47 protein-coding genes, 1 tRNA gene and 1 pseudogene (1 of these 49 running past the window's edge) are annotated in these 57,671 nt (G+C 60.6%); 17 read left to right on the plus strand and 32 right to left on the minus strand.

All coding sequences use genetic code 11. From position 1 onward, the window contains the following. Positions 1–200 precede the first annotated feature (200 nt). Positions 201–2,231 carry a PhoX family phosphatase gene (locus H097_RS17670; protein WP_032861378.1) on the plus strand — a complete coding sequence of 677 codons (2,031 nt, stop codon included), beginning with the start codon at positions 201–203 and terminating at the stop codon, positions 2,229–2,231. A gap of 214 nt (positions 2,232–2,445) precedes the next feature. Here H097_RS17670 and gspK read toward each other — a convergent pair whose 3' ends face one another. Continuing rightward, positions 2,446–3,411 (minus strand): type II secretion system minor pseudopilin GspK, encoded by a 966-nt coding sequence (gene gspK / locus H097_RS17675; RefSeq protein ID WP_032861379.1) that lies wholly within the window; start codon positions 3,409–3,411, stop codon positions 2,446–2,448. 161 nt (positions 3,412–3,572) lie between these two features. Between gspK and tatA the strand changes: the two genes are divergently transcribed. The 3 genes from tatA to tatC are packed head-to-tail and all read left to right on the plus strand — an operon-like array spanning position 3,573 to position 4,830. Then, positions 3,573–3,791 (plus strand): twin-arginine translocase TatA/TatE family subunit, encoded by a 219-nt coding sequence (gene tatA, locus H097_RS17680; RefSeq protein WP_032861381.1) that lies wholly within the window; start codon positions 3,573–3,575, stop codon positions 3,789–3,791. Further along, positions 3,791–4,087 (plus strand): Sec-independent protein translocase protein TatB, encoded by a 297-nt coding sequence (gene tatB, locus H097_RS17685; protein WP_032861383.1) that lies wholly within the window; start codon positions 3,791–3,793, stop codon positions 4,085–4,087. The genes tatA and tatB overlap by 1 nt, the downstream gene beginning before the upstream one ends. Next, positions 4,084–4,830: a twin-arginine translocase subunit TatC gene (tatC, locus tag H097_RS17690; protein ID WP_032861385.1), complete on the plus strand. Its 747-nt coding sequence runs from the start codon at positions 4,084–4,086 to the stop codon at positions 4,828–4,830. The genes tatB and tatC overlap by 4 nt, the downstream gene beginning before the upstream one ends. On the opposite strand, the gene H097_RS17695 is transcribed toward tatC, so the two are convergent. Next, positions 4,827–5,807 carry an AraC family transcriptional regulator gene (locus H097_RS17695; protein ID WP_050593397.1) on the minus strand — a complete coding sequence of 327 codons (981 nt, stop codon included), beginning with the start codon at positions 5,805–5,807 and terminating at the stop codon, positions 4,827–4,829. The genes tatC and H097_RS17695 overlap by 4 nt on opposite strands. 337 nt (positions 5,808–6,144) lie before the next feature. Here H097_RS17695 and H097_RS17700 point away from each other — a divergent pair, with 337 nt between their 5' ends. Next, on the plus strand, positions 6,145–8,091 hold the full coding sequence (locus H097_RS17700; protein ID WP_229689193.1) for a TonB-dependent receptor: 1,947 nt from the start codon (positions 6,145–6,147) through the stop codon (positions 8,089–8,091). An 89-nt stretch (positions 8,092–8,180) separates the two neighbouring features. Here H097_RS17700 and H097_RS17705 read toward each other — a convergent pair whose 3' ends face one another. The 3 genes from H097_RS17705 to H097_RS17715 are packed head-to-tail and all read right to left on the minus strand — an operon-like array spanning position 8,181 to position 14,341. After that, positions 8,181–10,322 (minus strand): TonB-dependent receptor, encoded by a 2,142-nt coding sequence (locus H097_RS17705; RefSeq protein ID WP_032861388.1) that lies wholly within the window; start codon positions 10,320–10,322, stop codon positions 8,181–8,183. A 33-nt stretch (positions 10,323–10,355) separates the two neighbouring features. After that, positions 10,356–13,460, minus strand: a complete 3,105-nt coding sequence (locus H097_RS17710) for an ABC transporter permease (protein ID WP_032861390.1) — start codon at positions 13,458–13,460, stop codon at positions 10,356–10,358. Further along, positions 13,457–14,341 carry an ABC transporter ATP-binding protein gene (locus H097_RS17715; RefSeq protein WP_032861392.1) on the minus strand — a complete coding sequence of 295 codons (885 nt, stop codon included), beginning with the start codon at positions 14,339–14,341 and terminating at the stop codon, positions 13,457–13,459. The genes H097_RS17710 and H097_RS17715 overlap by 4 nt, the downstream gene beginning before the upstream one ends. 302 nt (positions 14,342–14,643) lie before the next feature. On the opposite strand from H097_RS17715, the gene H097_RS17720 reads away from it, so the two are divergent. The 3 genes from H097_RS17720 to H097_RS17730 all read left to right on the plus strand — a co-directional run bounded on the left by H097_RS17720 (position 14,644) and on the right by H097_RS17730 (position 19,084). After that, a complete protein-coding gene (locus tag H097_RS17720; RefSeq protein WP_032861393.1) occupies positions 14,644–16,365 on the plus strand; it encodes an ABC transporter ATP-binding protein in 1,722 nt (573 codons plus the stop codon). Continuing rightward, positions 16,362–18,107, plus strand: coding sequence for an ABC transporter ATP-binding protein (locus tag H097_RS17725; protein WP_032861394.1), 1,746 nt, complete (start codon positions 16,362–16,364; stop codon positions 18,105–18,107). Before H097_RS17720 ends, H097_RS17725 begins: the two co-directional genes overlap by 4 nt. A 212-nt stretch (positions 18,108–18,319) precedes the next feature. Next, complete coding sequence (locus tag H097_RS17730; RefSeq protein WP_050593403.1) at positions 18,320–19,084, plus strand: HEAT repeat domain-containing protein; 765 nt, start codon at positions 18,320–18,322, stop codon at positions 19,082–19,084. A 61-nt stretch (positions 19,085–19,145) separates the two neighbouring features. Here the strand turns inward: H097_RS17730 and H097_RS17735 are convergent, their stop codons facing one another. The 6 genes from H097_RS17735 to H097_RS17760 form a co-directional block, all read right to left on the minus strand. Then, complete coding sequence (locus tag H097_RS17735; RefSeq protein ID WP_223232682.1) at positions 19,146–19,946, minus strand: hypothetical protein; 801 nt, start codon at positions 19,944–19,946, stop codon at positions 19,146–19,148. Between the two features lie 180 nt (positions 19,947–20,126). After that, a complete protein-coding gene (locus H097_RS17740) occupies positions 20,127–20,510 on the minus strand; it encodes a nuclear transport factor 2 family protein (RefSeq protein WP_032861464.1) in 384 nt (127 codons plus the stop codon). Positions 20,511–20,539: 29 nt separating this feature from the next. Continuing rightward, positions 20,540–21,772: an MFS transporter gene (locus H097_RS17745; RefSeq protein WP_032861396.1), complete on the minus strand. Its 1,233-nt coding sequence runs from the start codon at positions 21,770–21,772 to the stop codon at positions 20,540–20,542. Positions 21,773–21,876: 104 nt separating this feature from the next. Further along, the gene (locus H097_RS17750) at positions 21,877–22,500 is read right to left on the minus strand and encodes a malonic semialdehyde reductase (RefSeq protein WP_032861397.1); all 624 of its coding nucleotides are present in this window, start codon (positions 22,498–22,500) and stop codon (positions 21,877–21,879) included. A gap of 11 nt (positions 22,501–22,511) precedes the next feature. Beyond that, a complete protein-coding gene (locus H097_RS17755; RefSeq protein WP_032861398.1) occupies positions 22,512–23,507 on the minus strand; it encodes a 2,4,5-trihydroxytoluene oxygenase in 996 nt (331 codons plus the stop codon). 126 nt (positions 23,508–23,633) lie between these two features. Then, positions 23,634–24,500: a fumarylacetoacetate hydrolase family protein gene (locus tag H097_RS17760; RefSeq protein ID WP_032861399.1), complete on the minus strand. Its 867-nt coding sequence runs from the start codon at positions 24,498–24,500 to the stop codon at positions 23,634–23,636. A 227-nt stretch (positions 24,501–24,727) separates the two neighbouring features. Here H097_RS17760 and H097_RS17765 point away from each other — a divergent pair, with 227 nt between their 5' ends. Beyond that, the gene (locus tag H097_RS17765) at positions 24,728–25,348 is read left to right on the plus strand and encodes a TetR/AcrR family transcriptional regulator (protein WP_032861400.1); all 621 of its coding nucleotides are present in this window, start codon (positions 24,728–24,730) and stop codon (positions 25,346–25,348) included. Here H097_RS17765 and H097_RS17770 read toward each other — a convergent pair. The 9 genes from H097_RS17770 to H097_RS17810 all read right to left on the minus strand — a co-directional run bounded on the left by H097_RS17770 (position 25,345) and on the right by H097_RS17810 (position 34,083). Then, a complete protein-coding gene (locus tag H097_RS17770; protein ID WP_032861401.1) occupies positions 25,345–26,268 on the minus strand; it encodes a transporter in 924 nt (307 codons plus the stop codon). The genes H097_RS17765 and H097_RS17770 overlap by 4 nt on opposite strands. Positions 26,269–26,291: 23 nt before the next feature. Then, positions 26,292–27,713: an OprD family outer membrane porin gene (locus tag H097_RS17775; protein ID WP_032861402.1), complete on the minus strand. Its 1,422-nt coding sequence runs from the start codon at positions 27,711–27,713 to the stop codon at positions 26,292–26,294. Next, positions 27,713–28,669 (minus strand): HlyD family secretion protein, encoded by a 957-nt coding sequence (locus H097_RS17780; RefSeq protein ID WP_050593399.1) that lies wholly within the window; start codon positions 28,667–28,669, stop codon positions 27,713–27,715. Before H097_RS17780 ends, H097_RS17775 begins: the two co-directional genes overlap by 1 nt. After that, entirely contained in the window at positions 28,666–28,875 is a 210-nt protein-coding gene (locus tag H097_RS17785) for a DUF1656 domain-containing protein (RefSeq protein ID WP_032861403.1), read from the minus strand. The genes H097_RS17780 and H097_RS17785 overlap by 4 nt, the downstream gene beginning before the upstream one ends. Further along, positions 28,865–31,012, minus strand: a complete 2,148-nt coding sequence (locus tag H097_RS17790; protein ID WP_032861466.1) for an FUSC family protein — start codon at positions 31,010–31,012, stop codon at positions 28,865–28,867. The genes H097_RS17785 and H097_RS17790 overlap by 11 nt, the downstream gene beginning before the upstream one ends. Positions 31,013–31,113: 101 nt before the next feature. Continuing rightward, positions 31,114–31,764, minus strand: coding sequence for a hydrolase (locus H097_RS17795; RefSeq protein WP_032861404.1), 651 nt, complete (start codon positions 31,762–31,764; stop codon positions 31,114–31,116). A gap of 66 nt (positions 31,765–31,830) precedes the next feature. Continuing rightward, a complete protein-coding gene (ycaC, locus tag H097_RS17800; protein ID WP_032861405.1) occupies positions 31,831–32,457 on the minus strand; it encodes an isochorismate family cysteine hydrolase YcaC in 627 nt (208 codons plus the stop codon). Between the two features lie 63 nt (positions 32,458–32,520). Continuing rightward, complete coding sequence (locus H097_RS17805; RefSeq protein WP_032861467.1) at positions 32,521–33,210, minus strand: isochorismatase family protein; 690 nt, start codon at positions 33,208–33,210, stop codon at positions 32,521–32,523. A 99-nt stretch (positions 33,211–33,309) separates the two neighbouring features. Continuing rightward, positions 33,310–34,083: a pirin family protein gene (locus H097_RS17810; protein WP_032861468.1), complete on the minus strand. Its 774-nt coding sequence runs from the start codon at positions 34,081–34,083 to the stop codon at positions 33,310–33,312. 101 nt (positions 34,084–34,184) lie between these two features. Between H097_RS17810 and H097_RS17815 the strand changes: the two genes are divergently transcribed. The 4 genes from H097_RS17815 to H097_RS17830 all read left to right on the plus strand — a co-directional run bounded on the left by H097_RS17815 (position 34,185) and on the right by H097_RS17830 (position 39,515). Beyond that, positions 34,185–35,105, plus strand: a complete 921-nt coding sequence (locus tag H097_RS17815) for a LysR substrate-binding domain-containing protein (protein WP_032861407.1) — start codon at positions 34,185–34,187, stop codon at positions 35,103–35,105. Between the two features lie 70 nt (positions 35,106–35,175). Continuing rightward, complete coding sequence (locus H097_RS17820; RefSeq protein ID WP_032861408.1) at positions 35,176–35,685, plus strand: ClbS/DfsB family four-helix bundle protein; 510 nt, start codon at positions 35,176–35,178, stop codon at positions 35,683–35,685. 84 nt (positions 35,686–35,769) lie between these two features. Then, positions 35,770–38,916, plus strand: a complete 3,147-nt coding sequence (locus H097_RS17825; RefSeq protein WP_032861410.1) for an ATP-binding protein — start codon at positions 35,770–35,772, stop codon at positions 38,914–38,916. 143 nt (positions 38,917–39,059) lie between these two features. After that, entirely contained in the window at positions 39,060–39,515 is a 456-nt protein-coding gene (locus tag H097_RS17830) for a GNAT family N-acetyltransferase (RefSeq protein ID WP_032861411.1), read from the plus strand. Between the two features lie 27 nt (positions 39,516–39,542). Here the strand turns inward: H097_RS17830 and H097_RS17835 are convergent, their stop codons facing one another. The 3 genes from H097_RS17835 to H097_RS17845 all read right to left on the minus strand — a co-directional run bounded on the left by H097_RS17835 (position 39,543) and on the right by H097_RS17845 (position 42,249). Continuing rightward, positions 39,543–40,037 carry a DUF2165 domain-containing protein gene (locus tag H097_RS17835; protein ID WP_032861412.1) on the minus strand — a complete coding sequence of 165 codons (495 nt, stop codon included), beginning with the start codon at positions 40,035–40,037 and terminating at the stop codon, positions 39,543–39,545. 54 nt (positions 40,038–40,091) lie between these two features. Continuing rightward, on the minus strand, positions 40,092–40,610 hold the full coding sequence (locus H097_RS17840; protein WP_032861413.1) for a cysteine hydrolase family protein: 519 nt from the start codon (positions 40,608–40,610) through the stop codon (positions 40,092–40,094). 238 nt (positions 40,611–40,848) lie between these two features. Continuing rightward, the gene (locus tag H097_RS17845) at positions 40,849–42,249 is read right to left on the minus strand and encodes a PLP-dependent aminotransferase family protein (protein WP_032861414.1); all 1,401 of its coding nucleotides are present in this window, start codon (positions 42,247–42,249) and stop codon (positions 40,849–40,851) included. Between the two features lie 87 nt (positions 42,250–42,336). On the opposite strand from H097_RS17845, the gene H097_RS17850 reads away from it, so the two are divergent. From H097_RS17850 to H097_RS17860, 3 genes are all read left to right on the plus strand, one after another. Further along, on the plus strand, positions 42,337–42,783 hold the full coding sequence (locus tag H097_RS17850) for a GNAT family N-acetyltransferase (RefSeq protein ID WP_032861415.1): 447 nt from the start codon (positions 42,337–42,339) through the stop codon (positions 42,781–42,783). Then, entirely contained in the window at positions 42,780–43,400 is a 621-nt protein-coding gene (locus H097_RS17855) for an NAD(P)H-dependent oxidoreductase (RefSeq protein WP_032861416.1), read from the plus strand. The genes H097_RS17850 and H097_RS17855 overlap by 4 nt, the downstream gene beginning before the upstream one ends. A 211-nt stretch (positions 43,401–43,611) precedes the next feature. After that, positions 43,612–44,844 carry an MFS transporter gene (locus H097_RS17860; protein ID WP_032861418.1) on the plus strand — a complete coding sequence of 411 codons (1,233 nt, stop codon included), beginning with the start codon at positions 43,612–43,614 and terminating at the stop codon, positions 44,842–44,844. A 36-nt stretch (positions 44,845–44,880) separates the two neighbouring features. On the opposite strand, the gene H097_RS17865 is transcribed toward H097_RS17860, so the two are convergent. The 5 genes from H097_RS17865 to H097_RS28825 form a co-directional block, all read right to left on the minus strand. Then, on the minus strand, positions 44,881–45,912 hold the full coding sequence (locus H097_RS17865; RefSeq protein ID WP_082445627.1) for a DUF2931 family protein: 1,032 nt from the start codon (positions 45,910–45,912) through the stop codon (positions 44,881–44,883). A gap of 32 nt (positions 45,913–45,944) precedes the next feature. Further along, on the minus strand, positions 45,945–48,359 hold the full coding sequence (locus H097_RS17870; RefSeq protein WP_032861421.1) for a DUF3772 domain-containing protein: 2,415 nt from the start codon (positions 48,357–48,359) through the stop codon (positions 45,945–45,947). Positions 48,360–48,483: 124 nt separating this feature from the next. Further along, positions 48,484–50,202 (minus strand): hydrogenase maturation protein, encoded by a 1,719-nt coding sequence (locus H097_RS17875; RefSeq protein ID WP_032861422.1) that lies wholly within the window; start codon positions 50,200–50,202, stop codon positions 48,484–48,486. A gap of 291 nt (positions 50,203–50,493) precedes the next feature. After that, complete coding sequence (locus H097_RS17880; protein WP_229752268.1) at positions 50,494–52,671, minus strand: TolC family protein; 2,178 nt, start codon at positions 52,669–52,671, stop codon at positions 50,494–50,496. Positions 52,672–52,673: 2 nt separating this feature from the next. Continuing rightward, complete coding sequence (locus tag H097_RS28825) at positions 52,674–52,919, minus strand: hypothetical protein (RefSeq protein ID WP_032861423.1); 246 nt, start codon at positions 52,917–52,919, stop codon at positions 52,674–52,676. A gap of 1,055 nt (positions 52,920–53,974) precedes the next feature. On the opposite strand from H097_RS28825, the gene H097_RS28830 reads away from it, so the two are divergent. Beyond that, entirely contained in the window at positions 53,975–54,532 is a 558-nt protein-coding gene (locus H097_RS28830; RefSeq protein WP_229752267.1) for a hypothetical protein, read from the plus strand. 279 nt (positions 54,533–54,811) lie between these two features. On the opposite strand, the pseudogene H097_RS17895 reads toward H097_RS28830, so the two are convergent. The 4 genes and pseudogenes from H097_RS17895 to uvrC all read right to left on the minus strand — a co-directional run. Continuing rightward, positions 54,812–55,042 (minus strand): annotated as a pseudogene (locus H097_RS17895) (type VI secretion IcmF C-terminal domain-containing protein); the annotation flags it as partial. A 735-nt stretch (positions 55,043–55,777) separates the two neighbouring features. Continuing rightward, a tRNA-Gly gene (locus H097_RS17905) sits at positions 55,778–55,853 on the minus strand. Between the two features lie 63 nt (positions 55,854–55,916). Continuing rightward, on the minus strand, positions 55,917–56,477 hold the full coding sequence (gene pgsA, locus H097_RS17910) for a CDP-diacylglycerol--glycerol-3-phosphate 3-phosphatidyltransferase (protein ID WP_029293776.1): 561 nt from the start codon (positions 56,475–56,477) through the stop codon (positions 55,917–55,919). 32 nt (positions 56,478–56,509) lie between these two features. Then, positions 56,510–57,671, minus strand: the 3' portion of a protein-coding gene (gene uvrC / locus H097_RS17915; protein WP_032861471.1) for an excinuclease ABC subunit UvrC. The gene runs 662 nt beyond the window's last position; the window shows 1,162 of its 1,824 coding nt (coding positions 663–1,824); its start codon lies off the right edge, out of view — the gene reads right to left on this strand; it ends in the stop codon at positions 56,510–56,512.

Genomic DNA, 57,671 nt, shown 5'->3' on the forward strand with positions numbered 1-57,671 from the left:
GGCCGCATAGTGGGGGGCAATTAATGACGCTTTGATGTCAGTTTTTTAACAGGAGTGAAATGTGTCGCCCTGCAACAAAAGGAAATAAAAGAAATACACTTAAATACATTTTTAACAAAACCGACCGCGAATCATCACATTCGGCTCTTAGAGTTCGGGCTCCTTTCAAAATAACCGTGATCTACAAAGGACCTGATGAAATGAGTCGAGAGACTGGCGACAACCAGAATCGCAACCTGAGCCTCAATGAGCCGATGGAATCGGTACTCACTGCCTACCTGAGCCGCCGCAGTGTGGTGCGTGGCGGGCTCGGCGCCGCGATCGCCATGATTGCCGGTACTGGCCTGACCGGCTGTTTTGACAGCGGTGGCGGTTCAGACAACGACACGCCTACCCAGCCGCCAAAACCTGCGCTGAAGCTGGGCTTCAATTCGATCCCAGGTTCCCTCACCGATGCCTGCACCGTGGCTGCCGGCTACACCGCACACGTCCTGGCGCCGTGGGGCACGCCGCTGAACAGCAACGCAGCCCCGTGGAAAAGCGACGGCAGCAACACCTCCACCGACCAGGCCAACTCGGTAGGCATGCACCACGACGGCATGCATTTCTTCCCTATCAATGGCAGCTCCACCGACGGCCTGCTGGCCATCAACCATGAATACATCGACGCACAAGCCCTGCACCCGGCGGGCCCGACCCTGGTCGGCGGCGTTCGTCCGGTTGAAGAAGTGCGCAAAGAGATCAACGCCCACGGCGCTGGCGTAATGCGCATCACCAAGGTCAATGGCCGCTGGCAGGTGATGGAAAACGACCCGTTGAACCGTCGTTTCACCACTGCCACCGTCATGGACCTGGCGGGCCCGATGAAAGGCACCGATCACGTCAAGACCAAGTTCTCCACCACCGGCACCCAGACCCGCGGCACCAACAACAACTGCGGTAACGGCTACACCCCGTGGGGCACCTACCTGACCTGCGAAGAGAACTGGCCGGGGATTTTCGTCAACAAAAGTGGCGCCCGTCCGGCAGACCAGGTGCGCATCGGCGTGGGCACCGGCAATGGTAACTATCGCTGGGAATCGGTGGCTGGCGACCCGAGCGAAGTGAACGGCGAGTTCAGCCGCTTCAACGTGACCCCAAGCGGCGCCACCGCGACCGACGATTACCGCAACGAAGCCAGCACCTATGGCTACATCGTCGAGATCGACCCGTACAACGCTTCGACCCGCGCCGTGAAGCGCACCGCCCTGGGTCGTTTCCGCCACGAAGGTTGCTGGCCTGGCCTGACCACCGCCGGCAAGCCAGTGGTGTTCTACAGCGGCGACGATTCGCAGAACGAGTACCTGTACAAGTTCGTCTCCACCGCCCTGTGGGACCCGGCCGATGCCAACCCCAGCGATCGCCTGGCGACCGGTGCCAAGTACATGGACAGCGGCAAGCTCTACGTGGCGCGCTTCAACGCCGATGGCAGTGGTAACTGGTTGCTGCTGGACGTGGCCACCAGCACCACCGACGGCAGCACCCTGGGCGCGAAATTCACCAACCTGCCGGGGATCATCCTCAACACCCGCGGCGCAGCCGATGCCGTAGGTGCCACGCCGATGGACCGTCCGGAGTGGACCTCGGTCAACCCGCTCAATGGCGACGTCTACCTGACGCTCACCAACAACACCAGCCGTACGGTGGCCAACCCTGCCAACCCGCGTGTGAACAACAAACACGGGCACATCATTCGTTGGCATGACGCCGATAACCAGGTGTCGTTCACCTGGGACATCTTCGTGTTTGGCGCCAACGCTGCTGGCAGCCCGGACCTCAACCGCTCCGGCCTGACCACCCTGAACCAGTTCGCCAGCCCGGACGGCATGACCTTCGACAGCCGTGGCGTGATGTGGATCCAGACTGACAACGGCGAAAAGACCCTGACCGACTACACCAACGACCAGATGCTGGTGGTGATCCCCACCAATATGGTCGATGCCCAGGGCAAGCAAGTGCCGGTCAATGCCCAGAACCAGGCCGACCTGCGACGTTTCTTCGTCGGGCCCAATGGTTCTGAAGTGACGGGGGTGACCTTTACCCCGGATAACAAGACGGTGTTCGTCAACATCCAGCACCCGGAAAACTGGCCATCGACCACGGTCGCCACTGACGTTACGGTTGGGACTGTACGCCCACGTGCATCCACGGTGGTGATCCAGCGTGCCGATGGGGGCGACTTGGCGATCTGATGAGGATGCAGGCGTCGGCTTGCCGGCGCCTGCAGCACTGTCTTTGTGGGAGTTCGATTCAACAGAGAATTTTGGGCACAGCACAAACCAAATGTGGGGGCTGGCTTGCCTGCGATGACGGCCTGCCAGCCACCAGAGGTAGTGGCTGAACCACCGCTATCGCGGGCAAGCCCGCTCCTACACTGTTTGTGGATATTTTGATCCCACGTGCACTCTATAACGGCAACGGTTCCCGCGAGCGCAGCAGCATGCCTTGCGCCGGTACCCGTGCGTGCCACTTCACCACACCCTGGGCTTCGACACGGTACTGGCTGCGAAAGCGTTGGCCATCCAGGTCAACCTCCAGTTGCAACAGGAAATGGTCACCGTTGAGCTGCAATCCTTCGCTCAGCCGCTCGAACATCGCATCATCCATCGCCCCCAGGGCCTGGCGCAGTTCACCCGCATCACGATAGCCCCCTGCCGGGCGCGCGCTGACCAGCCGGGTCAGCACCGACCGCGAGACCTCTCCCTCATACAACGCATCCAGCAGCGCCAGCATCTCCAGGTTCAGCGCATTGGCGTTCAGGCGCCAGCCTGCGGTCTCGTCCAGGCTGCATAACTGCGGGTAGCGCACGGCCCGGAGTGCGTCGGGAAGCGCCAGCAGGTTCAGCTCGCTGATATCGCGCATCCTTTGATTGGCCGCCAGGCGCGGTGGCGATTGACGCAAGTATTCGTTGCTTTCTGCACCTTGCAGGCGGGTCTGCTGGTCGGCGTCGAGCCAGTCGGCCAGGGTCTGGGCCAGGCGTTCGGCAGCCATGTCGGCTCCCAGCAAATGCACCAACTGGCGCTGGGCGCGCTCGGCTTCGGGGCCGATCAGGGCGTTGACGTTGAAGCAGGTGTGCAGGTCGCGAATCCGGATGCTCGCCTTGCCCCCCTTGAAGTCGTAACTCAACGGCTGCCCGCGCATGGCCTGCCAGAACATCGGGCTGGCGCGCCACAGCGGGTCCTGCAGGGCCTGTTCGGTAAAGGCCAGCGCCGCCCGCTCGATCGCCCGCGCCTGCACCCGTTGTTGCACCAGGCGCACACTGTCGACCTGCTGGCGCCCCTGTTCGACCATCCAGGCCATACCGCCCGCCAGCATGGCCAGGGCCACCAGCACCATCAACAACGCCGCTCCCTGCTGCCGTTTTTTGTCCATGACCCAACCACCTTTTATGTAGAACCTGGCGACAGTCAACACAGTGGATGTTTCAACCAAGTGGCAGGCTCACACAATTCCCGCAAAAACGTCACAGCTGCGTCATAAAGCCTCGGCACACTGCGCCTTCATATTTCAAATCAATGGCTTGGAGTGTCGGTATGGGTGGTATAGGGATTTGGCAACTGGTCATCGTGCTGCTGATCGTGGTCATGCTGTTCGGCACCCGGCGCCTCAAGGGCCTGGGCAGCGATGTGGGCGAGGCAATCAAGGGATTTCGCTCCTCCATGGGCAACGAATCCGCTGCCCAGGCGAGCGCAGAAAAGGCCAGCCTTGAGGTGCAAGCCGAGCCTCAACGACCCGCAGACAGCAAACACTGATGTTCGATATCGGGTTTAGCGAACTGTTGCTGGTGGGCCTGGTGGCGCTGCTGGTGCTGGGCCCCGAGCGCCTGCCGATTGCCGCGCGCAATGCCGGGCTGTGGCTGGGCCGGGCCAAGCGGGCGATGAATACGCTCAAGGCCCAGGTCACCCAGGAACTGGACCACGAACACTTGCTGCAGGGCATCGATCAGCAGCCATTGCGGCAACTGGAGCAGCAACTGCGCGACGGCATCCGCCTGGACGCTGCGCCGCAGCCAGAAACCACCCCTTATCCAGGACAACCTGCCCCATGAGCGACCTGCCCTTGTCTGCCCCGCGCCTGTCGGTGACCGGCCACCTGACCCGGTTACGCTCGCGCCTGGTGCGCTGCGTCCTGGCGATCCTCCTGGTGTTTTGCGCTCTGTTTCCCTTTGCCCAGACGCTGTACAGCTTCGTCTCGCAACCGCTGCGCGATTTCTTGCCCAGCGGCGCAACGATGATCGCCACTGGGGTGACTTCTCCGTTTCTGGCACCGCTCAAGCTGACCATGATGATCGCCCTGTTCATCAGCATGCCGCTGTTGCTGCACCAGGCCTGGGGCATGATCGCGCCGGCGGTGTACCGCCAGGAACGACGCACTGCCGCCTGGTTGCTGGCCGCCAGCGTGGTGCTGTTTTACGCCGGCATGGCGTTTGCGTTTTTCCTGGTATTCCCGATGATGTTCGGCTTCTTTACCAGCGTAACCCCGGACGGCGTGGCGATGATGACCGATATCGCCCTGTACCTGGATTTCATCCTCGCGCTGTTACTGGCGTTCGGCCTGGCGTTTGAAATACCGGTGGCGACTTTCCTGGTGATCTGGGCCGGTATCACGGATGTGCAGACCCTGCAGAAAAGCCGACCGTATGTAATCGTCGGCTGCTTTGTGGTCGGCATGCTGCTGACCCCGCCAGATGTGTTTTCGCAAACCATGCTGGCGGTGCCGATGTGGATTCTGTTCGAGCTGGGGCTGCTGGCCAGTCGGTCGGTGAGCAAATCGCGTACCGAGGCAGCTTAAGACAGTTTGCTCGGGGCCAGGGAAGTACTGCGCCCACCCTGCTTGAGCAGGGACGGATTGATGCCAAACTGCTTGCGAAAAGCCGTAGCAAAGTGGCTGGCATTGGCATAGCCCAGATCCGACGCCACGCGCATCACCGATTCGTCCCCTTCCAGTAGCCGGCTGCGGGCTTGAGTCATGCGCGCTTGCTGGAACACCCCGTAGACACTGTTGAGGAACAACTGCCGGAACCCGCGCGTCAGTTTGGGCTGGCTCAGACCGGATTCACGGGCCAGCTCAGACAGGCTGGGCGCTTTGCCCAGGTCTGCCAGCAAGCGCTCGCGAGCATGCTGAAGGCGTTGGCGATCGATGGGGCTCAGGCGACAGGCGCAGTCCACGCTGCGCCGTGCTTCCAGGAACAGGCTGACCAAGGTCACGCTCTGGCCATACAGCCACAGGCTACTGCGCGGCTGGCCAGGCGCGTACGTCAGGGCATTGGACAATTGGTGGGCGGTGGCGCTCATTTCACCGCTGCGGTGTCCATCGAGAAAGCAATGATCGCAGGCCAGCGCGTTATACAGGGTCGGGTCGATTTCCAGTTCCCACTGGGTCAACAATTCGGGATGGATCATCACCGTAATATTGTCTATCTCACCCTGCTGGTGATACAGGCCGTTGCGACTGCGCCCATAGCTGATGCTGCCGGTACCCTGGTCAATGACATAGCGGCGCTGCCGCCGACCATCGCGAAAGCTGCAAGAGGCCTTGCCCTTGAGCAGGTTGGTAAAGCTGAAGTGGATGCGCTCGCTGTCGTCATGCAGAGGCATCTCCACTGGCTGCTCGAAAGTACTTTGCCAACGCACGATATCCAGCCCGCCCTGCAAGGTCACTCGGGTGACCCGGCACTGGGAGCCCGGGCCGAAATCGCCCCCGTAGCCATCGGCAATAATCCGCGAGACCGGCATGAACGCCCGCCCCTGCTCCTCAACGGCTGACATCTTGGATCTCCTTGCTGACCGGATACGGCTCGAATCAGACCACATTGGGGTAGATGAGCGCAATTGATAATCACTAGCATCTATCGCGCTGCAGTTACGCCCTTAGCCGCCGTCGCCCACCGCGACGCGCACTGCCCCAAACCTCAGTCAAGGTCCCATCATGTCTGCACGACGCCACTCGACGACTCACCGTCGATCACCGCACATTTGTTATACTATAACAGCTCTGCTCAGTTGCACACTCACTCATTCAGCCTTTGCCGATACAGCCGTCCAACCGCTGCAACTGCCGGTTTCAACCGTCACCGCGCGGATGGAGCAGGAGGATCCCAAGGAGGTGCCGATCAGCCTGAGCGTGATCAGCGGTGAGCAGTTGCGCACCCAGCGCCTCAATACCCTGGAAAGCGCCCTGCGCAACACGTCCGGGGTCAGCGTGAACTCCTCTGGCGGTCCGAATGATTTCAACGTGCTGATCCGTGGTGTGGGCTCGCTGTACCAGATGTCGATGGATGACAGCTCGGTGGCGTTCAATATCGATGGCGTGCCGGTATCGTCGCGCAGCCTGGGTTTCGAAACCCTGGATGTGGAGCGCATCGAAGTCCTCAAGGGGCCACAGGGCACCTTGTCCGGGGCAATTGGCCAGGCCGGCGCCGTGAATATCACCACACGCCAGCCGACCCGTGAACGGGAAGGTTATGTGCGCGGCGAAGTCGGCCAGCAAGGCCAGTTCCTCACTGAGGGCGCCGTGGGCGGGCCTCTGACGGAAAACCTCAGCGGCCGCCTCGCAGTACGCCGTGCGGGTTACGACAGCTGGATCGACAACGACCAGACCCACCACCCCCAGACCAAACCCCGCAACGAAGCATACCGAGGCAGCCTGCTGTGGGATCTCAACGATGACACCCACGTGCTGTTCAGCGCCGAGCGGCAAAAGTCCAAGCGCGCCACCAACTCCCTGGTGCTGCGCCCGTACGGTAGCGACCCGAGCCTGGACCTCACCCCCGGCCTGTTCGACGACAACTACAAGACCACCGAGCGCTACGCGATCAAGGTCGAGCATGACTTCGCCAACAGCCGCCTGACCTCCACCAGTTCCACTTCAACCGCCGATTTCGAAGGCCTGATCGCCTATGACAGCAAACTGATGGGCGCGCTCTACGGCACCCCCAGCGAGTTCTGGGTGGTCGACAAATCCTTTGAGCGCAGTTGGAGCCAGGACGTACACCTGAGCTCCCTGCCCGACTCGCAGGTGTTCTGGGTCACGGGGCTGGCCGCCACACGCAGCGAGCGTACCTACGACACCCCGCGCAATACCTACGGCACCTCAGGCGCCAAGTTCCGCGACTTCACCACAACCACCTATGCCGGCTACGGCGAAGTCACCTTCCCCCTGACCGAGCAGCTGAAACTGACCACCGGCTACCGCCATTCCTGGGACCGCAAGACCTATGACGGCGAGTACTTCTCGGGCAGCGACTCGGTCAACGACTCACGCAGGCTGACGGACAATTACGGCACCGGTCGCGCTGCCCTGAGCTATGCGATCACCCCGCAAACCAACGTTTATGTGCAATTGGCGCGCGGTTACAAGTCCGGTGGGTTCAATGACTATGCATCGCAGGTCAGCGACAGCGAACCCTACAAGGCCGCCGTCAGCAAAGCTGCGGAACTGGGCTTCAAGAGTGAAACCGACGACCGCCGTGGCCGCCTCAATGGCGCATTGTTCTTCACCCGCGTGCACGACGACCATCTGCTGGGGTACGACGCTGCAACCTTCGCCACCAATGCGTTCAATGCCGACACCCGCACCCGCGGCGCCGAACTGGAAGGCAGCTGGCGCTTCGACTACGGCCTGAGCGTGGCCGCCAGTGCCACCTACCTCGACGCGAAAATCACCAGCGCGGTGAAGGGCATCCAGGCCGGTGACGTCGCCGCTGGCAACCGGACCCCGGATGTACCGCGCTGGAGTGGCAACTTCAACGTCGCCTGGGAGCATCCATTGGGCAGTTTCGCCGGTCTGGGTGAAACCACCCTCAACACCAGCCTCAACTACCACCTTGTGGGCGAGCGAGCGGCAGATCCGCAGAACCATTTCAACCTGGATAACTACGAGAAACTCGACCTGCGCGCCGGCCTGCATAGCAAGTTCGGCGAGGTGTATGCCTATGCCGACAACCTGCTGAACCAGACGTACGACACCTATGGGTTCTACAGTGATCCGGTAGCCTATGGCGCACCCGCGCGACGCCGTACCCTGGGCGTCGGCTACACCTATCAGTTCTGACGTGAAGGGGGAGCAGGTTGATTGGTGAATCAATCCCCTTGTAGGCGCTGGCTTGCCAGCGTCTATAAGGTTTGTTGGCCAAGCCTCTATCAGAACGAATAGCTGTAGCCCACCCCCGCCGAGCGCCCTCTGCCTGGCATCCCGGTCAACACCTGGGCCGTGGAATAGGCACCATACAAGTCATAGCGCGCATCCAGCAGGTTATCGCCCCACAGGTAGACTTCCGAGCCGCCGCTTTCCAGGCCCAGGTGCAGGTCCAGCTTGGCGTAGCCCTTGAGGTCATAGTGGTTCTGCGGGTCTGCCGGGCGGTTTTTCTGCAGGCGGTAATTGAGCAATGTATTGAGACGGGGCGCCGGTAATCCCAGCAGGTCAGGCAGATCCTTGTGCCAAGCCACACTGAAGTTACCGCTCCACAGCGGCACGTCTGGTACCCGACTGCCTGCCACCACGTCACCGCCAGAAACACCCCGGGCATCGGAGGTCACGAGCGCATTGGTGTAGCTCACGGCACTGCCCAGGGTCAATTGGTCAGTGACGTGCCAGGTGCTCGACAGCTCTGCGCCCTTGCTGCGGGTGTCGGCATTCACCGCACTGACGGCCACGGTCTTGAAGTCATACCCCAGCAAGTGGTCATCGCGCACCCGCGTGAAGAACAGCGCCCCCTCCAGGCTCAACGCACCGCCCTCGCTTTCGTGCTTGAACCCCATTTCGGCCGCACTGACCTTGGCTGCCTTGTACGGCTCGCTGTCCGTGACCGAGGTCGCGTAATCATTGAAGCCGGCAGACTTGTAGCCACGGGAAAGTACGGCATAGAGATTGGTCTGCGGCGTCAGCGCATAGGCCAGTGCCACGCGCCCGGTGCTGTAGTTGTCTTGCAGTTGGCGGCTGTCGCTGGCCCGATTGCCTGCGCTCGTATATTCGCCACCGTAGGTCTTGCGATCCCAGGTGTGGCGCAGGCCGGTGGTGAGTTTCCAGTCCTCGGCAATCGGGAAGGTGATCTCGCCATACGCCGCGTAGCTGTTGGTAGTGAACTCACGTTGCTGAAGCGCGCCGTTGGTGAAGTTGTTCGAGTCGAAATTGCGCTCGGAACGGGAAAGATTGACCCCACTTACCCAGAACACCTCGGCCTCTGGCAGCGAGCCCAGGCGCAGGTCCTGGCTCCAGACCCGTTCGTGGGCCGAGTCCTCAATAAGGTATTCGAAGGGTGAACCGTACAGTGCACGGGTGATGTTGCGGTCATAACCCTTGACTGCATTGAAGTCGGTGCTGGTGTAGGCGCTGATCGAGGTGATCCGAGCTTGCGCCAGATCGTGATTGAGTTCAAAGGAATAGCGCTCGTTGGTTTTCTGGTTGCCGTCAAATACGCCAGGCGTGTAGTCCAGGCGCGGGCTGTCGCCAAAGGGCCGCAGCATTTCCAGGCCGACGTAGTGCTCGGCGCGCTGGCGCTCGGCAACCAGCAACCCGGTGGTGCCGGCGTCGTTGTCCCACAGCAGGCTGCCACGCAAGGCCAGGTCCCGTGGCGCGGTCAGCGGATCGCGGTCCTGCTGGTCGTCGACCCAGTTATCGAAGCCGCTGCGACGCACCGCAACGCGCCCGGCCAGGGTCTCGGTCAAGGGGCCGCCTACCGCGCCTTCGGTCATGAACTGGCCTTGCTGGCCGACTTCACCGCGCACATAGCCTTCTACCTCACGGGTGGGTTTGCGGGTGGTGACGTTGATCGCCCCGGCCTCGCTGTTGCGCCCCAGCAAAGTGCCCTGGGGCCCCTTGAGCACTTCCACCTGCTGCACATCGAGGGAAGCCATGGCCGCATTGCGCACCGACATCGGCACGCCATCGACGTTCAGCACCACCGAGCCGTCATCCATACTCATCTGGTTCAGCGAACCGACCCCGCGAATACGCACATTGGCGTCATTCGCACCGCCCCAGGAATTGACGTCGACGCCCGGGGTGCCGCGCAATGCGTCTTCAAGCGTGCGCAGGCGCCGGGTTTGCAGGGTTTGCCCGTCGATCACCGAGAGGCCGAAGGGAATGTCCCTAGCGCTTTCCTGGTTCAATCGCGCACTGACGGTCACCGGCGCCAGCTCCAGGGCCTGTGAGTCGGACTGGTAGTCGGCAGCAAACGCGCTGCACGCCTGGCTGGACAAGGCCAGCGCCAGGGCTTGGGTAAGGACGTTGGCGCGCCAACCCTGCGGGTGGCGTAACGGTTTGAGTAGCCACTGATCAAGCATGCAAAACTCCAGGCAGATAAGAGAGGGACAGGTTCATTGCGGCGTGCCCCAGCGCTGACGCGCCTGGGCGATCACCTGATCCGAGGGCGCACCCAGCAGCCCTTGGATCGATGGCGGCCATCCCTGGCCTGTACGGATTTGTGCCGTCATGTCCAGCAGTTGCGCAGCGCTCTGGCTGGCAACCCAATCGAGACTGGCCAGCGCCGCATAAGGCGCGGCCCAGCCCTGCTGCCGGGCGCTGGCCAGGGTGCCGATCGGCTCGCCATCGCTGGCGAGGGCGCGGGTCAGGTCATCAGCCTTGAGCCCGATCAATGCCGCACGGGCATCGGGGCCATCAACTTCGCCGACACACAGCAAACCTAGCGCTGCGGCCACACCTTGGCTCAGCCACACGTGACCCGGTTGCTCGCGCAGGTCGCTGGCGCTGAGCAGCCGCTGGCGGGCCAACAGTTCGGCGATATGGGCGCGTCGTGCCCAGCGCCCGACACCGGTTGGCGCCACGTCCCAGTCCGGGGTCTGGGCCAGCAACAGGTGACCGTTACTCAGTCGACTGGCCCCCATGCCGCTGGGCCATTGGCTCACGTCGCTGACCGGTGGGCTTGCGCCCAGATGCTGCGCAATACAGGCAGACATGGCGGTGAGGTCCTCACGCACCTCGCGGGCGGTCGCTTGGCGACTGGCATCGGCCAGCACCCGGACACCGTCCAGTTCATGGGTCACGGTTGCTGAGGACAGGGCATAAGCGAAGTCCAGCGGCTGTTTACTGCGGCCACTGAGGGAGTAACCCTGGGCGTCGATGGTCCAGTGCCAGGCCCCGGCCGGTGCAACGGCTTGCGCAGCCACCGCCGCCCCCTCGGGCAGCGCGGGTGCGGTAGCGGACAAGCCGGCTGCCAGACGCTCTACTGGCGCACGCAAGCCACGTTCCGGGTCCAGGCCCAGGCGCGGCACCACCCGTCGCGCTTCCAACCATAACGCCCGAGGACTCAGCCAGATACCCTCGCCCTCGCTCGACCAACCGGTGGCATTCAGGGTCCAGTGCAAGGTCACCTGGCAACCGCTCGACGCACAAGCGCCCAGGGCCAGCCGCAGATGATCATGGGCTTGCTCAACCACCACCGACTGGTCCATCACCCTGGCGCCCGTCACCTGCAGACCCGCCGGCAACTCGGCATCCAGATGGCCATTGGCAGCAGTCACGCCCTCCAGGGTCCACTGCCCTAGCACCTGGCGTTGGGCACTGTCGATCTGCAACTGCAATTGCCCGCCGGCCACCTGGAAGGCACCGGCGCCGGCCAGCCAGCGCTGCTCCCAGGCGGCGCTGTCCGCACGCGCCTGGGTGGCGGCCTGATAATCGCCCCGCTCCACCAACTGGCGGTGCAACACGTTACCGCTGCCCAACATCACCAGCACACCCACTGTCAGCAACACACCGGGTACACCGCGCACTCGCGTACTCAGGTCGGCAAGACGTCGGCGCTCCGGCCCTCGGGGCACGGCCAGGGCCGCCAGTGCGACCAGCACCAGGCACACCGCAAGCTTCCAACTGGCCAGTGTGCCGAGATAGGCCAGCCACGGGGCCCAGCCGGTCAGCGCCGAGAGCGCCATGTGGCCCGGGATCGCCATTTCATACGCGGGGTAACTCACCAGTCCCAGTTCGTGATTGAGCACCAGGAAAAACGTCAGCAACATCGACGTGGCGTATGCCAGGCCGGACCGCCGAATCAGCGCATGCACCAGCACCGTCAGCATCGCCAACTCCAGCAATGGCGGGGCAAACACCAACAGCGAGTAGATCAGCGCAAACCCCGGCGCCAGGCTGGCAGGCGCGACGACAGCGCTGATCAGCAGGCTGGCGACGCCAGGCACCACAGCCAGCGAAAGGGTGGCGAGCAACACACACAGCACCTGACCGAACGTACGCAGCCACACCGGCGCCGGTGTGGCTTGCAGCATCGCCCCCAGCCCCTGCACATCATCACGCCGGCAGATCAGGCCGACCAGCGCCGCCACCATAAAGGCAATCACCAGGAACAGCGCGCTGGCCAGCAGCGGCAACGTCAAGTCAGCGCGCGGCACCATCGGCCCATGGGCATGCCACACCCCATGCACAAGACCGCTGAGCACGCCCATCACCACCAGCATCCCGAGCGCCAGCCACCAGACCTTGCGCGCAAAGACCTGGCGTATCTGCCAGCAGGTTTCGCGCCATAACGCGCGCGGCCAGTGGCTGACCAGCAAAGGGCCAGGCAAGCGCACATCCTGTGCCAGTTGCATCGGCGGCTCTGCCAACACCGCACCGCTACGTCGGCCCATCAGGCTCTGGCGCGTGGCACGGGCCAGGGACCAGGCCAACAGCAGCAGCGGCAGCACACACCACAGGCCCCGGTTGAGCCAGAACCCCGGTGTGAGGTCCAGCAGTGCCTGGGATTTCTGCGCTGCGGTCCAGGTTTCCACCTGGGCCTGGGCGAAGGTAAACAGGGACGGATCGAGACTGGCCGCCAGCAGCGGGTTGATATGCCCACCCTTGAGCACCACCACCGCGAACATCCACAGCAGCATCAACCCCGTGGCCAGGGCAAACGGCGCGGCTAGGCCCCGGCTGCGCAGCGCCAACAGGTAATACAGGGCGCCCACGCCGGTACTGACCGGCAACAGCAGCGCGACCCAGGCAAAGCCCAGCGCCGACCAGGCCGGCGCACCGATACTCGCCACCGGCACCCAACCCAACCAGCCGAGGATCGGGCTCAGCAGGAAGCCGACAATCAGTGAACTGGCCAGCAAGCCTGCGACCACCGCAGCGCCGATAAACCGTCCCCATAACAACGCCGGCAGCGATACCGGCAGCGCCAGCAACACTTCCTCCAACTGCGCCTTGCGATCACGCAGGGCCGGCTGGGCAAACACCCAGGCCCAGGCGAAAAACAGGAAAAACATACACCCGCAGGCCATCAGGTAGATCAGGCTCGGGGCATTGCGCGGGATGTCGCTGGCGCCCATTTTCTGCACATAGTCGGCGTTGGTCAGGGACATCAGCAGGTAGCCGGCCAGGCCCAAAAATACCAGCAAGGGAATACCGCTGCGCAGCCCGGCGCGCACTTCCACCCAGGCTTCACGCATCATCAGGGCGAAGGTACTCATGCGTCGGCCGCCTCACCGGCCTGGGCCAGCGCCAGGTAATAGATATCTTCCAGGCGCGGTGCGTGGGGCATGAAGCGTGGATCGGCAGGCCGCTCACCATACACAATCACCCGACTGCCCTCGGGGCTAGCCGCCACATGCAAGGCCGGCGGCAAGGCTTCGCCGCGCCCGAACGACGCCACCCACAGGCGTCCCTGCTCCGCACTGAGCAACGCCTGCGGGCTGCCTTCCACCAGAATCTGCCCGCCAGCCAACACCGCGAGGCGGCTGCACAGGTTTTCGACATCTTCGACAATATGGGTCGACAGCAACACAATCGATTCGGCGGCCACATCCGCCAACACCCGATGGAAACGATTGCGCTCCGCCGGATCGAGGCCCGCCGTAGGCTCATCGACAATCAGCAAGCGTGGCGAACCCACCAACGCCATGGCGATGCCAAAGCGGCGCAGCATGCCCCCCGAATAGGTAGCCAGCGCGCGGTGCGCGGCATCCTGCAGGTTGACCTTGGCCAACAGGCCTTCGATTTCTGCGCGGCGTTGGCGGCTGTCGGTACGGCCCTTGAGCCAGGCAAAGCGGTCCAGCAGGTCACGTGCGCTGACGCCCGGATATGCCCCCAATTGCTGCGGCAGGTAGCCCAGGCGTCGACGCAGATGATCGGAGTCGGCCAACACATCCACGCCATCCAGATAAATGCTACCGGCGTCGGGTTGCTGCAAGGTCGCCAAGGTGCGCATCAGGCTGCTTTTACCGGCGCCATTGGGGCCGAGCAACCCGTACATCCCGGGGCCGACACTCAAGTCCACACCACGCAGCGCTTGCACACCGTTGTTGTAGCGCTTGTGCAGGCCGCGCACCTGCAAACCCGAATCGACTGACATCTGCAACTCCATGGGCAAACGCGCCGATCCAGGGAGAGCAGGTCTGCCGGATAGCGCTTATTTGAGAATGATTGCCCTTGAGAGGCACAGCCCGGGACGGTAGCCACGCACGCGAGCGCCCTCTACCCGATTCAAGTCAATTTCCAACCGTATCGCGCAACTTCCGACGCCTGCGGCCTGGCGCTGCAACGCTCAACCCGTGGCCAACATGCGGATACGAGGGGCAATCGACTCGATACGGGTAGCCGCCAAAATGAGAGCGATTAGCATCCCTGACCGTGTATCGGCCTACGGAAAAACCCATGACTACCGCCCTGGACACCCTGCAACGCCCGGTCAACCACCTGATTCGCCTCGGTGTAGCGCTCGCTGCCATCGGTGCGCTGGTGAACCTGGTGCCCTTCATTGCCCTGACCGAACTGGCGCGCCTGCTACTGGCCGGCACTGTCGACCGGCAAGCCCTATGGCTGTGCGCCGGGTGGGTGGTGATTGCCCTGTGCCTCGGCTGGATGGCCTGCGGTGCCGCGTTGTGGCTGACCCATCTGGCGGACCATCGCTTGCAAGCGAGCTTGCGCGAAGCCATGGTCGGCAAACTCGCCCGCGTGCCCCTCGGCTGGTATAGCGAATCCAATTCCGGCGCAGTGCGCAAGGGAGTCCAGGACGACCTCGAAGACCTGCATCACCTGATCGCCCATCACGCCGTGGAGCGCACCGCCGCCATCGTCACCCCCCTGGCCGGGCTGGTGTGGCTGGCCAGTCTGAACTGGCGCCTGGCGTTGCTGGCAGTGCTGACCCTGCCCCTCTACGGGCTGGCCTATACCCTGATGATGCGTGGCTTTGCCAGCAAGATGCAGTTGCTGGACCAGAGCATGACCCGCATCAGCGCAGCCATTGTCGAGTTCGTACACGGGATTGCCGTGGTCAAGGCATTTGGCCGGGTCGGCCAGGCCCATCGCAGCTATCAACAGGCGGTCAACCAGTTCGGCCGGCAGTACGCCGGCTGGGTGCGGCCCTTGCTGCGCCTGGAAGCCATTTCGTCGATGGCCCTGAGCGTGCCGGTGATTCTGCTGGTCAGCCTGGGGGTGGGCAGCCTGTGGTTGAGTCGCGGCTGGATCACGCCGCTGGAACTGTTCGCCGAAACCCTGGTGGCCGTGGTGATCCCGCAGTCGTTGCTGGTGATCAATCAGAGCCTGACCGCCCAACGCACCGCCCAGGCCGCCGCCGGGCGGATCGAAGCCCTGTTGAGCATAGAAGAACTGCCTGCGGCGCCACGCTACAGCCAACCGGTGGAGCACGCCGTGACCTTCGAGCAGGTCGAGTTTGGCTACGACGCAGCGCAGCCGATCCTCAAGGGCATCGACTTGCATTGCAAGGCGGGCACGATCACCGCGCTGGTGGGCAGTTCCGGTGCCGGCAAATCGACCCTGGCCAAGCTGGTGCCGCGCTTTCACGACGTCAACGCTGGCCGGGTGCTGGTGGGCGGCGTCGATGTGCGGCAGATCGACCCGGACCAGTTGTACCGGCACGTCGGTTTTGTCTTGCAGGATGCACAACTGGTGCATGGCAGCGTGGCCGATAACCTGCGCCTTGGCTGCCCCACTGCCTGCGATGAGCAATTGCAGGCCGCTGCCCGCGCGGCGCAGATTCATCAGCGCATCCTGGCCCTGCCCCGGGGTTATCAGTCTGTGATTGGCGATGACGCGATCTTCTCCGGCGGCGAGGCGCAGCGCCTGTCAATCGCCCGCACGCTGCTGGCGGACACCCCGGTGCTGATCCTCGACGAAGCCACCTCCCACGCCGACCCGCAATCCGAGGCGTTGATCCAGGACGCGCTCTCAGCGCTGGCGCGGGGGCGCACGGTGTTGGTGATTGCCCATCGCCTGGCGAGTATTCGCGATGTCGACCAGATCGTCGTGCTCGACCAAGGCCGTATTGTCGAATGTGGTCGCCATCATCAACTGCTGCAAGCCGACGGGGCCTATGCCCGGTTATGGCACGCCAGCGCCGTGGAGGTCTCGCAATGATCCGCAGTCTGCTGACCCTGCTGGGTCCGGCCCACGCCACGCGCCTGTACCGTTACCTCGCCTGGCTGGTGGCCAGTGCCGTGTTGCAAGGCTTGGCGGTGGCGTTGCTGGTGCCGATCCTCCACGCGCTGTTTGCCGGTAACCTGCCGCTGGCCATGACCTGGCTCGCCGGCCTGGCGGCGATGGTGCTGCTGACCTGCATCGCCCACTACCAGCAGGCGATGCAGGGGTTCGCCCTGGCACTGCTGGTGCTCACCACCTTGCATGAACGCCTTGGCCAGCACCTGATGCGCCTGCCCTTGGGCTGGTTCAACAGCGAGAAAGTCGGCCAACTGTCGCGCAGCGCCACCAGCGGTACGCTGATGGTCACCGGGCTGTTTGCCCATTATCTGGGCCCGGTGGTGTCCGGTGTCGTGGTGCCTGCCACCGTTGCGCTGACCCTGTTTGTATTTGACTGGCGGCTGGGGCTCACGGCGGTTGCGTGTGCGCCGCTGATCTACTTCACCCATCACTGGTCGGCCAATGCCATTGGCGCCAATGATGCACGGGTCGAAGCCGCGGCCAGCGAAGCCGGCAACCGGGTGGTGGAGTTTGCCCGCTATCAGCAGGTGCTGCGTGCTTTTGGCCAGGCGCAGCGCGGCTATCGGCCATTACAGGCGGCCAATCGCGCACAGCAACAGGCCGGTGGCTCGATGCTGGCGCAGACCTTTCCCAAGTTGCTGGCCGGTGGCCTGAGCGTGCAACTGGCGTTCGCCCTGTTGGTAGCGGTAGGCATCGCCCTGGCGGCCACCCAACAGATCGATGCTATCGAGTTGGTGGCGTTGCTGGCCCTGGCCGCACGGTTTGTCGGCCCCCTGGCGGAGGCGGCCGCGCGCAGCGGTTTGTTGCGCATGGCCAGCAACGACCTGGAACAACTGGCGAGCATCCTGCGCCAACCCGCGCTGCCTGCGCCGGCCACCAGCCTGCCCCTGACAGCACCCGGCAGCCTGGAATTCGACCGGGTGGGCTTTGCCTACCCCAGTGGCCCGCCGGTGCTCAAGGACCTGAGCTTCAGCGCCCAGCCCAACACAATGACGGCGATTGTCGGCGCGTCGGGCTCGGGCAAGACCACCGTCACCCGCCTGCTGATGCGCTTCTTCGATGCCAGCGAGGGCAGCGTCAAGGTAGGCGGCGTAGATGTGCGCGCGTTGTCCAGCGAAGCCCTGATGGCGCAGCTGTCCCTGGTGATGCAGGACGTGTATCTGTTCGATGACAGCCTGGAGGCCAATATTCGTGTGGGCAACCCGGATGCCAGCGCCCGGCAGTTGGCGCAAGCGGCAACATTGGCGGGAGTCGATGAGATTGTGGCGCGCCTGCCACAAGGCTGGGCCACCCCGGTGGGAGAAGGCGGTACCAGCCTGTCCGGGGGTGAACGCCAACGCGTGTCCCTGGCGCGTGCCCTGCTCAAACGCGCGCCCATCGTGCTGCTGGATGAAGCCACGGCGGCACTCGACCCGCAGAATGAGGCTTACGTGCAAGCCGCCATTGGCACGCTGATCCAGAACGCCACCGTACTGGTGATCGCCCATCGTTTGCCGACCATCATGGCGGCCGACCAGATCCTGGTGCTGGATGAAGGGCGCCTGGTGGAGTCTGGCAGCCACCGTCAGTTGCTCGCCGACAACGGGCGCTACGCCGGCTTCTGGCACGAGCGTCAACGGGCGGGCGGTTGGCGCCTGAAGGCGGAACGTCCCTCTTTATAGGAGTCGGCTTGCCGGCGATGGCGTCCTATAAAATGCAGAGCATCCCGTTGACCAAGCCGATCAGCACCAACATCAAACAAAACGTTGACTTAGTAAGACGCCAAGACAAACTGCATCAAGCTACCAGATGGGCATCGGGCCCGGGCTTCAATTGCTTCAATCACGGTAATCACACAAGGAGGTGTTTGATGCTGCACAGTCAACGTATCGATATCAGTGAAGAACGCAAAGCCCTGATCGACCAGGGCCGCCTGGCAACCCGCAATTTGGGCGAGTGCCTGGCAGTTGACCAGGTGGCGCTGACAGCGGCCCTTGCCCCGCAGTTCGACCCGTCGCTGGCCGTGGCCCTGCAGACCGCAGCCCAGGCTGGCCAGGCGCTGGGCATCTCCAAGAAAGTCGCCGCCATGGGTCTCCTGTTGGGGCAGTGGCTGGAAAGCTCCGCCCGGCCCTTGCGCGAGCAGACCTGGCACCTGCTGCTGGAGCATCCATCGGACACCGTGCGCAGTTGGGCGGCCTTCGCCAATGCCTATTGCGAACGTAACAGTGAGCCGGAAAAGGCCTTGCTGAGTCAGTTGCGGTTCGCCACCGACAGCCACTTTGGCGTGCGCGAATGGGCCTGGATTGCCTTGCGGCCGCTTCTGACCCAGGACCTGCCTACCTCCCTGGCACTGCTACGCCGCCATGCCCGTAGCGACGATCCGCTAATACGCCGTTTCTGCGTTGAAATCCTACGCCCGCGTGGCGTCTGGTGCGAACACATCGCCCACCTCAAGGCCGAGCCGCAAATAGCCGAGCCCTTGCTGATCGCAATGCTTGAAGAATCCGACAAATATGCCCAAGACTCGGTGGCCAACTGGATCAACGACGCCAGCAAGACCCGGCCAGACTGGGTACAGCAACTCTTTGAGCGCTATCCGCCCAACAGCAAGGCCGCCACCCGGATTTTTACCCGGGCTACTCGCAGCCTTTCTCAATAGACATGAACAAGAGTCACTTCTGTGGAAAAGGTGAGCCACAGAAGCGGCTCACCCAAGGGTTTTAGAAGTGCCACTCCAGGTGCACGGTGGGTGCGTAGGTGTCGGTGCCGGGTTTATGGATCGCGCCGTACTTGTGTTTCCAGTACTCGTAGCCTGGACCGATCAGCAGGGTATTTTTGCGAGCGAATGCCAGTTGCCCGACATCGACCATCAATGACGCGCGCACCAGGCTTTCCTCGGCCGTGTCCTGCTTGAAGTAATCCTTGCCCTTCTCGGTCTTGTAGCTGGCAAAGCCCTGGAACTTGAGGGGCACGCCAGCCACCTGGAACGGGATACCCCAGACCATGTGCAACACATAGTACGGGTCGAACTGGATGTTTTCGGTCTGGCACGCATTCAACCCGCAGTGGTTCCACTCCATGGCATACAGCAGGCTGATATCCAGGTAACCGGGCACGTCGAACTTGAGCGTCGGGCCGGCCACCAGCATGCGCTTGCGGGTGGCGAACTCGGTGTTCTTGTAGTTCAGCTCAACCCCGCCGCTCAGGGCCACCTCCTTGACCGGGCCAAACGCCATCGACCGCTCGAACACCTGGCTGAGGAACAGTTGATGGCGGTACACCAGATAGGCCTCGGTTGCCCCCGAATCGCTGTCTTTCTTTGGATCGTTACTGTCGGACTTGAGCACGTCCAGGTTGAAAAAATTGGAACCGGCTTCATTGCCGCTGGCATGGCCCAGTTGGTAGATCTCCTTCTGGACCTTGCCGCGGATACTGGGTTCGGTGAAGTCGGTACCGTAGCGAAAACCGATGAAGGTGTCGCTCCAATCCCTGGCCTGCACCGGGCTTGAGATCAGGCTCATTGCGCCTGCGGTTATCAGAAGGGCCTTGCAATACGTTTTTTGTAATTGTTGTACGTACATGTTCAGGATTCCATCACGTCAAAGTTCCAGCCATCCCGGTTTCCAGGCATGCGCAAGCCTTGCCCGGACGACCACGAGGGCCGGGTTCAAGTTGCCAGTTGTGCTGTGGTTTAGCGGGCGTCAGGCATGGGTATAACGAGTGGATTGCCAGGCAATCATTTGCCAGCCGTTATTGCCCGCCTTCCACACGCTGATGTAGCGCGAGTTGAGGAGCATGGGCTCGCCACGGATCACCACGTCCATGTCGATCAGCCCGGTAACGACCACGCAGTCCCCTGCCCTGCGCATCTGCTCGTCACGGCTGGTGAAACCCCGATAGCGCCAGACGCCCTCTCGCATGCCCTGCAGGTAGCTGCTCTTGCTGTCGCTCTTGCCGTCCGAGTGGCTGTAGGTCAAGTCGCGGGTATAGAGGCTTTCCAGAAAGTCCATATCGCCCTCGACCATGGCCTGGCGGCGGCGCAATTCCAGGGTTTGGATCTGTTGTTCTACGCGTTGCTCTAACATCGCTTGACACTCCAGGTTGATCTCAAACATCAGGAATCCGTGGTTTTCAGCGTCACGCCCGCACTGGCGGGCATGTCTGACTCCACCTGGGGCATGAACAACAGGGTGAGGGTGGCCAGGGCAAAGAACCCGGCGCACACCAACAGGCCCCACGCCAAGCTGTAGTGGGTGGCGATGCCGCTCAACAGCAACGGCGCAAAAGCCGCCAGGCCCCGGCCAAAGTTGAAGCAGAAGCCCGCGCCGAGGGTGCGTACCCGAGTGGGGTACAACGCACTGAAGTAGGAGGCAAACAAACTGGCGAAGGCGTAGAAGAAGGCATAGATCGGCCCCAGCCAGAACAGGATGGCGTTATCGGTGGTAAGTGCATAAATCGACAACATCACCGCACTGCCGAGCAATGACAGGAGCGTGGCATTGCGTTTGCCGATGTGGTCGGCGATGAAGCCAAAGGCATTGATACCGATAAAGGCGCCGATATTGAGGATCGCCATGAAGTTGGCCATCATGCCAATGTCCAGTCCGCGTTCCTTGATCAAGTAGGTGGGCAACCAGGTACTCGCCCCCCAGAAACCAATCACCGCAAAACTCGCCGCCAGGGTACCCAGCAGGGTCAGGCGCAGCAGTTCGGGGGAAAATATTTCGCGTACCGAGACGTGCTTGTGCTGCCTGGGGCCGGCCAGGTTGCGGGTTTTCTGCGCGGTCCACTCCAGTGACTCGGGCACAAAGAAGAACAGATACGCCAGCGGGATCAGGGTGGAGATCCCGGCCACCATGAACAAGGTCTGCCAGTCAGGCAGGTAGCTGGCCGCCGCCATTGCCGCGATGGCCGCGCCAATCGGGAATGAACTCAACACGAACCCGATCGCTCGTGCCCGCTGATGGGCAGGCCAGGTTTCCGTTACATAGGCCGAGACAATCCCCCACACCCCGCCCAAGCCCAGCCCGGACAGAAACCGCAGGAGCAGGAGCAAGCCCCAGTTGTGCGTGGTAGCGACCAGCGTGGTCAACACGCCGAACACGATCAACGAGATCAGCAGGGCTTTGCGTCGGCCGTAGTTGTCGCAATACCAGCCCGTGGTAATGCCGCTCAAACCGATCCCCAGCAGGGTTGCCGAGGCGAGCATACCGGCTTCATTGAACGTCAGGCCCAGGTCCTGGCGGATCACCGGGAGTGCGATGGTGAGCAGGATGATCTCCATGGCGTCAAACAGATACGCGAGGAAACCGCCGATAAGTACATGCCATTTGGATAGAGCTCGCATTGCAGGTTTTCCTTATTGTTGTTGTTTTGCCAGGCCGATCGACAGGCGTGATGCGTCGCAGCACGCTTGATCGGCCTGGAGGATTTACGGGTGCGGTCAGTCAGTTACAGCAGCGCGCAGGCCTCGTCGAAGTCCAGGCGCGGGTTACGGGCAAAGAGTTTTGCGGGGTCGCCATAGCCGAGGTTGCACAGGAAGTTCGACTTGATCTGCATCCCGGCAAAGGCTTGCATGCCCTCGGCCCCTGGAGCGAAAAACGCCTGGTCGACCTGTGCGTGGTCAAACCCGGACATCGGCCCGCAGTCGAGGCCCAAGGCCCTGGCCGCGAGGATGAAGTAGCCGCCCTGCAGCGAACTGTTGCGAAAGGCGGTGGATTCAAGCAAATCCGGCTGGTCGGCAAACCAGTCGCGTACCGTGGGGTTGTGCGCAAACAACCTGGGTAACTGCTTATGGAACTGCGTGTCGTAGCCAATGATTGCCGTCACCGGGGCGCCCAGGGTCTTCTCGACATTGCCGGCGCTCAGGGCTGGCAGCAAACGTTGCCGGGCTTGGGCGCTGCACAAAAACACAATGCGCGCCGGGCAGCCGTTGGCGCTGGTCGGGCCCCAGCGCACCAGGTCGTAGAGTTTCTTCAGGGTGTGATCATCCACCGGTTTATCCAGCCAGCCATTCTGGCTACGGGCCTGGCGAAACAACCTATCGAGCACCTGCTCGCTGATTACCTGACTCATGGCATCTGTCCTCAACTGCGTCGTTGACGGTCTGAAGTCGACCGGGGCACGGTCTGTTCGGCGGCACACTCCCCACCCAGGAAGAACTCCACCGACATCGGCGGGCCCCACTGGTAGAGGCTGGCGTCGCACGCCTGGGTGTAACCCGAGGGCGAGTCCTGGTTGAACAGGTCGCCATCGGTGAAGTGCTCGATAAGGTTGCCGGACGGGTCCCGCCAATAATCGAAAATCTGGCTGCCCAGCATGTGCCGGCCTACCCCCCAGAACGGCGACCAGCCTTGCAGGGTCATCCACTCGTGGCCCAGGCACTGCGCGTCAAAATCCTGCACCTCGAAGGACACGTGATGGACGAAGTCCTTCGGCGCCTGGAACAAGGCGATGGTGTGATGGTCAGTCCAGGCGCTGCCACGGTTCAACCGCAGGAAGGCCGCGCTCGGGCGGTCCCGGTCAGGCTCTTCGACCACCAGGTCCGAAGGCAGCATGCCGAGCATTTGCTGGTACCAGGCCAGGTGTCGGGGCATATCCTGCACGCCAATCGCCGCATGGCCCAGGCGCAGGACCTGTGCCGCGCCCTTGCCGGGCCGTTGCACATCGCCAAAGCGTTGCTTGTGATGGGCCGAGTTGAGGGTCAGCGCAGCACGCTGGGGCAGCGTGCCCACGGCTTCGATACCGTGAACCAACTCGATGCGCCGCCCCGAGGGATCATGCAAGGCGACGTACTGCCCTCCTCCCGGACCTTCCAGCGCCCGGATCACCGAGGCCCCCGGCAGCCGGCTGGCCTGGTGCAAATCGTCGAGGCTTTCGACGGCGAATGCGATGGCGCCAAAGCTGGCTTCACTGGCCTTCTCGGCGATGTACACATAGGGCAGCGAGCAGGTGCCGCGAAAATACAGGCGTTGCTCGGTGCGGTGCATGACCACCAGGCCGAAATCAGTCAGGAAACGTTCGACCACCCCAAGGTCGGGATGACGGTAGAGCACATGGTTGATGTCTTTGATCTGCAGCACGGTAGTTGCTCCTGGGCATTCAAGGGGCAGGACAACCGGTGGTCAAAACCAGGACAGCCGGGATCGCTGCCCACCGTGGTAACGGTCGGTCGGTTGTACTGCGCTCACGAAAACTGACGCGTGGACTCAGGCCGCTGGCGGCTCGTCGGCGATCAGGTTGCTCAAGGTGCCAAGGCCTTCGATCTCCACGGTGCAGAGGTCGCCAGGCTTCATGAACAGTGGCGGGCGTCGCGCCCAGCCAATCCCTGCGGGGGTGCCGGTGACGATCACGTCACCGGGTTCCAGGGTCACCGCTTCACTGAGCACGGCGATCAGTTCGGCGACCCCAAAGATCATGTCGGCGGTATTGCCCTGCTGCACCACCGTGCCGTTGAGGCGGGTCACCAGGTTCAGGCCGACAGCCCCCGCGGGCAGTTCGTCGGCACTGACGAAGGTCGGACCAAACGCGCCGGTGGCGTCGAAGTTCTTGCCAATGGTCCATTGCGGCGACTTGAACTGGTAATCGCGCACCGAGGCTTCATTGAAGATCGCGTAGCCCGCCACATGCGCCAGGGCCTGTTCACGGGAGATATGTCGACCACCGGTGCCGATCACCACCGCCAACTCCCCTTCGTAGTCCAGTTGTTCGGAGACACGCGGGCGCAGGATGGGTTCGCCATGGCCGATCAGGCTGGTGCTGAAACGCGGGAAAAAAGTCGGATAGGCCGGCTGCTCGTACGGACTTTCCTTGGTGTGATCGGCATAGTTCAGGCCGACACACACAATCTTGCCCGGACGCTCCAGCGGTGGCAGGTAGCGCAGCTTCGATGGATCGAGCAAACGGGCGTCGCTCAAGCGCTGATGGGCCGCTTGCAGCGCGTCAGGGCCGGCGTTGAGCAGGCTCTCCAGGGTGCCCGGATAACCGCTTTCCTGTTCGGTCAAACCTCGCAGCACGCCTGCGTGTTCAATGGCCAGGCCTTTGCTGGAGCCTTCCACAAAGTGTACGAAACGCATGATCACTACCTCTGTTGTTGTTATAAATTGGTACGGTACGTTACCGTACCCTTTTGACGAAAATGCGCCCAAATAAATAACTCGTCAAGGGTGATCAAAGTGTTTTTTACAAAAAACATTCCGGGACAATCCCTTGATTCGTCCCCCTGTGTGGCTGGAAGGCTTGTGCAGAGCGGCGTAGGCTAGGAGAACTTTTGAATTGTTCTTTTCAGGAATAGCCGAGCCACATGCAAACCCCTACCCCGAGGCAAGCAGCAAAGCGTCAAAGTATTCTCCAGGTTGCGACTGATATGTTTCTCGCAGAAGGCTATTCCGGGGTCAGCGTTGACGGGATCATCGCCAACATTGGCGGCTCCAAGCGCACGCTCTATGCCTACTTCGGCGGCAAGGAAGGGTTGTTCGCCGCGATCATCGAGCAGCTGTGCGCAGAGAACGTCAGCCCGCTGACCCACATGACTCTCGCCCAGAAGCCTCTAGACGAGGCGCTGAAGACCATTGCCCGGGTCTTTCTCGATGTGGTGCTGTCGCCTCGCACCCTGGCCCTGCATCGCCTGATCGTGTCCGAGGCCCTGCGCGCGCCGGAGGCTGCAAAGTCGTTTTTCGAGGCTGCGCCCGCCACGGCCTATAGCTGCCTGGCCGATTACTTCACCTGGGCCGAAGAAGCCGGGCTGGTCATCCCCGGCAACCCGCAGACCCGCGCAAAGATCTTCCTTGATGCACTGACCGGCGACATGCAGTTGCGTTGCCTGCTGGGGCTTAGTCCATGCCCTGGAAAAGCCGCGCGCGAACACCTGATCAGCGAGACCACGGCGATTTTCATCAACGGGTTGTCAACTGACAGGCACTAAAACCCATGAAGGTAACGTAGCGTCAACTGGGTGCCCTGCGCGCGGTTTTCAGCACCGCTTTCAAAATACAGATTGGCGAAGAATGTCTGTTTTCCTTGCTGATACATCACGCCTGGCCCGATCCCTGTCACCTGTTCCCTGGAGTCACGCTGGCGATGCCCATCAATCCGGTCGTCGCTGATCTGATTGAGTTGATAGCCTGCAACGCCGACGCGCCACTTCTCGGCGAGCGCATAGGAAACCGACAGATTGCTGTGAAACGCCTCTCCCGGCTGGATACTGTTGGCGTGCAGGACTGACGCCGGATCGTTGTTGCGGCTTGACCACGCATAGTTGAAACGACCGCTGACTTCCAGGCGGTCAGTCAACTCCCAGGTAAATACGTAATGGGGGTTGAACACCCAGACATTGCTCCCGGTATTGAGGCTCGAATCCTTGTTATAGGAGCCTGTGGGCAGCGAGAACACGAAATTCAGGCGCTGCCAGTACGGGCGGCCGAAGAACGACACCGGGGCCCATTGCAGCAGGAACGGACTGACGATCATGTCACCCTGGCGCGTCCGTCGTCCCTTGGGGCCCTGATCGATATCTATATCCAGGTTCACCAATGGCAGCAGCACTTCGGCGCCATAGTTCGCCCCCAGCAAAGTCTTGTTGCTGAAGTAAGCCAGGTGCGGCAGTACCGTGGTGCTGTGCACCTGCTGCCGCCCCGGGCGTGCATGGCCGTGGGCATCGTAGGCCGAGTTGCTGCGGTAATACTGCACCGGTAACTCGAACAACGCACCGGGGCCGGCGACCCCATCCATGAAACTGGCATTGCCCAGGGCCAGGGGCGGCAGGCTGACGCTGTCAGCCTCGCTCGTGGCGCAGGCCAGTGCCGAGCTGATGCCCAGCACCCGAATCCATTGGGTTTGACTCATACAACACCTTCATTGAATGGCGGCTAGAAAACACTGAATGGGTAATCGACAATCACCCGGTACTCATCGGCGTTTGAGTTGCCACGGGTGTTGCCCGGCGCGGTATATCCCTGCGCTGAACGGTGTGCGGCCCAGCGCAGAGTGATATTCAAGCCTTTGGCCTTGCCGTCTGGCACCCCATAGCGCAGGGCGACGTCCCGCTCCCAATGGTGTGCATCTTTACCGGCGGCGTTATAGATGTAGCCGTAGCCTGTGCTATTGGGATCGACCCGGGTCAGGTCCGCTTCACCGCGGGTGTATGAGGTGCTGAGCTGGAAATCCGGCGCGCGAATAAACGCCAGGCTGGTCTGGTATTGAATCTTCCAGGACTTTTCGCCCGGCGCGTTGAAGTCTGCGTATTGCTGGGAGTTGCCCAGGTAAAGGAAGGTCCGGTCGTCCTGGACCATGTAGTCGAACGGCGTGTCGCCGTCCACCTTCTGCATCCCCAGGGTCAGGCTCTGGCCTGCACCGGACAGGGTCAGGCCGCCGCTGTAGGTGTTGTTGTCGATATTGCCCAACTGGCGCTGGCCCTGGTCGCGGGTTTTGAAGTAGCGCAGGTACGGCGTCAACGTAAGCCCAGGCGTCAGCTTGAATGGCTGGCTGACCCCGGCGTAGTACTGATTCCAGATATCACTCAATTGGCCGCCATACAGGGTCAGTGTTATCCCGCCGGGCACCGCGTAGACGCCACCCAGCCAACTCATGGACGCGCTTTCACGATCAGCGGCCACCCCGGCCTTGTTGCCGGTGCCGTAACTGGTGGTCAAGTGGCTTTGGCCGCTCTGGTTGCGCTGGCGTGTTGAGTCGATCCAGCCCGTGTCCAGCGTCAGGTGTTCCAGGCTGTAGTTCTTGAGCGTGACACCGCGAAATGTCTGGGGAAAGACGCGGCTGACGCCACTGGCGATCAGCGGGTTTTCAAGGTACTGGTCACCTGCCTGCATCAGGCTGTCAAACCCGCGCAGCTTGAGCGCCGCGCCCGCAGCAGAGAAGTCAGATTCTGGCGCGCCTTTTGAGTCCAGCGGCAGCAATCCGGCCCCGCCACTGCCCCCTCCTCCATCCAGCTTGAGCCCATAAAAACCATGCACATCGAGCCCGACCCCAATGGGCGTGTCGGTGTATCCCGAACGAAAGGACAGGTACACGCCCTGCACCCACTCGCGCTGGTCGCGCCTGGACGGTGTGTTGTGGTTATCACGGCCCAGGTAGTAATTGCGCAGCAAGCCATTGAGGGACGAGCCGCTGACAAACCCCGGTGTGACCGACAGCTCAGCCTTTTGCCGCTCATTGATACCGGTGCTGAGGTTATCTCTCTGGTCCATGGAGTTATCGGCATAGGCCCCGGCCGCCGACAACGAAACCGTCAGCGAGATTGAAACCCGTATAAGCCGGCGCAATGACACACTCATCAGCGTTGCTCCTGTTGCTCAAGCACCGTCACCGTCGCCGTAGTACCTGCCCGCAAGCGGTCCTTGGCGGCGTATGCAGGATCGATCTGAATTCTCACGGGTACCCGCTGGGCCAGCTTGACCCAGGTGTAGCTGGGGTTGATGTTGGCCAGCAAGCGGCTGCCGGGCGCGTTCTCACGGTCGGTGATGGCGAAGGCAATGCTCTGCACGGTTCCGGTAAAGGTCTCGCCGCTCATCAACTGGATCCGCACTGGGTTACCTTGTGCGATGCGCGGCAACTTGGTTTCCTCGAAGTAGCCACTGACATAAAACGAGTCGCTGTCCACCAACGCCAGCAAGGCACCGCCGGCACTGGCGTAGTCACCCTGGCGGGTCAGCAGGTTGGTCACATAGCCACTGACTGGCGCCACCACGCGGGTGCGCTGCAGGTCGAGTTCGGCCTGGGTCAAGGCAGCCTTTGCCAACTGCACATTGGCTTGGGCCAGCCCGAGGTTGGCCTGGTTACTGAGCAACTGCGCCTGAGCGATAGCCACGTCGGTATTGGACTTCTCCCACTCCTCGCCGGAGATGGCGAACCCTTGCTTGAGGCTGCGCCGGCGTCGCTCTTCACTTTGGCGCTGCTTGAGCTGCGCCTGGCTGGCAATGATTGCCGCCTCGGACTGGCCCATTGTGGCCTGGGCCACTTCAACCGAGCGCCGTGCGTGTTCGACTGCCAGGGCATAACGCGCCGGGTCGATTTCCAGTAGCAGCTCACCTTTGCTCACATGCTGGTTATCCTGCACACGCAAACTGGCGATCAGCCCGGAGACGTCCGCTGATAAGGTCACCACATCAGCGCGCACTCTGGCATCGCGGGTCCAGGGTGAACGGGTGTAGTGCTCCCAGGCGAACCAGCCCAGGACCAGCGCCAGCAAGACAACCGCCAGGGTAATCAGTTGGGCGATATATTTTTTCAAGGTGATGAGGCTCCCATTACTAGAATCACAACAGCACATACGCAGACATAGAGCGCTCCCTCAAACAAAGCCTCATGCCAGACAAACCGCAGCACGCCCAGCCGGCGCAAGGACCAGCCCAGCGCCATGAAAATCGGCAGCGCCAGCAGCAGAGCCTGGGCAATGGGCGGCAGGTAGACGCCGCCCACCTCAAAATCAATGGGCAAGAGACGGCACTCCTTTTTCATCGGGTTCAAGAAATTCGCGGTAGCGCTCAATGAACGAGGCAACGATCAGCAGTGCCACGCGAATGCGAAACACCGACCATAACTGCTCATGCCCGGACGAAAGCTCAGCGGCATGCAGTTGGTCCAGGTCATCGCCCAGGTGCCGCAATGCGTCGGTCAACGACTGCCAGTCGACGGTGTGCCTTCCCGCCACATAGCGGCCAGACTGGTCCAGAACCGACTGCAAACGTGCCTGGGTTTGCGCCGTCAGCAATGTATTGTTTTGCCCTTGTTGCTTGAGCTGGTTCAACGCCACGCCCAGGGCCATGCAGGCCAGACTGACCTCGAACAGCGCATGGGCTCGCGGGTCTTTGGTCGCGGGCAACAAGCCCAGCATCATGGTCAGGCGATCCATCATCCGGCTTTCAAAGGCGAACTGCTGCTGATCCGCCGCCGAGGTCTTGAGCAAGACGTAGACCTGCTCCCGGCTCTCATCGAACAGACGTTGAATGCGCCGGACCGGATTGAATGGAAACACCCAGGAATACACCAGTAACGATAAGGTGCAAGCCCCGATATACGCTCCGGCAAATTCGAACCACTGACTCGCAGTGTTCTGCCAGGCCCCGATATTCTGCGGGCCCACCATCAGGAAGGTCGAAAGCCCCAGGCCCATGCCTATACCGGCCGTCAGCGGGCTGGCCAGGCCCACGGCGATCACATAGAGCAGCGGCGCCAGAATCAACAGCAGCATTTCGACGTCGCCAATGGCGGGCACCAGCATGAATTGATAGACCGCTGAAATCACCAGCGACAGGCCAAATCCACGCGCATAATTCTGGCTCGCCGCCAGGGGCCGTGGAAAGGTCGCCATCAATGAGCACAGGATCCCCACCAGGATCATCCCTGCCCGTGCGCCATCCCATGCAGTTTCGATCCAGATCAATCCGCACACGAGCAAGGCAATAAACGCTCGGGCAGCGTTCATTCCCGCCAGGCGCCAGTCCAGGTACAGCGGGTTACTTCGGCTCTGACGGTGCAGACAGTTCGCCGGGCGGCCCTCCTGGATGGCATCGCTCAGTTCCAGGATTTCCTCCAGTTGTTGCAACAACCTTGCCTGTTCCCAACGCAAGGCCCACGCCAGGGCGCGTAACGAGCCGGTGATGGGTTGGTCACGTTGCTCGACCTTGTTGGCCTGCTGGTCAAAGCGCTGTTGCAACACGCTAAAGCGCTGGCGCGCCTCAGGCGATAATGAACGCCCCGCCACTGCCAGCTCATCCAGGAACGCCAGTTCGTCAGCGCGCAGCTGTTGAATGTCTTCGGGAAGCTCACCTTGCCAACGCTCACCGATCAGCGTGCGCTGACGGCGCAGCACTGTCAGGCGTGAAGTCAGCAATACCAATTGATTACCCAGCAGTTGCACCAGGCCGTTGGCACTGCGCAACCGTGGCGCGTCGAAATACAAATGCCGGCGCAGGCCTTCCAGTGCGTTGATTTCGCCCAGTAACTGCATCTGGCGCTTATGGAAATCGGCCTCGCTCTCCTCGGTACGTATCACCGCAGCCGCATGGGCCGCCATCAACTTCAGGACCTGATCGACCTTGGCAAAGTACCCCCGCGCCACCGCTTCCGGGCGCGCCGTCAACAGGCTGACCACGCCGACACAGGCAACCGCCAGCAGCGTCTCAGTGAGTCGGGTGATCGCCAGCATCAAGGTATTATCCTGCTCCGGCACCGCTAGCAGCCCCACGACGACCGCGGTGAAGCCACTGAGCACAAAGGCATGGGAACTGGTGTAACGCAGCAACGTCCCGCCCGCCGTGCAGAACGCCAGCCACAGCGACAAGGTGACAATGAATGGGACCGGTGCCTGAGGGAAAACGCCCATGATCAGCACCGCTACTGCCGCGCCGACCAACGTGCCGATAATCTGCGAAAAACTACGCTGCAACGCCATGCCACCCAAGGGTTGGCTGACGATAATCACCGCCATCACTGACCACTTTGGCTGATCAAGGTCGAAGATAAAGGCCAGGTACAAGGTCAACAATCCGGCCGCAACGGTGCGCAAGGCAAATAGCAGCACGGCCAGGCCTGGGTTAAACACCACTTTGAAATAGTTGATCAGTGGTTGCATAAACGGCCCGCCCATAGATAAAACCACTGCTACTTCAGGCAGGGTAAAACCTGCTTAATTTAAACAATTGAGCAAAGACAATTTTTAGGGGGTTACAGTTTCTATCGAGTGCCTTCTTTTAGCCCAAGCAGTTGCCACTCCCAACGCAACCCTTGGCCAAAAGCCCCGCCCAACTCAGCAAAAAGCTTGGCCACCTCGCCCGCCGTCTCTTCACGGGACCAGTCACGCTGCAACTCACTGATGTAGACCGCCGCCGTCAACGGACGGGCACCGGCTTGCACCATGCGCTGTACACCCCGCTCATGACCTTCAGTGCTGCCCCCACCTGCCGCATCGGTGACGATATACACCTCATACCCGGCCGCCAGCGTACTCAACACTGCGAAGCTCAGGCAGACCTCGGTCCACAGGCCTGCGATCACCAGTTTTTTCTTGCCAGTGTCTTCGACCCACTTGCGTACCCGAGGGTCATCCCAGGAGTTCAGGCCGGTGCGGTCGATGGGCTTTTGCTCGGGAAACACCGCCTGCAACTCCTGGAAAATTTCCTGGCGCTCGGCATAGGCTGTGGTCAATAGCGTCGGGACATTGAAGATTTTTGCGCCCTTGGCCAGCAAGGTGGTGTTGGTAACAACCGTATCGGCCGAATGAGAGCGCACGGCCAACAGTTGAAGGTATTGATGGTCAATCAACAACAGAGCGTGATTGTCTGCGGTCAATAAAGGGTCGTTAGCTGGAACCTGGTTGTTTTTCATCTGAACGCTCCTCGTCTCTAGCTGAAATGGAGACTGCCTGTCGCAGCACAGCCTCCATACCTGGGCTTACTTGCCCTCAGTCAACGCGTTGTAGCTGGTGAACAGGTTGCGATAGTCCGGGATGTGGTTGGAGAACAAGGTCCCCAGGCCTTCGATATCGTTGCGCCAGTCGCGGTGCAACTCACAGGCCAGGCCAAACCAGGTCATCAACTGTGCGCCGTTGGCGGTCATGCGGGCCCAGGCCGATTGCTGGGTCAGTTCGTTGAAGGTGCCGGAGGCATCGGTCACCACAAACACGTCATAACCTTCAGCCAGGGCCGACAGTGCCGGGAACGCCACGCACACTTCGGTCACGACGCCGGCGATGATCAGTTGCTTCTTGCCAGTGGCCTTGATGGCCTTGACGAAGTCTTCGTTGTCCCAGGCGTTGATCTGGCCAGGGCGGGCGATGTACGGCGCGTCCGGGAACAGTGCCTTGAGCTCAGGGACCAGCGGGCCGTTGGGGCCGGTTTCGAAGCTGGTGGTGAGGATGGTCGGCAGCTTGAAGTACTTGGCCAGGTCAGCCAGGGCCAGCACGTTGTTCTTGAACTTGTCGGGCTCAATATCGCGGACCAGTGACAGCAGGCCAGCCTGATGGTCAACCAGCAGAACAGCTGCGTTGTCTTTGTCCAAGCGAACGTAGGGTTTAGACATGATGATGCTCCTGATAAAAAGGTGCGCCTCGAAATGGGGCGCCCCGGGAAGGACAAACCGTGATTACTTGCGCTCGGAGTCTAGTTCTTCGTGGTTGTTTGCCACTTCCTGCGCCTTGATGTAGCTCTCGATCAATAGCTGGTAGTGCGGCATCGCCTGGGTGTAGACGCTCGCCCACTCCTGGGCATCCGGACGGTTCCACGAGCCTTGCAGTTCCGACAGCGTGCCCATGATGTCGATCGGCACCACGCCGGCCTGGGCCAGACGGGCTACGGTGAGGTCAGTGGCCAGTCGCGAGTGGTTACCGGAAGCGTCGACCACGGCGAATACCTTGTAGCCTTCATGCACGGCGGCAATAGAGGGGAATGCCAGGCACACGCTGGTCAGGGTGCCGGCAATGACCAAGGTCTTCTTGCCGGTGGCTTTGACGGCGGCACGGAATTCAGGGTTGTCCCAGGCATTGATCTCGCCACGGCGGGCAACGTATTGGGCGTGGGGTGCCGATTCATGGATTTCCGGAATCAACGGCCCGTTCGGCCCCTGGGGCACCGAAGCGGTGGTGATCACCGGGATCTTCAGCAGGGTCGCCGCCTTGGCCAAGGCAATGGCGTTGGCGCGCAATTGAGGAACATCAATGTCCTTGACGATCTGGAACAGGCCACTCTGGTGGTCGATCAACAGCATGGCGGTGTCGGTGGGATCAATCGTCGGCTTCTGACCATTAAAGTTTGCAGCGTTACCTGAAGCGCTCATTTGCATTTCCTCTTGCATGGATGAACCTCCCTGGTGTTATTGCCTGCCAAATGCCCGGCAGACGCTGCACATCCTGTGCAGATACGAATACGTTGCCGATCACATCGGCTCGTGCAGGGGCTCGCCGCTCAGGAGCAACACTTTCGAGTCCCGACTGGCCTCCAGCAGCAGGTCACTGCCCTGCGGGTCCAGCAAGGCCAGGTGTGCCTCGCGCAAGGTGTCGACGCCGTTCAGCCGCACGGCACCGTCGAGTAGCACCACCGCACAGGTGAACCCGCTGTTCAGGTGCACAGTCACGCGCCTGCCGGCGCGCAGGCGCAGGTCCCATATGTGTACCGGTGTAACGGTCTTAACCGGTCCTGTCTGGCCGGCATACTGTCCCGCAATGATTCGAATCTGCCCGGCAGCACCTGGCAATTCCAACACTGGAACATCTGTGCGCCTCAATAGTTGGTAGCTCAACGCGATCATTTTTTGCGCATCGGGCAGTTTTACCCATAGCTGAACCACCTCCAGTGTTCCACCTGTGCGCGTAAAGTCCGCTGAGTGATAGTCCTCATGCAGCACTCCCGGCGCAGTTGTCATCCACTGCACATCACCGGCACCGATCAGCGCGTTGCCCCCCGTTGAATCCCGGTGCTCCAACTCGCCTTCATAGACAATCGTGACTGCCTCCCCCCCTCGACACGGATACTCGCCGCCCCCTCGACGCTGACTGGAGGCCGTAAACTCAGTAGGTCCAGCGTAGTCCAGCAAAAAAAACGGACTAATATGCCGCCCCAGAATGTTGTGGGAGAGCAGCGAGCGCACCTGGAAGCCATCACCGACCCAGCGGCGGTTGGAGCTGCCATAAATGCCTAGAACCTTCTTCATGATGGTTGCCGGAAGAAACAATGGCACCACATTAGTCGTCTCACTAGGTGTTCGGTAGTGGTTGAATTAAACTTCACCATCTCAAAAATGGAACGATGCGCATGTTTGACCTGAATGAACTCTTCCTCTTCGCCAAGGTGGTTGAGCATGGCGGCTTCGCGGCGGCCGGTCGGGCGCTCAACATGCCCAAGTCGACCTTGAGCCGCCGGGTCAGCCAGCTTGAAGCACGGCTGGGGGCTCGGCTGATACAGCGTTCTACCCGCCAGTTCCAGGTCACCGATATTGGCCTGGCTTACTACCGCCACTGCGTGGCGATGACCGCCGAGGCAGAGTCTGCCGAGGACCTGATCGCCTTCAACAAAGCCGAACCGCGCGGGGTGATTCGCCTGAGCTGCACCACCCCACTGCTCAATTACTGGGTGGCGCCGATACTCGGCCAGTTCATGGCGCAGTGCCCCAGCGTCGAACTCAACGTGAAAAGTTTCAACCGCAAGGTGGACCTGATCAGCGAGGGGTACGACATTGCGTTGAACCTGTGCTTTCCACCGCTGGAAAGCAGCGACCTGGTGATGAAGGTGCTCGCCAGAAGCCCCCAGGCACTGGTCGCGAGCCCGGCCTTTTTGCAGCAGCATCCACTGCCGCTACTACCCGCCGACTTATCAGGATTGCCGACCATCAGTTGGGGCAACCCGATGCTGCATTACGTCTGGGGGCTGAACGGGCCGGAAGGCGTCACGGCCGAGATCTGTCACACGCCACGGTTGATCAGCGATGACATGCCCACCCTGAAAAGTGCCGTGCTGCTGGGTGTGGGCATCGCCAACCTACCGTTGGCCGTGGTCAAGAATGAGATAGAAGACGGCCAACTGGTCAGCCTGCTTCCCGAATGGCAGCCCGTCGAAGGCGTTATCAGCGCGGTCTTCCCGTCGAGGCGCGGGCTGTTGCCATCAGTGCGCAGTTTGATCGATTTTCTGGCACAGGCGTTTGAAGCACAGCCAGGGCTCGATGGTTCGCGCAACTGAAGGGGTCAGAGCACGATCCAAGAAGCTGAATTAGAGGCAGGATCAGGTTTTTTTACATTACGGGTGAGTTATGGCGGTCCCACAAGACAAACAGCAATTGCTCGATGCCATCAATACCAACTATGAAAAATTACTCAACGTCATCAGGCTGGTACCCACGCATTGGGTCAACGATTGCACCCTGGAAGGGCACGCTAAAGGTACGCAGATGAGCGCTGCCAATCTCGTCGCCTACCTCGTAGGCTGGAACGAATTAGTGCTGAAGTGGCTGGACACGGACGCCGCCGGCAAAACCATAGATTTCCCGGAAACCGGCTTCAAGTGGAACCAACTGGGCCAGCTTGCGCAGAAGTTCTACGGCGACTATGAAGGTATCGCTTTTGAGCAACTGCTCGATCGACTCGACACGGCAAAGCAGCAGATCGTGTCCATCATCCAGAGCCGCGACAATGCCGAACTCTATGAATGCCTGTGGTATGAGCACTGGACGATGGGGCGGATGATCCAGTTCAACACCGCATCCCCTTATGAAAATGCACGCGTACGCTTACGAAAATGGCTTAAAGCAAAAGGGCTATAACCTGAGCCACCATAGGGACGGTATCGCACCTTCTGGTATCCTCTCGCATCAGGAAACCAAGCCCAAATGCTTTCAAGGACGTAAATGACTGCGCAAAATATTGTGCGCTATTGGCATGCTGTCGAGCTGCTGCAACCTCAAGCAGCACCCAAGCTGACGAAGCGCGACCGCGACCACCAGCCGTACTTCCAGGACATCCCTTGCTCGGCCCAAATCCTACCGTGGATGCCGGCCAACGCGCTGAGTCGCCAGCACCTGCCACCCAAGCGCAGTTGGAGCCATACGCTCTACGCCCATCTCTACGACAGCCTTGATATCGCACGCCAGTTGGAAGCCCTGTTCGGCGTGGATCAAGGCTACAAGGAGCCGCAGCGTCGAAAATCGGCCTTATTTGCCCTGAAATTCAACGATCAGGGTGTGATGATTGCAGACAGCCTGGTGCTGTCGAGTGAGGCATGGTTCGCAGGCTGCGCCATCAACGGCAAGGATTGGACTCGCGGTTTCGACGAAGCCCAGGAGTCGCTGCGTGAACAGGCCAAGAGCCTGCTCGGTGGCGTGGTCCTGGCCGCCGATCTGGCGCGTATGACCGTTTGCGTACGCCAAGCCGTGGGGCTGGACGCGCTGTTCGATGATGTAGCGCGCGCCCATCGCTTCCGCTCGGCGCCGGTCAATCCGGACAAGGCCGAACAGGAAGACGACCCACTCAACAGTTTCCTGCTTGGCGACCTGGCCGATGTCGCCGATGCCCTGGCCCAGGGCAAGACCAGCGCGCCGCTGGCCCATTATCTGAGCCTGCATGACGCCAGTCACCGACTGCATCTGGACCAGCCCGAGGCGGATCTGGCGCTGATCGAACGCCTCGCCCCTTCACGTTACGCCGCCGGCTGCTGGCCGGCCGAGCGCCATCTGGGCCTGGTGCACTCCCAGCAACTGGCGGTCAACAGCCTGCTGCAAAACCTGGGTAACGGCGCCGGCGTGATGGGCGTCAATGGTCCACCGGGCACCGGCAAGACCACCTTGTTACGCGACCTGATCGCCGCCGTGGTGACGCAGCGAGCCGATGTCCTGGCGTCGCTGGACAAGGCCTCCCAGGCTTTTCTGCAAAATGGCCGCGAGACCGCCAACGATGGTGGACGTGAGCGCGCGGCCTTCCAACTGGACCCACGGCTGTTCGGTTTCGAAATGGTGGTGGCCTCCTCCAATAATGGCGCCGTCGAGAACGTCACCCTCGAATTGCCCCAGCGCGACAAAATCGACCCCTCCTGGTTGCCCGACGCCGAGTACTTCAGCGAGCTGGGTGAGCTGACCAGCGGCAAACCGGCTTGGGGCCTGATCTCGGCAGCGCTGGGCAGCAAAGCCAAGCGTACCCAGTTTGTCGAGCGCTTTTTCCATGGCAACGTTGCGCAGCCAAAGAGCCAGGAGCACCCGGAAGTAGAAAGCGCACCCGCCCCCAAAGGCATGCGCGAGCGGCTCAAGGAACATGCTCAGCAGATGAAGCTCCTCACCCCCGCCGACAAAGCCAGCCTGTGGCGCGCCGCCGTACAGCAATACCAGGACGCCAAGGATGCCGAACAGGCCTTGCGCAGCCAAGTCAGCGATATCCTGGAGCGGGTTCAGGGCGTGGTCAGTGCCAAGGCACGGATCAAGCAAAAGGAACAGGAGCGCCAGGTTCATCTGGCTCAACGACGTAGCCTTGAGGATCAGCAAGCCACCCTAGAAAGCCAGCCGCTCATGTCCGTTCGCGAGCAACTGCAACAGGCTCTCCAGGCTCTGCAAACACATCTGGCTAAAAAGCCCGGCCTGCTCGCTAACCTGCTCAGCCTGTGGGGTGCACATCGTACCTGGGCCGCCCAGCAGCGCTTGCTGCTCGGCGCCCACGCCCTGGGCAAGGACGCCTTTGACGCCGTGCAACGCCAACTGCAGAGACTCACGGCCCAACTGACCGAACTCAATCGCCAGTTGCTCACCGACGAACAGGACATTCACGAGGCCATACGCCACGCGACCTTACAGATAGACAAGACGCGCAGCGTTGCACAGGCTGGCCAGGCTGAGCATCTGCTGATCTGGTTGGAGCAAGGCCAACTGGGCAGAGGCAGTGACATTGAGTTGCGCGAACCCTGGATCCTCGAAGGGTGGCGCCAGGCGCGGGCCAAGGTGTTTATCGACGCGCTCAAGCTACATAGCACTTTCTTCCAGATCGAAGCCTCGCGCCTGGGCTCCAACCTGGCGTTCATCACCAGCCTGCTTACCGGCAGCCGCTATCGCGGGGTGTCCCAGGCGGTCATACGCTCGGCGTGGGCCTCGCTGTTTATGGTGGTGCCGGTACTCAGCAGTACTTTTGCCTCGTTCGCGCGGTCGTTCGGCAGCCTGGGGTGCAGCGACATCGGCTGGCTGCTGGTGGACGAGGCCGGCCAGGCCACGCCGCAGGCTGCCGTGGGCGCCCTGTGGCGTGCGCAGCGTGCGGTGCTGGTCGGCGACCCGCTGCAACTGGAACCTATCGTGACCGTTTCCGACGCGGTGCTTGAACATATGCGCACCCGCTATCAGGTCGATGCTCATTGGCTGCCCAACCGCCAGTCCGCCCAGACCCTGGCCGACCACGCAACTCCCTGGGGCCGAATGGCCGGCCCCCAAGGCCAGAAATGCTGGGTCGGCCTGCCGCTGGTGGTGCACCGTCGCTGCGACCAACCGATGTTCGACCTGGCTAACCGTATCGCCTACGACGGTGCCATGGTCTACGGCACCCTGGCCCCCTCGCCAGCCAAGGAAACCCCAGCGCGCCTGCTGACAGGTTGGGTACAGGCAAGCGGTCAATCAACCGGCAACTGGGTCGACAATGAAGGTCACGCCCTCGACCACCTGCTAGCCATGCTCGATGCCGATGGCGTACCACCGGACAGCATTGCCGTGATTACCCCTTTCCAGGACGTGCGCAACCAACTCAAAAACCGCCTGCAAGGCCAGATGGTGCATGGAACCATTCACACGATGCAGGGCAAGGAAGCGGCGGTGGTTATCCTCGTGCTGGGCGGTAACAGCGAAAATGCCGGCGCGCGCAACTGGGCTGTGTCCCAACCCAACCTCCTCAACGTCGCCGCCACCCGCGCCAAGCGCCGCCTGTACGTGATCGGCGACCGCACAGACTGGAAGCAGCGCAATCTGTTCTGCGATGTCATGGACCTGCTGCCCGCCCAGGATCAACTTCACTATGGAAGCAACCATGCCTGAGCCTTGGTACAACACTCGCCTCGCCCCTGTCTTCATGAGCGTCTTTTACTGCTTCAGCGTAACGTTAAAACAGCCCCCTACCGGCTGCAAAACAAAACACCCACGCCAGGAGAACCTGGATTAGCCAGGCAGCGGAGCTGAAGTTGACCCAAGAAAAAGCCCTTCTCGCAGACTCGAACTGGCGCGTGCGCCAGGCAGAACCCGATGACGTGCACGCCCTGATCGAACTGGACACCTATGCAGCGTCCCATGCCAGTCGTCACGTCTTTATCTATGATGCCGTCGCGCGCCAGCAATGCCTGGTAGCCGTCGATGCAGGCCGGTGCGCAGGGTTCCTGGTGCTCACCCACGATTTTTTCAATCACGGCTTTGTGCAACTGGTGGTTGTGTCTCCCGCCTATCAGCGTCGGGGCGTAGCGCTTTGCTTGCTGGCGGCAGCCGAGGCGGCGTGCAAGACGCCCAAGCTGTTTGTTACGACCAATGCGTCCAACGCCGCCTCACAGGCGTTGATCGCAAAGGCCGGGTTTATACCCAGTGGAAGCATCGAGAACCTTGATGACGACGACCCTGAACGGGTGTACGTCAAATTCGTTCGCTGATCGTGTGAGGCGCTTGGTCGGTACGCGTCAATCGCAATCGACATCCGGCTGGTTGAGAAAGATCAATACCCCAAGCATCGCCATATAGAACTTGAATGCCGCTTCCTGGCCATTCCACTGGTGGGATTGCCACATCAGGAACCACTCCCCGCCAATCACCATGAAGCCGAAAAACCACACCAGCAAACCCGCGGTAAAGCCGATAATCGCAACCCGTTTGGCCGCGTTGAACTGCCGGCCACTGGCCTGCCTGGCCCGCCACAGTACCAGTGCGCCGCAGGCCAACAATACGGCGGTCATGGCTTCACCTACGATAATCAGCCCATAGGCAGCATGCCAGAGCCACGGCGTGGTGATTGCCCGGTACATCGCCGTACTGCCGGGGAAGATGGTGTCCATGCTCAATACATGCTGGACGAAGGCAAAGTTGGAGCCGTAATCGGTCATGTTATTGAACGCGACAAGGGCGGCGAAGGCCGCCAGCATCAGGGTCAGGATCATTTTTGCGTAGCGGATGGTCATAGTGTGTTTCCCAGAGCAATCACTCGATTAGAACAGATGCGCAAAACCCCGCCGTCAGAAATGCCACTCCTCAGCCCGAACCAGCCGGCAGAATGGTCCGTCAAGCGTTGCATTGTGATGAGCGACGATGTCCCAGGCGCTCATCACCGACGTGTCTGAACAGCTATGTCCATCGGCGACGAGGACGGCATCGAAGCCAAGATCACGTGCGGCACGGCAGGTGCTATCGACGCAATATTGAGTTTTCAGCCCAGTGATCACTACGCCGGTAGCGCCGCAAGCGCGCAAGTTATCCGCCAGGTCCGTCATTGCAAAGGCGCTGGGCCGCCGTTTATCAAACACCGTTTCCCCACCCAGCAGCTTCAGTTCCGACACCACCATTGTCAACGGGCTGCCGGGTTCGATTGCCGACCCAACGGGCCCGATATGGCGCGCGAGAAAAATCGGCGCGCCGGCATCGCGCGCCTTGTCCATCAAGGCATTCACGGTTTCCAGCAGCGCCTCGCAGCGCCATGGCTTTTGCGGGCCGTGAACCAGCCCAACTTGCATATCGAGTACCAACAGGGCGTACATAAGTGCATCTCCTTGCATTTGACCCAGCGATACAAGGGCATAAAAAAGGCCCTGTCCATCGCTGGCGGGCCTTTGAAGTTCGTTTGCTATTGACTCACGACACCTCGCACGCTCCGCTTTCGCCGGTCGTGGTGGTGGTAGTCGAGGTGAGGCAATAATCAGTCATGGCCCGACACTAGCAATATCACTGCAAGCTGACAAGCCAGGATCCTGTTGCAGGCGCAATCGTGTAGCAGCCCTAGAAGACTTGAGCCAATCGAAGCGCCATTGTCGCTGCCTGCTCGGCGCTGGCGATGTTGGTAAAACCCAGGACCAGCCCGTGCCTGGTCCTGGCCTCCAGGTACCACTGTGACAGCGGCTCGACGGCGATACCAATGGCCCGGGCGCGCTGAGCGAGGGCAACATCATCACCCTCACGCAGGCCTGCGATCAGGTGCATGCCTCCCGCCTGGGGATTGATCAACAGGCGTTCGCCGAACTGTTGTTGCAGCGCTTCGACCAGCCACTGGCGGCGGCGCGCATAGAGGGTGCGCATTTTTTTCAAGTGCCGTGCAAAGTGCCCCTCGACGAGAAACGCGCTGACAGTCGCCTGGAGGAGCTGCGGGCAGTGGTTATGCAGACGATCCGCCTGACGGGCAAAGGCCTCGCTCTGCGCCGCCGGCACCACCAGATAGGCCAGGCGCAGGCCTGGAAACAAGACCTTGCTGAAGGTCCCGGTGTAGAGCACGCGGCCCTGCTGGTCGAGGCTTTTGAGCGCAGGCAGGGGGCTGCCCTGATAGCGGTATTCGCTGTCGTAGTCATCCTCGATGATCCAGCTGCCTTGGCGATTGGCCCAATCCAATAGCGCCAACCGACGCGGCAGTGACAGCGACACGCCCAGTGGGCTCTGATGGGTCGGCGTAACGACCGCAAAGCGCGCGTCCGGGCAGCGGGCGATACCTTGCGCAACGTCAAGCCCCTGGTCATCCACGGGGACCGGCACCAACTGTGCGCCGGCTTCCAGTAGCGCATTCCTCGCCATGAAGTAACCAGGCTCTTCCAGCCAGCACGAATCGCCGGGGCGCATCAACGTGTGGCTGATCAGGTCCAGGCACGCACGATAGCCTGCGCATACGAACACCTGTTCCGGGCGGCAAGTAATGCCTCGTGCAATCCCCAAGTAGGTCGCTATGGCCGCGCGCAACGGCGCGTGGCCACACGGATCCGGGTACACGAGCCCCTCAAGGCCAGCCTGGCGCAACTGGCGGCCCGCCAGTCGGGTCCAGAGTTTGCGGGGAAAGGCATCCAGCGCGGGCAGCCCCATCTGCAGGGCAAGCGGCAATGCTCCGCAATGATTGGACTGATACTGCATCGCAACCGTTGGGGCGTGAAGTACGGCCGAGGAAACGGCGGCCAGTTGCGGTGTGACAATCGTCCCGGCGGCTCCGCGAGCGATCAGGTAGCCCTCACCCATCAGCAACTGATAGGCCGCTTCCACCGTACCCCGCGCCAGGTTCAACTGCGCGGCCAAGGCGCGAACGGCAGGCACACGATCACCCGGACGCAGACGGCCATCGGCGATGGACTCGCGAAATCGCTGATAAAGCTGGCGATAAATCGGCGCTGGCTGGCTACGGTCCAGCGAGAAGGGAGCAATCATGGCCTAGTCATTTATGCACTTTTCGGCCCTGTAGCTTAAGCCATCAACCCTCTAAGGTCAGCTACCTCTCTACAGCGGACGACAGACATGGCTTACACACTTGGACATCTCGAAGACAAGCAGGCTTTCGAGGCCAGTTTCGACCTGATGCGCGTACTGCGCCCGCATGTGACCGACCCGACCCACTATGTGGCACAACTGGCGCGCCAGAGCGAGCAAGGGTACCGTTTGCTGGCCGCCTGGGACGCTGGGCACGTGGTCGGCCTGGCCGGTTACCGCGAGTTGGAAAACCTGCTCTACGGGCGTTTCATCTACGTCGATGATCTGGTGGTGCATCCGGATCTGCAGCGCAGCGGCCTGGGAGCACGCTTGCTGAACGCTGTTCGTGAGGACGCCGTGCAGCGTGGTTGCGCCCATTTCGTGCTGGATACCGGGCTGCATATGCCGTTGGCCCAACGTTTTTACTTTCGCCAGGGGTTATTGGCCCATGGCATGCACTTCACCCAAAGCCTTCGGACAGAGAATCAGGCATGAACAGTGTTTTATTGATCAACGCCAGCCCCAATGGCCAGGTTTCCCATGCGAACCAGTTGGCACTGGAACTGGTGGACACCCTTCGGCAACGGCACCCAAGGCTCGAACTGGTCGAGCGCGATCTGGGCACACACCCGCTGCCACCGCTCGGCATGGACTACGCTCGTGGCCTGGCGACGACCACGCCGTTCGACGCAGCGGAGTTTGAGGTTTCCGAAACGCTGATCCGCGAGCTGGAGCGCTGCGATATCCTGCTCATAGCCACCCCGATGCATAACTTCACGTTACCCGCAGCGCTCAAGCTGTGGGTCGACTATGTGCTGCGCATTCACCGCACCTTCAGCTCAGGGCCCGAAGGCAAGACCGGCTTGCTGAGCAACCGTGCGGTGTATGTACTGGTCGGTTCCGGTGGCTTTCATCAGGGCGAAAAGGCACGGCAACCGGACTTTCTGACACCTTACCTGCGCCAGGTACTGGGCACCCTCGGGCTGCTCGACCCGCACTTCACCTACCTGCAGGGGCTGGTGTTCGGCGAGGAGGCGGTTAAGGCGGCGATCCAGGATAGCCGTGCCCGGCTGGCGCTGGAGCCGCTGTTCAACCCACTGATTTGTGCCTGACTGAATCGCCCCGGCATCTCGATGCCTTGAGATGCCGTATTCCCACGGCCAACAGACTGTTCAAGGCCGCGTTAGAGCGGCGCATTGATTGCATTGATGATGACTATCAAACAGACCGGCCTGTTTAATTGCCTGAACCAATTCCTATAATTGCCTCCACATTCTCCCCCCAGCCTGGCCTCAGGCTGCATCCTCTTCGGACCTCAACACAATGCCAAGCGTCAGCCAGGCTCCTCACAGCCTCCCCGAACATAATCAACAGAGCGTCAAACAGCAGTGGCTGGCGATTCTCTCGGTCGCCGTGGGTGCCTTCGCCCTGGTGACCAGTGAGTTCCTGCCGGTGGGTGTACTCAATGACGTCGCCAGTGACCTGGGCATCAGCGCCGGCCATGCCGGCCTGATGGTTACCCTGCCCGGCATCATGGCCGCCCTCGCCGCCCCCTTGCTGTCGGTCAGCATTGGCACCATGGACCGTCGCTACCTGTTGATCAGCCTGACGTTGATCATGATCATCGCCAACTCGGTCGTGGCCTTTGCCAGCGACTTTGGCCTGCTGCTGTTCGGCCGCGTCCTGCTGGGCATCAGCATCGGCGGTTTCTGGGCAACGGCCATCGCCCTCAGCGGCCGGCTGGCCCCCAAGGGGGTCGGCGTCGCCCAGGCCACTTCGATCATCATGGTCGGCGTAACCCTGGCCACCGTACTGGGCGTGCCTGTAGGCACCTGGCTTAGCGGGCTGATGGGCTGGCGCATGACCTTCCTGATCACCGCGCTGATGGGCGTACCCGTGTTATTGGCGCAGATCTTCCTGCTACCGCGACTCAACCCGGAGAAAGCCATTCGCATCAGTGACCTGCCAGCCTTGTTCATCAACCCACAAGCGCGGGTTGGGCTGATTGCTGTCTTACTGATCGGCCTGGCGCACTTTGCCGCGTACACCTACGTCGCACCCTTCTTCAAGCACAGTGCCGGCTTCGACGGGCCGACGATTGGCTCGCTGCTGTTGCTCTTCGGCGTGGCGGGAGTGATGGGTAATATTTTTGCCGGATTTGCCGCCAACCGCAGCGTACGTCACACCTTGTTGTTGGTGGCGCTGATGATCGGCACCAGCACCGCCTTGTTCCCCTACTTCGCCACCGACCTGACTGGCGCGGCGATGCTGATCGCGCTCTGGGGGTTCGCCTTCGGTGCGTTCCCGGCCTGTGCCAGTATCTGGATGTTTGTCGTGGCGCCCAAGGATGTCGAGCGCGGCATGCCGCTCTTCGTCGCCTTGTTCCAAGTGATTATTGCCCTGGGCTCGTTCTTCGGTGGGCGGATCGTCGACCAACTGGGCAGCTCGGTGCTGCTGAGTCTGGCCACGGTGTTGGTGGGTTTGGGTTTTGTGACCGTGCTGGTGCTGGGACGTAAGGTCAGTAATAGCCTTGCGGCCCAACCTGCGCTTGGTTGACCACTCAAGTATGGCTCCCCCATGAGCAGGGGGAGCCTACTCGATTTTATGAGACAACCTGACTTTCGCTTTGCCGATAGGGAACTCCTGCGCTCCCGACCTTAGCAACAGAGAAACCCTGGTGTTTTGCGCATCAACCTTCACCACCAGGTCTATGTGTTTTTCTTTGCCCAGCTTCTGAAAAACATCAAAGATTTCTTTTTCGTCGAACGCGTCAACCCATACGCCATAGCGGCTGCTTCCATCCCGCCAATAGAAACCACAGAACTTGGGAATGGCCCTTTTTTCATAATGATTATCCAGGAGCTCTTTTCCGAAAATGTTCTCCTGCTCACCGTTGTAGGCGCTGAATCCAAAGTCCAGCCACTGAGCACCTTCCTGCAGAACAACGACCGGTCGCCAACTGTATTTCTCCCTGTAGGTGTCATAGATTCCTGGTGAAGGATAACCTTGCGTTTGTATTTTTTGCCGGACCTGCGGGCTGAACGTTTTATAGGATGGATCATTGAGCATTCGGTCTGCGTAACCGTCTTTGAACATGTATTGGGCGTTGCTGTACGCGCTTTCCTTGGTAATGGCTGTCACCTGCGCCTCAAAGGCTCCAACTTCCTTCTGGTTTCCCGCCCCACTCACCCACAACACCACCCTGCCCTGTGGCGCCAACCCCACGATAAAAGTGTTGTAGGTGTCTTTCTTGTGGGTGTCCTGGTCGATAAACCCCTCATCCAAGAGGCGCTTTATCTTTTCTTTGTCCAAGGTCCATTGGCCGGTATAGAACTTTTTCTCCACCAGCGAGTACCACGTAAACGCCAGTTGATAGGGCACCGCCTTTTTTTCGATGCCGGTGGTCATGGTTCCGCCTTGATGACCCCACCCGGTATTCTGTGTGCCCCAAATCGCATCAAAATCGTAGGTGAAGTCCTCAGCGATTAGGGCGCCACGGTAAACCTCCATCGGGTATTCCTGCGGCGCAGAGACACTTCCCGACCAGCTATAAGTTTCAGGCACGTCTTTACTCTGGCAAGCAGCCAAGGAAAAGCAGAATAAAACAGCCGCAATGACTGCCATCGGACTCGCTACTCTCACACACCGTTACCTCTTCATGGCTTTACAGGAACATCACCACTCACTGCACTTCCCTCTCCCGAAATCAATACCAGGCTCTGCGGCGAAGACAATGTAATACCCATGTCCTGAAGGCCGGCCAGCAGGATGAACAACAAGTCGCTGCGGGCCCCGGACACCGAGCGTGGGCTGTTGACGTAGCCGCTGACCCCAATGATCAGGCCATCCCTGGCCAGGTCCTTGAAGGTGACTGATGGTGCGGGGGTGTCAAGAATGGCCTCGTGCTCGGTAAACGAGTGCATGAGCAGTTCGCGAACTTTCAATACATCGGTGTCCAGCGGCAATGTGAGCGTGATGCTCACGACACCGAGCGCGTTGCCCATGGTGACGTTGCGCACACTTTGCGAGATGAACTGCGAGTTTGGCACGATCACCGTCGAGCGGTCGGACATCTGGATCTCGGTCGCCCTGACGTTGATTCGGCGAATATCGCCCTCGACGCCACCCAGGCTGACCCAATCGCCGACCTTCACCGGCCGTTCGGTCAGCAGGATCAAGCCGGAGATGAAGTTCTGCACAATGGCCTGCAAGCCGAAGCCGATCCCCACCGACAGGGCACTGACGACCCAGGTCAGGCTGGTCAGGTTGATCCGCAGGGTGGACATCACCAACAGACTCAACAGCACGAAGCCCAAGTAGCCCACCAGGGTCACCAGGGATGCGCGCATGCCCGCATCCATGTTGGTTTCCGGCAACAGCCGCTCGCTCAACCAGCGCTTCAAGGTACGCACGGCAAACAACCCGACCACAAACATCAGCAGCGCAGCAAGGATATCCCTGGGGATGATGTGCAGGTTGCCCAGCGTCTTGCTGGTTTCTCCCAGCTGACTGAAGCCCTGGAGCAACTCACTGGGGCTGGAGCCCGCCGGAAGGAAGGCCGCCATCACCGCGGTAAGCAGTAGTAATGTACGCCCGACGCCAGCCAGCACAGTGCAAGCCTGGGCCTGATGCCGTGGCGACAGCCCCAGCGCATTGGCCAGTGCCAGCCCGCTGGGCTGCTTGGGTGAAAGCAGGGTTTCACAGACGTCGCCGTAAAAGGCGATAAGCAGGTAAGCCAATGCTGCCACGACGCTGACCCACAGCAGCTTGACGGTAAGGAAATAGGCCAGGGACAGATACCCCGTGAACAACGCGAGGACAATCAAGGCCACCCACATCGAGGCAACAAAGGGTAGCATTCCGGCCAGCCCGCCTGGGCGGTCCAGCTTGAGCTTCTTGCGCACATGGCGCACGCGCAGCAACGCGGCGATAAAGATCAGCGCCGTGACCAGTGCCGTCAGGCCATTGAGCGCTACGGTCAACGCCAGGCTGGCGCCCGTGACATTGTTGATCCGCTCCTCGGTGGCCACCAGCATCAGCGCCACTGCCAGAATCGCTGGAAAAGGCCCGAGGGCACTGGCGATTTCATCGGCAATGGCCGGCAACCGCCAGGAAGGTCGCGGCAGCATCAGCAAGGCCCGTCCAAGGCCTGCAATAAACGCGCAGAACGTGGCCAGGGTGACCAGATGATCGGAAAGCCGCGCCAGGTTTTCGCTCAAGACGGCATTGCTTTCCAACCCCCAACGCATCAGCGAAACGGCCCCCATGATCGTCAGGATCGACGCTAGCCCCACCGCCACCGCCAGCGTGCTGCGCCGCAAGCGCCCCTCAGGCAACCAGCGAATCATCGCCCAGGTGAGCAAGTGTTCAAGCAATCGCCGGCCGAAACTCCAGATCAGCACGGCCACCAGCAACGTGCTGAAGAATGCCCAGCGGCGCTCGGGACTGACGGCGCTCTTCAGGGCGACGAGGCTTTCGGCCTGCAGGTTATCCAGGCGCTTCAGGTCATCCGCAGTGGGACGGATCAGGGTCGACCAGAACGTGGGACTAAAGGGAGTATCGGTGCGTGAAGTGAGTTGAGAGTTAAACACATTGCGCCGCAGGTTGACGATCTGCGCGGCAAGGTCGCGGCTCGTCTGGCTCAACTGTTTGGCCTGCTGCTCATCATCAAGCAGGCTGTTCTTTTTCCGCGTCAGGGCATCCCGCTGGTCGGTGAGGCTCTGCGCTTCCCCAGGCTGGGCCGCGCCCAAGACCTTGAGCTGATCGTCAAGACGCTCCATCTCGGTAGCGCGCACCGTAAGCAACGTCTCGGCCTGTTGTTGCACCTGCAGTGCGCCCTGTCGAAACTCCGCCAGCTTCTCGTCGCTGGTACTGATAGGAACACTCTGGCGAATCAGCTCAAGCTGCTGACTGAGCTGTTTCAGGTCGGCGTCTTCCGGCAACAGTGGCAAACTGTCGACGACCTCGATGGCCACCGGCGTTGCAGCCGCACTTGCCCACCCCGGCAGGCTGATAGCCATAACCATGGCCAGCATGACCTGGCAGATGACGCTTCTATAAATTCGCCGCATCAAGTCACCCTTCTCCGTCTTATTCTTGCCATCGCCAGTATGGACCGCCACGGGAGAAAGGAAATTCCGCACGGGGGGCAAAAGATCGGGCGCTATTGGCGCAACGGGAAAGATAGCACTCAGGTCAACCCACAAACGTGGTCTTGCGCGTCAATGCCCACGGCGCAATCAAGCGTTGCGGGGTCTGGCAGGTTTTGCGCTTGAGCACAAAGTTGCGGCACTTCTCAGCGAACTGCTGGCGGTCTTGCACCATGTCCAACTGCATCTGTGCCAGCTCGTTTTCGCGGCAGCGTTCAATCTGCTCAAGGCTCAGAGTGGCTTTACGCGCGCGATACAGGGCAAATTTTTCATCGGTCAACGCACTATTGGCCTGTTGCAGCAGCCATGCACTGAATGCGTGAGGGCAGCGTGGGCCGATGTCCTGAATCATCCCCCACTGTCGCGCCTGTAAGGCGCTGATTGGCAAACACTCTTCGATGAGTTTGTGCGCGACTTCGCTGCCGACGGCGCGGGGCAAGCTGTACGTCCAGTATTCGGAGCCATACAAGCCCATGGTCTTGTAATGCGGGTTGAGTACCACACCCGCTCGGGCGAAGACGATGTCGGCCGCCAGCGCTAGCATCACGCCACCGGCTCCGGCGCTACCCGTCAGGCCACTGACCACCAACTGCCGCGTCGTCAGCAACTCCTGGCAGACGTCGTCGATTGCCTGAATATTGGCCCAGGCTTCCAGCCCCGGTACCTGGGCTGCCTGAATCACGTTGAGGTGCACACCATTGGAAAAGCTCCCGCGCCCTCCCCTGACCAGCAGCACTTGAGTGTCCCGAGCCTTGGCCCAGCGCAGTGCCGTGACCAGCCGCTGGCATTGCTCGGTACTCATGGCACCGTTATAGAACTCGAAGGTCAGTTCGCCAACGTGACCGGACTCCCGATAGCGAATCGGTTGATAGGCCGTCTCATCGAACCCTTGGTTGGCGATCGAGCCGTCCAGCACGGGGATACCAGCCAATCGCCCAGCCAGCACGTGACGTGCAGGCAGCTTGAAGGTTTCCTCCCCTGGCTGGGCTTTACGCTTGAGCGAGCCGATCCACAGGCTGTGATCGCCGGCCGCGACCAGCACCGCATCGTCCTGTACCGCCAGGATTTCTCCCGGGGTGCCACGACGCGAATCCAGGTGCGCGTCGTACAGGTAATACTGTCCGCCAGCGAGGCTCGCCAACACCCCAGGCTGACCATCGGCCGCGTCGATACTGCGTTTGATGAACCGCACGCAGTCGTACCAACTGAAGGTACGGTCAGCCTGCTTCATGTTCGGCTGCAAACGCCCGATGACGTCAGGCTGTGTGTAATCGAGGGGCGTAGGGACAAAACCGCTGGCAAATTTCCCCACCGCATCGCGGATGCAAGCGAGCGCAGCGTCACTCACCGGGCCGTTGTACAACTCGGATTTACGCACATCGGCAGGCATGTCGAATTCACAGGTCGACCAGACCGGGCCGGCATCCATTTCCTCAACCGCCTGCAACGCGGTAACACCCCAGCGCCTGACCTGCTGGGTGATAGCCCAGTCCAGTGCGCTGGCGCCACGGTCGCCAACGATCCCCGGATGAATGATCACCACCGGACGCTCCGGATTGCTCCAGAGCTGCTGCGGCACGCGGTCCTTGAGAAATGGGCAGATCACCAGGTCAGGCGCCGCTTCCTCGATCTGTCGGCATACCGAGGCCTCATCGGTGAACAGCACCACGCTGGGCTCGTGACCCGCCTGGCGCAGATCCAGCCAGGCCCGCTGGGTCAAACCGTTGAACGCCGACGACAACAACATGATTTTCAATGACCGCATGACTGACTCTTCCTTGAGAATGCACGGCCGGTGGCTCTCCATGAGCCATCCTTGGCCTTTTAGGGAAGCGTCAGGGTAGAGGCAGTGGCTAGGCGATCACCTGACCGAGATCAATCTTGTGGCAGCAAATCGCTTGTCGGCACTGAATGCAGTGACCTTCCGCAGCTCGGAAATGCAGGGCAACGTAAAGCTGCATATTAACGATTGGCAACGCTGAACAACCCTAATCGCTGCATCATTTCGGTCACCGCCGACCCGGAAAGGAGAATCGTCGAGTTCGAGGCGGATGGTTCAATGCTGCGCGCCACTCAACCACTGCCCCAAGGTGCCTGCCCCCGCGTATTGGCGCAAAACTGCCAGGTAGCCATCAAAGCGATTGGTGACCTCACTCACCCGGTTACCGTAGTGGTCGCTTTCAGCCGACAATACATCGAGCAAGGTACGCTTACCCAAGTGATACCACTGTTCGTAAAATGCCAAGCGAATACCATCCGACTCAACTGTCAGGTCGCGGTACAGTTCGGCCCGTTCCAGAAAGGTCCTTGCATCGTGGTTCGCAGTGCGGATCCGATACTGCAGGTCCAGACGCTGCTGCTCCACTTCCTGGCGACTGGCTTCGGCCCGCTGTAATGCAGCCCGTTCCGAGGCCCGTGTCGAGCCGCCGCGAAAGGCGCCCCACGTCACGGCCAAGTGAGTTTCCCAAGGCTGCTCACGGCCCACGGAGTCTTCGGCAGTGGACTTGCTGACGACCCAATTGAGCTGTGGCAACGAAGACGAACGCACCACCTTGGCCTGCAGCTCGGCTGATTCGGTCTGGGCCTTGGCCTGGTTGATAGCGGGGTGATTTTCAGTCTGCGCCAAGAGATGATCAAGGTTCGCAAGGCGAATGTTCCACTCCTTGGTTCGGGGAACCATGATTGGCCGTTCACCGACCAGCTTGCGCAGGTTGATTTCAGCATCCTGGGCCCGTGTACTGGCTGAATCTCGTGCTGCCTGAGCTTGAAGCAGGCGTGCTTTGGCCTGGGTCAATTCGCTGGAGCGTCCCTTGTCCACAGCCACGATACCCGCCAGCATCTTCACCAGCTCATTCATGCGGTCTATATATTGCTGGCTGAGATCAACGATAATGCGTTGCTTGCCCAACTCCGTCATAGTGCTGGTGACGTCGAACGCCGAACTTTCCAGCTCCGCGTCAATGGCCGCGGTAGCGGCGACGGACAGGTGGCGACGGCTGTCGATGGTATTGCGAATTCGTCCCCAGTCATATACCGGCGTCACTACGTTGAGAGTAATACCAGTGCTATTGCCTTCAGTGTCTTGCGCCCCTGAACCGAACCGCTTCGAACCGGCCTGGGTGCCCAGGTCAACTTGCGGATAACGCTGCCCCTTGGCCTCATCAATATCCGAGTCCGCTGCCGCCAATTCAGCGTGAGCCCTTTGTACCTTGGGGCTGCGTTCGGCGGCGGCCTGGACAGCACGGTAGAACATTTCTTTGAGCTCTTGCTCCGAAGGCCCCGCCACGATGCCCTGACGGCCCGCCAGACGCGCCGGCACGCCGTTGAAGGCCAACGCCGAGACCCCGCTTACAGCAGTAGCTGCAGCAGGTGCGACAACGGGTTTTAAGGCGCTCACGCCATTACTCGATGCCTGTTTGGTGGACGGTGCAGATTCGCTTAGACGAGCCGGCGCAAAGGTAGCCGTCGCCGGCTCTGCCTCTTTCGAAAATTGCAGCGTATTGGTGACAGGCCTCGACGGCCGTGAAACCGTAGTCGCAGGCGACGGATAGGGGGAGACGGCTGTCACTGGCTTGAGTTCAACTGGCGTGACAGGTGTAACCGCCGCTACAGGTTTGAATTGCACCGGAGCGACAGCCGTAGTCGCTACAAGCGGCCTGGATTGTACTTGTGTAACCTGCGACGTCGCTGCCACCGATTTGAACTGCACCGGTACGACAGTGGGAGTCGCAGCTTGCGAGCTGGATTGCACTTGCGTGTCAGATGAAGCCGCTGTCGCTGGTTTGAACTGTACAGGCACGACGGTGGTAGCCGCTGCCATCGGTCTGGATTGCACTTGTGTAACAGGTGACGTCACTGCCACCGAATTGAACTGCACCGGTACGACAGTGGGAATCGCAGCTTGCGAGCTGGATTGCACTTGCGTGTCAGATGAAGCCGCTGTCGCTGGTTTGAACTGTACAGGCACGACGGTGGTAGCCGCTGCCATCGGTCTGGATTGCACTTGTGTAACAGGTGAAGTCGCTGTCGTCGGTTTGAACTGCGACGGTAAGTCAGACTGAGTCGATGCCTTCGAGGCTAGCGCAATGAACATTGACAGTTCATCAGCCATCAGGCTGGAGCTAGCACAGGTCGACAGGCACAAAAACAACGACCTCGCCAGGTGCAGGCGATTACGCGGCGCAAACAGATCCGGAGCCCGCAGCTCAGTTGGCGGGTAATGTTTGATGTCCATGCTCATCGCTCCCGGAATGCTTCACGTGCGTTGAACACGGGCTTTAACAGGTAATCCAGAATGGTCTTTTCGCCGGTACGGATCTCGACCGATGCGACCATCCCCGGAATGGCCGACGAATTGGCGGCGGACAGTGCCTCCAAGGCCAACGAAGGCGCCAACAACCCCCCCTTGGGTAAACCAGCGGTCAGGGTTTCCGGGGATTTGCCGACACCGTAGTGGTCGCAGATCCAGGATACGCTTTGCAACAAGGTGTCCTGACTAGTCGCTTGAGCCACAGGCAAAGCCTTAGCCGTAACGCTTGAATCAACAGGCGCATCAGTCGTCATCACAAGAGTCCTGAATTCGTACCGCCAACCGGCGATCACAATGGAATGGGCGTTTCAGGGCCGGCACCGACCAGGCAGCACAGACGCTGGAAACCAGTAGGATAATTCTGACAAGATGATGGGATGGGCTAAATGAGACCTGTCCCAAAAGCCAGAGACCCAAAGCACATAACGAACTGGAACGCAGGGCGAGCAGGCACCTCAAGAGGACTTTCACCTCAAAACTCTCAGCGAGACCACTACTGCCAAGCTGGTTACGCTTTCGCGCAACGCGCCATTTCTGACGCACATAAAAAAGCCCGCTCAAGGCGGGCCTGGACAACTGGGGAAAACAACCTTACTTCTAGAGAAAATAAGGCGTCAACTTAACACAAGCAGTAGTTATCCCTTCCTTGGGATGACTAAAGATTACTGTGCTGCCCACATGAAGTACTTAAGGTTTTTTTCAAAAAAATTTTCTGTCTTACAGTAAGTTTCTGCGCTATTTAAGGTAACCCCAAACCCGCCTACACCCAGGCCGGGACCATGCGTACCCCGTCACAGCGTTCCGTGCAAGTAGCGGGCTTTGAAGATATTGGCCTTCTTACCCCGCTGCGCCGCCTCTATCCGACTCCTGTTCGCCAGGCCAGCAGTTTGCCTCGGGCTTCCTTCAGATTCGCAGTCACCCGCGACACCCTTGCCTCTGGCTAACACTCCCCCTTGCCGGGTGTGTAGAGGACTTTCACCTCCAAGTCACCAGCGAGACTGGTTGCGCTTGCGCGCAACGCGCCATGCCTGGCGCACAAGCAGAAGCAATGTGGGTGGTGCAGCGCCTCACTAGCGCACCTCATCCAGGATTGCCCATTAAATTTTGTGGCATTTCTGACAGCTTTTACTCGTCATTTCATTATTTCTTTACTAGTATCTCTAGCCTACGCACTCGCGGGGAGAGATTGAGCGCCTTGAGGCTAGAAACTTTTACACTCGATCATTGGATGAGTTATTACCGTTACCCCGCACGTAACAACTCAGGCAACAATAATAACTCTTTGGTGAAGCAGATGAATAAAATCTCCAGCATGGTTGTATTAGCAGGGCTAGCTCTCTCGGGATGCGCGACGAAAATCCCAGAAAAACCTAGCGTCACACCAGCATCTGCTGCCTTCCAGCAAGCACCGCATGCCCCCGTACCTGCGACACTGGCAAACCCGTCAGCGCGACAAGCTGTATCTGTGAACCTCAAAGCTGACGCTCAACCGACCTCCTCGGTGGCCGCTCAATCAGAATCCGTAGAAAGCACAAATCAACTGCGCGTCCAGCAATGCCGTAGAGAGCTGGACACAATAAAACTTTACAACAAGGCATCTTATGATAAGTACGATGCAGAGTTTCAGGTCATTGCCAGCAAGCTCAATAAATACATACAGGTTAAAGATTCAATTAGTTCTGATATAAACGATATGGTGATGCCGGGGTATCAATTTCAGATTCGTGAATTCTGCTTTCGAGTCAAAGTCCGCCTGTCGCAACTTGTGGTTCGCCAAGCTCGATAATGATTAAACTTTAGGGTGTTTCTTACGCCCTAAAGGCTCTAAACATTCCGCTCCCATTCACTCGACACCCCCTCCCTTTCGAGAGCTACTGCCAAACGGTAAACCACTTGGCCCCTCACCATCCAAATCTCATCGCCCTCCCAATAGTAGGTGCCCGGCCTAGCCTTGCTGGGATCATCAAGAACCAGCCCCGCCTCGCGCAATTGCAGCACAAAGTCACCGATATAGAGTGGTGCGAGTCCTCGGCAGTCACCTATTGTGAAACCGCCATTGGCTATTGGCTTTCTCTGCGCCAATCCGATAGCGCACCAACCCATCGGCAACGGCAAAGGTCAGGTCCACGCGGGTGTCGGTTCTTCCATTCAAGTGCCCGCGGCTAAGCAGCCGGAACAACGACCACGGCCCGCGATAGCTCATGCTGGCGGTGTTGCCGGTGCTATGCACCAGGGTCAGTTGGCTGTCATTGGTGCTGCCCAGGCTGTTGGGCCACACCAACCCTGTACGTTGAGGCGGGAGGTATCCAGCTTTTGACAGGATCGCTCCTACACCTTCGTCAAGCACTTCCGACGGCCCCGTCTGAAAAACCCAACAGTCACAAAAAATGATGAGCCAATTTCTACAATAAACGTTATGTATTCAGTTGTTCTGGGCAAGAAGCTCACGCCTCCATTCATCTCATGAAGAGCTAGGACCATGCTAAATACTTCGTTTTTTCCCTCACTGCGTACCGCCCTCGGCACATCCCTGCGGCCCCGACAGCTCAATCGAGAGGAAGAGCGACTGATCCGCTACTACCGTTTATTGTCAGAGCAGGATCGTGAAGCGGTGCGCTGTTTGTTCTTTGCGGTCAAGGAAACCAGCCGGTCCGAACACCCTAAGCAGTAGGAAGTGACACAGGTACCTATCAGCGAACAATGAAGCACCGACTGGGTTGGACACGTTGCCAAGAGCCTGCCGACCCCACAAGCAACTGCCGGCGGGCTTGGCCTGCCGGATGGCAGCATCTGAAAGAGCCATGCTTCTAGCCTCTTGAAGGTGGAATTCAGGGCTAGATGTTCAGCAAATGACTCGTCGGGCTCCTGCAACAATCCGATCTCGAAGCCCGCCATTTTTATGGACTAGATTCTGGACTAAATTAGTCCAGATACCTGTGGCTCTCGATGGATGTCAGCAGAACGAAAAAAGACGCCGAAGCGTCTATTTTGTTGATCTTCAGAATCCAGTGGATCTCTGCAGATCTATATTTGGAGCGGGAAACGAGACTCGAACTCGCGACCCCGACCTTGGCAAGGTCGTGCTCTACCAACTGAGCTATTCCCGCGTCTTGGTGGTGTGCATTCTATAGATTCCAGAACACACGTCAACCCCTTGATTCAAAAAAGTTTTATTTCTTTTCAACGGTCGTACGCAGATGGGGCCAGGCGGCGCGCAGGTATTGCAGCATGGACCACAGGGTCAGGCCTGCGGCGATCAGCAGCAAGGCGTAGCCCAGCAGGACCCAGAAGGTGAAGTTCGACGGGTTGGCCAGCAGGATGACCAGCGCCAGCATCTGCGCGGCGGTTTTCCATTTGCCCATGTTGGACACGGCCACGTGGGCCCGTGCGCCGATTTCGGCCATCCATTCACGCAGGGCCGAGACGACGATCTCGCGACCGATGATCACGGCAGCTGGCAGGGTCAGCCACAGGTTGCCGTGTTCCTGGACGAGCAGCACCAGGGCTACGGCGACCATCAGCTTGTCGGCCACAGGGTCGAGGAACGCGCCAAACGGCGTGCTCTGCTCCAGGCGTCGTGCCAGGTAGCCATCCAGCCAGTCGGTCGCGGCCGCGAAGGCAAAGACCGAACTGGAGGCCATGTAGCTCCATTCATAGGGCAGGTAAAACAGCAAAATGAAAATCGGAATGAGCAGGACGCGTAGAACGGTGATCAGATTAGGGATATTCATCGGCACAACTGGCTACGAGGTGAGAGGGCATTCTACTCGCTGTGTAGGTTTGCATAAATCAACTCAGCAAGCTTTTTACTGATACCGGGGGCTTTGGCTATTTCTTCAATGCTGGCACGGGACAATTCCTGCAAACCACCAAAATGTTTCAACAGTTCGCGGCGCCGCTTTGGCCCTACGCCCGCCACCCCTTCCAGGGTTGAGGTACGTCGGGTTTTGCCACGTCGGGCGCGGTGGCCAGTAATGGCGAAACGGTGAGCCTCGTCGCGAATCTGCTGAATCAGGTGCAACGCCGGTGAATCGCCCTTCAAGGTGAACTCATGGGCCGCATCATTCAAGTACAACGTTTCAAAACCGGCCTTGCGCGTCGCGCCCTTGGCAACGCCGAGCAGGATCAGGTCGGGCACCGCCAACTCGTTGAGTACGTCACGGGCCATGGACAATTGGCCCTTGCCGCCGTCCACCAGCAGGATATCCGGCAGCTTGCCCTCGCCGTCCTTGAGTTTGCTGAAGCGTCGGGTCAGGGCCTGATGCATGGCAGCATAGTCGTCGCCAGGGGTGACGCCTTCAATGTTATAGCGTCGATAATCGGACTTGATCGGCCCTTCCGGACCGAAGACCACACAAGACGCCACGGTCGCCTCGCCGCTGGAATGGCTGATGTCGTAGCACTCCAGGCGTTGCGGCGGCTCGTCAAGCTTGAGTACGTCAGCCAGCGCTTCAAAACGTGCGGCCACATGCTGGCGGTTGGCCAGGCGCGCACTCAGGGCCTGTTCGGCGTTGGTCACCGCCAACTGCTGCCAGCGCGCACGCGTGCCGCGCACCCGGTGACTGATGTCCAGTTCACGGCCACGCAGTGCGTGGATCGCCTCGATCAACGCAGGGAAGTCTTCGTGCACCACGTTGACGATCAGTTCGGACGGCAGGTCGCGCTCGGGGCTGCTGACGTAGTACTGGCCGAGGAACGCCGCCATGACATCGGCCACCTCCTCCTCGATTCCCGTCTGCGGAAAGAAGTTCTTGCTGCCCAGCACCCGGCCGCCACGCACACTGATCAAGTGCACACAGGCGCCGCCAGGATTGACGAAGGCCGCAATCACATCCACGTCACCGGTGCCGCCTTCCATGCTTTGCTGGTCCTGGACCCGGCGCAGCAAGGACACCTGGTCGCGCAGCTCGGCGGCCCGCTCAAAG

Origin of the sequence: Pseudomonas sp. FH4 (assembly GCF_000510915.2) — a bacterium.
GTDB lineage: Bacteria > Pseudomonadota > Gammaproteobacteria > Pseudomonadales > Pseudomonadaceae > Aquipseudomonas > Aquipseudomonas brenneri.

Coding starts and splice junctions, on each gene's coding strand:
- H097_RS17670 (WP_032861378.1), top strand. CDS start 201: ATGAGTCGAGAGACTGGCGACAACCAGAATCGCAACCTGAGCCTCAAT.
- gspK (WP_032861379.1), bottom strand. CDS start 3,411: ATGGACAAAAAACGGCAGCAGGGAGCGGCGTTGTTGATGGTGCTGGTG.
- tatA (WP_032861381.1), top strand. CDS start 3,573: ATGGGTGGTATAGGGATTTGGCAACTGGTCATCGTGCTGCTGATCGTG.
- tatB (WP_032861383.1), top strand. CDS start 3,791: ATGTTCGATATCGGGTTTAGCGAACTGTTGCTGGTGGGCCTGGTGGCG.
- tatC (WP_032861385.1), top strand. CDS start 4,084: ATGAGCGACCTGCCCTTGTCTGCCCCGCGCCTGTCGGTGACCGGCCAC.
- H097_RS17695 (WP_050593397.1), bottom strand. CDS start 5,807: ATGTCAGCCGTTGAGGAGCAGGGGCGGGCGTTCATGCCGGTCTCGCGG.
- H097_RS17705 (WP_032861388.1), bottom strand. CDS start 10,322: ATGCTTGATCAGTGGCTACTCAAACCGTTACGCCACCCGCAGGGTTGG.
- H097_RS17710 (WP_032861390.1), bottom strand. CDS start 13,460: ATGAGTACCTTCGCCCTGATGATGCGTGAAGCCTGGGTGGAAGTGCGC.
- H097_RS17715 (WP_032861392.1), bottom strand. CDS start 14,341: ATGTCAGTCGATTCGGGTTTGCAGGTGCGCGGCCTGCACAAGCGCTAC.
- H097_RS17720 (WP_032861393.1), top strand. CDS start 14,644: ATGACTACCGCCCTGGACACCCTGCAACGCCCGGTCAACCACCTGATT.
- H097_RS17725 (WP_032861394.1), top strand. CDS start 16,362: ATGATCCGCAGTCTGCTGACCCTGCTGGGTCCGGCCCACGCCACGCGC.
- H097_RS17735 (WP_223232682.1), bottom strand. CDS start 19,946: ATGAGCCTGATCTCAAGCCCGGTGCAGGCCAGGGATTGGAGCGACACC.
- H097_RS17740 (WP_032861464.1), bottom strand. CDS start 20,510: ATGTTAGAGCAACGCGTAGAACAACAGATCCAAACCCTGGAATTGCGC.
- H097_RS17745 (WP_032861396.1), bottom strand. CDS start 21,772: ATGCGAGCTCTATCCAAATGGCATGTACTTATCGGCGGTTTCCTCGCG.
- H097_RS17750 (WP_032861397.1), bottom strand. CDS start 22,500: ATGAGTCAGGTAATCAGCGAGCAGGTGCTCGATAGGTTGTTTCGCCAG.
- H097_RS17760 (WP_032861399.1), bottom strand. CDS start 24,500: ATGCGTTTCGTACACTTTGTGGAAGGCTCCAGCAAAGGCCTGGCCATT.
- H097_RS17765 (WP_032861400.1), top strand. CDS start 24,728: ATGCAAACCCCTACCCCGAGGCAAGCAGCAAAGCGTCAAAGTATTCTC.
- H097_RS17770 (WP_032861401.1), bottom strand. CDS start 26,268: ATGAGTCAAACCCAATGGATTCGGGTGCTGGGCATCAGCTCGGCACTG.
- H097_RS17775 (WP_032861402.1), bottom strand. CDS start 27,713: ATGAGTGTGTCATTGCGCCGGCTTATACGGGTTTCAATCTCGCTGACG.
- H097_RS17790 (WP_032861466.1), bottom strand. CDS start 31,012: ATGCAACCACTGATCAACTATTTCAAAGTGGTGTTTAACCCAGGCCTG.
- H097_RS17795 (WP_032861404.1), bottom strand. CDS start 31,764: ATGAAAAACAACCAGGTTCCAGCTAACGACCCTTTATTGACCGCAGAC.
- ycaC (WP_032861405.1), bottom strand. CDS start 32,457: ATGTCTAAACCCTACGTTCGCTTGGACAAAGACAACGCAGCTGTTCTG.
- H097_RS17805 (WP_032861467.1), bottom strand. CDS start 33,210: ATGAGCGCTTCAGGTAACGCTGCAAACTTTAATGGTCAGAAGCCGACG.
- H097_RS17810 (WP_032861468.1), bottom strand. CDS start 34,083: ATGAAGAAGGTTCTAGGCATTTATGGCAGCTCCAACCGCCGCTGGGTC.
- H097_RS17815 (WP_032861407.1), top strand. CDS start 34,185: ATGTTTGACCTGAATGAACTCTTCCTCTTCGCCAAGGTGGTTGAGCAT.
- H097_RS17820 (WP_032861408.1), top strand. CDS start 35,176: ATGGCGGTCCCACAAGACAAACAGCAATTGCTCGATGCCATCAATACC.
- H097_RS17825 (WP_032861410.1), top strand. CDS start 35,770: ATGACTGCGCAAAATATTGTGCGCTATTGGCATGCTGTCGAGCTGCTG.
- H097_RS17835 (WP_032861412.1), bottom strand. CDS start 40,037: ATGACCATCCGCTACGCAAAAATGATCCTGACCCTGATGCTGGCGGCC.
- H097_RS17840 (WP_032861413.1), bottom strand. CDS start 40,610: ATGTACGCCCTGTTGGTACTCGATATGCAAGTTGGGCTGGTTCACGGC.
- H097_RS17845 (WP_032861414.1), bottom strand. CDS start 42,249: ATGATTGCTCCCTTCTCGCTGGACCGTAGCCAGCCAGCGCCGATTTAT.
- H097_RS17850 (WP_032861415.1), top strand. CDS start 42,337: ATGGCTTACACACTTGGACATCTCGAAGACAAGCAGGCTTTCGAGGCC.
- H097_RS17855 (WP_032861416.1), top strand. CDS start 42,780: ATGAACAGTGTTTTATTGATCAACGCCAGCCCCAATGGCCAGGTTTCC.
- H097_RS17860 (WP_032861418.1), top strand. CDS start 43,612: ATGCCAAGCGTCAGCCAGGCTCCTCACAGCCTCCCCGAACATAATCAA.
- H097_RS17865 (WP_082445627.1), bottom strand. CDS start 45,912: ATGGCAGTCATTGCGGCTGTTTTATTCTGCTTTTCCTTGGCTGCTTGC.
- H097_RS17870 (WP_032861421.1), bottom strand. CDS start 48,359: ATGCGGCGAATTTATAGAAGCGTCATCTGCCAGGTCATGCTGGCCATG.
- H097_RS17875 (WP_032861422.1), bottom strand. CDS start 50,202: ATGCGGTCATTGAAAATCATGTTGTTGTCGTCGGCGTTCAACGGTTTG.
- H097_RS17880 (WP_229752268.1), bottom strand. CDS start 52,671: ATGGACATCAAACATTACCCGCCAACTGAGCTGCGGGCTCCGGATCTG.
- H097_RS28830 (WP_229752267.1), top strand. CDS start 53,975: ATGAGTTATTACCGTTACCCCGCACGTAACAACTCAGGCAACAATAAT.
- pgsA (WP_029293776.1), bottom strand. CDS start 56,477: ATGAATATCCCTAATCTGATCACCGTTCTACGCGTCCTGCTCATTCCG.